Origin of the sequence: Amycolatopsis sp. NPDC049252, assembly GCF_043197175.1 — a bacterium.
Classification (GTDB): domain Bacteria; phylum Actinomycetota; class Actinomycetes; order Mycobacteriales; family Pseudonocardiaceae; genus Amycolatopsis.
In genome coordinates, this window is sequence record NZ_JBICSQ010000020.1 from 80,142 (window position 1) to 122,636 (window position 42,495).

A 42,495-nucleotide genomic window follows, 5' to 3' on the forward strand; every position below is an offset into this window, starting at 1 on the left:
TAACTGGCGCCGGTGGTGGGGTCGGGGTTTGTGGTGTGGGGGGGGGTGTGTGGGGTGGTGAGTGTAATATTTTTTTATATCTGGTGTACCCCCCCACGACGGGGTCAGCGGGTTCCGTCGGTGCGTCGGGGCAGCTGCCAGGGGTTGGCCTCCTGCAGGGGTTCGGGCAGGAGCGCGTCCGGGAAGCCCTGCCACGCGATCGGGCGGAGGAACCGCTCGATCGCGGCGGTGCCGACGGACGTCGTCGTGGGGGCGGTCGTGGCCGGGTACGGGCCGCCGTGCTGCTGGGCCCAGCTCACCGTGACGCCGGTGGGCCAGTCGTTCCACAGCAGCCGCCCGGCGATGCGGGCCAGGGCCGGCAGCACCGGCCGGAGCCAGTCCGCGTCGGACTCCTCGCCGTGGATCGTGGCGGTGAGCCCCGGTTCGACGACGTCGAGCAGGCGCAGCAGCTCGGCCTGGTCGGCGTAGGTGACGATCAAGGACGCCGGGCCGAAGCACTCCTGGTGCACGGCCTCGCCGCCCTCGAGGAACTGCTTGCCGGTGGTCGCCAGCAGGGTCGGGGTGAACGCGGGCGCCTCGGACGGCGACGCCGACACGACGTCGACGCCCGGGACCTCACGCAGCTTCGCCAGCGTCGAGGCGTAACCGCTCGCGATGCGGTCGTTGAGCATCGGCTGGGGCGCCGCGCCTTCCAGCGCCGAGCGCAGCGTCTCGGTCAGGCCGTGGTCCTCCGGCAGGAACAGCAGGCCCGGCTTGGTGCAGAACTGGCCGGCGCCGAGGGTGAACGACCCGGCGTAGCCCTTGGCGACGGCCTCGCCGCGGGCGTCGATCGCGCCCTCGGTGACGACGACCGGGTTCACGCTGCCCAGCTCGCCGTAGAACGGGATCGGCCGCGGCCGCGCGTTCGCGATGTCGAACAGGGCCCGCCCGCCGGGGATCGACCCGGTGAACGACGCCGCCGCGATCCGCGGGTCCTTCAGCGCGGTGACGCCCTCGTCCTGGCCGAAGATCACGGTGAACAGGCCCGCGGGAGCGCCCGCCTTGAGCAGGGCTTCGCACACGATCAGGCCGGTCTGGGCGGACAGCTCCGGGTGGCCCGGGTGCGCCTTGAGGATCACCGGGCAACCCGCGGCCAGCGCGGACGCGGTGTCGCCGCCGGCGACGCTGAACGCGAACGGGAAGTTGCTGGCCGCGAACACCAGCACCGGGCCGATCGCGGTCTTGACGCGCCGGATGTCCGGGCGCGGCCCCATCGGCCAGTCCGGGTCGGCGTGGTCGACGGTGGCGCCGAGGTACTCGCCGTCGGTGAGGACCTCGGCGAACAGCCGCAGCTGGAACGTGGTGCGCTTCAGCTCGCCGGCCAGCCGCGGGGTGGCGGGCAGGTGGGTCTCGGCGTGGGCCAGCGGGACCAGTTCGCCGGCCGCGGCGTCGAGCGCGTCGGCGACCGCGGTCAGCCAGCGGCCGCGGTCGGCCGGGGTGGCCTCGGCGGCCGGGCGGGCGGCTTCGGCGGCGGCCGCCAGGATCTTCTCGAGCGTGGCGGCGTCGGTTGCCTGGCTCATCTTGGGTACAGCTCCTCAGTGGATCTCGTGGGCGGCGGCGGTGGCGGTGTCCAGGTCGCGCCAGCGGCCCGGACCGGCCAGGCCGAGGTGGTACAGGTGCAGCTCGGCCGCGCCCGCCTTGGCGAGCTCGCCGACGTAGGCGGCGATGTCGGGCACGGGGGCGGCCGCCACGGCGGTGATGTAGCTGCCGATCGCCACCCGCTCCGGCAAGGCCTCCCTGGCCGCGGCGACGGCGTCGGCCCCCGTCGCGGGCGCCCAGCCGAACACTACGACGGAATCGGCGTCCTCGACGGCGCCCGGCGTGAGGCCGGGCAGCGCGCCGGTGACCCAGGGGTCGAGCGCGCCGTGCAGCACGATCCGGGTGCCTGGCGCCAGGGTCGCGAGCACGGCGGCCCGCAGCGCGTCGGTGGCGGCCTGCCGGACCCGCAGCAGCGTCTGGGTCAGCGACGGCGGCAGGGCGTCGGCCGTGACGCCGAGGTCGCCGGTGGCGATCAGCCGCCGGACCTCCTCGACGAGCTGGGCCCGGACGGTGTCCGCATCGACGTCCCACGAAGAAGCGCACGCGTCGCAGCAGCAGATCGACAGCAGCCGGGCCACCGCGGGCGCCCAGACGCCGTCGGTCTTCTCGTGCTGGTGCTGGTGCACCGCGCCGAGCGGGCCGCAGGCTTCGAGGATCACCGACGACAGGTCGAGCCCGGCGACGGCTTCCGCGGTCAGCGTCGCGGCGTACTCGCGCACCGCGGGCTGTGACGGGCAGAGGGCCCACGGGTAGACCTCGCCGAAGCAGTTCCGCACGGCGACGTCCGGGTGCTCGTAGCCGAGCTGCGAGTTGTGCGTCAGCACGATCCACGCCGCGGCCGGGATCCCGGCCTCGTTGAGCAGCCGGACGGCGTCACCGCCACTGTCCCCGGAGGACACCCAGTCCGGAGTGGACGGTCGCAGCGAACCCCAGGCCGATGCCTGCACCGGACGGTAGAACGCGGCGTGCCGCGCGACCACCGCCGTGTGCGACGCCGACCACGGCGTCGCGGCGCGGGCGCTGTGGTACGACAGCGCCACGGCCACCTCGTCGACGCCCAGGTCGCGGGCCCGCGCGGCGAACCCGGCGTCGAGGACGTCCCACGGGTAGGCGTATCCGGTCACCTTCACCGGGTCACCACCTCGCCGTGTTCGGCTCGAAACCCTCGACGTACTGGCGCATGTAGGTCACGTCGTCCCGCTTCGTCTGTCCACATCGGACGTAGTTCTCGTGCAGCTTCGCCAGCGCGTCTTCGTCGATCGTGACGCCCAGGCCCGGGGTCGTCGGCACCGCGACGGCACCCTCGCGGAACTCCAGCACACCCGGCTCGATGACGTCCTCGACCTTCCACGGCCAGTGCGTGTCGCAGGCGTAGGTCAGGTGCGGGGTCGCCGCGGCGACGTGCACCATCGCGGCCAGGCTGATCCCGAGGTGGCTGTTGGAGTGCATCGACAGGCCGACGCCGAAGCTCTCGCACGTCACCGACAACGACTGCGTCGCGCGCAGGCCGCCCCAGAAGTGGTGGTCCGACAGCAGCACGCCGATCGCGCGCGCCCGGAAGCCCGGCTCGATGTCGCCGAAGTTCACCACGCACATGTTGGTGGCCAAGGGCATCGACGCCCGCTCGGCCACCTGGGCCATGCCCTCGATGCCCGGCGTCGGGTCTTCGAGGTACTCCAGGACGCCGTCGAGTTCCGCCGCCACCCGGATGCCGGTCTCGACCGTCCACGCACCGTTCGGGTCGATCCGCAGCGGGTGCCCGGGGAACGCCTCGGCCAGCGCGCGGATCCCGTCGACCTCCTGCGCGGGCTCGTAGACGCCGCCCTTGAGCTTGATCGAGCGGAAGCCGTACTCGTCGATCATCCGCTTCGCCGAGCCGACCAGGGTCTCCGGCGTGGTGATCTCGCCCCAGGAGTCCTCACGGCCGTCGACGTGCTGGCCGTACTTGTAGAACAGGTAGGCGGAGAACTCGACGGCGTCGCGGGCCTTGCCGCCGAGCAGGTCGGACACCGGGCGGCCGAGCAGCTGCCCCTGCGCGTCCAGGCAGGCGACCTCGAACAGCGAGTACACACTCGCGACGGTCTTGCGGATCGAGAAGCCGCCGATCAGCCCGTGCGCGTCGGTGAGCACCGTGCCCGACAGCGCGTTCGCCACCAGCCGTTGCAGGCCGGGCAGGTCGAAGACGTCGTGGCCGCGCAGCCGCGGCAGCACCTTGCGCACCTCGCCGAGGAACGCTTCGTCCCCGTAGGACTCGCCGAGCCCGACGATCCCGTCTTCGCACTTGACCTGGACGACGCCGCGCAGCGCGAACGGCTCGTGCACGCCCATGACGTTGAGCAGCGGCGGGTCGGCGAACGCGACCGGAGTCAGCACCACATCGAGGATCTTCATCAGCCGAGCGCCTTCAGCGTCGCGAAGCCGTCCTCCACGATCTTCTGCAGCCGGTCGATCTGCTCCGTCGTCGGTTCGACCAGCGGCGGGCGGACCGAGCCGACCTTGTCGCCGCGCAGCCGGGCGGCGGCCTTCACCAGCGACACGGCGAAGCCGGGCGACTCGTCGCGCAGCGCCACCAGCGGCAGGTAGAACCCGGCGAGCAGGGTGTCCATCACCGCGGTGTCGCCCTCGGCGAGCGCGCGGTGGAAGCGGTGGGCGATCTCCGGCGCGAAGCAGTGCACGGCCGAGGAATAGCGCGCGACGCCGATCGAGGCGTACGCCTTGGCCGAGACCTCGGCGGTCGGCAACCCGTTGAAGAACAGGAAGTTCCGCGCGCGGTCGGTGTCCAGCGAGCGGATCGTGGTGACGATCCGGGTCATCACCTCGACGTCGCCGTAGCCGTCCTTGAGTCCCACGACCGAGGGAATGTCGAGCAGCGAAGCCGCGGCCGGCGCGGTGAAGACGCCGGTGCCGCGGTGGTAGACGATCACCGGCACGGACGTGTCCCCGACGGCGTAGCGGACGAAGTCGACCAACCCCGACTGCGGCCCGGACACGAGGTACGGCGGCAGCAGCAGCACGCCGTCCGCGCCCCCGGCCGCGGCCGCCGCGACCCCGGCCCGCGCCGACGCGGCGCCGCCACCGGCGCCCACCCAGACCGGTACGCGGCCGGCGGCCACCTCACGGGACCTGGCGAGCACCGCGGCGTGCTCGGCGGGCGAGAGCGAGCTGAACTCGCCGGTGCCGCACGCGACGAACAGCGCACCGGCACCGGCCGCGATGTGGCTCTCCACGTTCTCCGCGAGCGCGTCGAGGTTGACCTCGAGGTCCTCGCCGAACGGGGTGAGGGGGAACGCCAGCAGGCCGTCCAGCTCGATCTCGTTCTGTGCCATCAGTTTCCGCTCTCGTCCTTTTGTCGGTTTCGGCCGTGCTCGGCGCTGCTGCACCAGCTCTCCCATGCTTCCGTTGTACTCGAGCGGCTTCACTGGCACATGAGCGAACGAGACGGGGGCATGCGCGGCGGGGGCGCGAGTCCGAGGATATATTCACATCCTTGAACGCAGTCTGTTATAGTGATTATGTTCATCCATAAGAACGTTGTTCGGGACGCTAATATGGCCGGAGTCACAAGTCAACGGCCGGACGGAGGCGCGAAAATGCCGCAGAAGGTGGACAACCCGGCGGCCACCGACGGTGCGCCGGCCGAGTCTTCGGGAGTGAAATCCGCGCGCCGCGCGGTGGACCTCATCGAGACCTTCGCGGCCAACGACGTCTGGCTCTCGCTCTCCGACCTGCACGCGCGCACGGGGTTCCCGCGCTCCTCGCTCCACGGCCTGTTGCGCACGCTCCTGGAAGCCGGCTGGCTGGAGGCGGACGCCAACACCGCGCGCTACCGCCTCGGCGTCCGCGCCCTCATCTGCGGCACGGCCTACCTCGACCGCGACGCCGTCGTCCCGTTCGCCACCGAGGCCCTCGAGCGGATCCGGGAGAAGACCGGGTTCACCGCGCACTTCGCGCGCCGCAACGGCACCGAGGTCGTCTACCTGGAGACGCGGGAGTCGCAGCGCTCCACGCACCTCGTCTCGCGCGTCGGGCGCACGCTGCCCACGCACGCGACCGCGCTGGGCAAGGCGCTGCTCGCCGAGCTGACGCACGACGAGATCGAGGCGCTGATGCCGCCGTCGCTGATCGCGCTGACCCCGAACACCATCACCTCCCTCGACGCCCTGCACGCCGAGTGCGCCGCGACCCGCGAGCGCGGGTACGCCGCCGAGATCGAGGAGGGCACGCTGGGCGTCCGGTGCGTCGCCGCGGTGATCCCCTACCGGATCCCGGGCACGGACGCGATCAGCTGCTCGATGCCCATCTCCCAGGTGACCGACGCCGACGCCCAGCGCGTCGGCGAGCTGCTCGCCGAAACCACCGCCGAGCTCGGGCAGCAGCTGCGCCGGGCCGGCATTCGCTGACCGCCGCCCTTACCGAGAGGAAGTCCATTGACGGACCAGCGTGTGCTCATCACCGGGTCGGCGGGGGTCGTCGGCACCCTGATGCGCCCCCGCCTGCGGCGCTCCGGCCGGGTGCTGCGCCTGCTCGACCTGGCTCCGCAGACCGCGTCGGACGCCTCCGAGGAGGTCGTGACGGCGTCGGTCACCGACCCGGCGGCGATGGCCGCGGCGTGCGAGGGCGCCGACGCGCTGATCCACCTCGGTGGCCACAGCCGCGAGAACTCCTGGGAAGCGACGCTCGACGTCAACATCAACGGCACCCACACGGTGCTGGAGGCCGCCCGCGCGGCCGGGGTCGGGCGCGTGATCCTGGCGTCGAGCAACCACGCCGTCGGCTTCCGGCGCACCGATTCCGATCTCCCGGCGGACTCGTCGCCGCGCCCGGACACCTACTACGGCGTCAGCAAGGCGGCGATCGAGGCGCTGGGCAGCCTGTACCACTCGCGGTTCGGCATGGACGTCATCGTGATCCGCATCGGCTCGTGCTTCGAGACGCCGTTGCCGCTGGGCCCGCGCGGCCTGACGACGTGGCTCTCCCCCGACGACGGGGCTCGGCTGTTCGAGGCGTGCCTGAGCGCGCCGTCGCCGGGGTACCGGCTGATCTGGGGCGTCTCGGACAACACCCGCCGGATCTACTCGCTGGCCGAGGCCGAGGCGCTGGGCTACAAGTCGCTGGACAACGCCGAGGTCTACGCGGACCAGCTGGCGGGCAAGCCGGCCCCGACGGGCGCGGCGGCCGAGTTCGTCGGCGGCCCGTTCTGCACCGCCCCCCTGGGCGAGTTCAACCCGCTGTGAGCCGCTGTCCGTGAAGGCCACATCGAGGGACTCTGAGTCCCTCGATGTGGCCTTCACGGCTTTGGTACCAGTACCTTCGCGGGTTCCGGGGCCGCGCGGGTGCGGCCAGGGTGGCCGCATGATCTTGAAATCCCGGCGCGCGCGGAAGTGGACGATCGGCTTGGCGAGTGCGCTCGTCGTCGTGCTCGTGGGCGCCTACGCGCTGCTGCAGGTCGCCGACTCGCGGACGTTCCAGTTCTTCGGCACCCTCGTGAACCGCGTCGACACCACCGAAAAGGTCGTCGCGCTGACCTTCGACGACGGGCCGGACCCGGCGGGCGCCCACACCATCCTGGACACGCTGAAGAGCCGCCAGGTGCCCGCGACGTTCTTCCTCATCGGCCGCGAGATCGCCGCGCACCCCGACCTGGCCCACGACATCGCCGCGGCCGGGCACGAGATCGGCAACCACAGCTTCTCCCACGACCGGATGATCGGCGTGACCCCCGCGTGGGTCGCCGACGAGGTCGAGGCCACCGACGCGCTCATCCGCACCACCGGCTACTCCGGCGACATCTTCTTCCGCCCGCCCAACAGCAAGAAGCTCCTGGCCCTGCCGCACTACCTCGCGTCACACGGCCGCACGACGATCACCTGCGACGTCGAGCCCGACTCCGCAGGCCTCCCGGACACCGCGACGATCACGGCGACGACGCTCGCCCAGGCACGGCCCGGCTCGATCATCCTGCTGCACGCGATGTACGCCTCACGCGCGCAGACGCGCCGGGCGATCGGGCCGATCCTCGACGGGCTCAAGCAGCGCGGCTTCCGGTTCGTGACCGTGTCGCAGCTGCTGGCAGCACCACACTGACCACCCACTCGCCGTCACGCGAGCCGTGGCTCAGCACACCGCCGGCCGCCGCGGCCTGTTCCGTGAGCCCGGCCAGCCCGTAACCCGTGCCCTCGCGCGGAGTTCCCTTCACAGTGTTGCGCGCGGTGATCGTCACGCCGTGGCCGGACTGAACCTCCAGGCGCAGCCGGACGCCGGGACCGTTGTGCCGCAACGCGTTCACCGCCGTCTCCGCGACGAACCGCTCGGCCAGCTCGCGCACCGGGCGCGGCAGCGCGGGCAGCACCGGGTCGCGGTCGAGGACCAGCCCGGCGGTGCGGAGCCGAGCCAGCACCTCGGCGAGGTCGGCCGGGCGGTCCTCGTCGTCGTGCAGGTCGTCGAGGGTGCGGCGGACGAGCGTGAGCGCGCCGCGGCCGGCCGACAGCAGCGTGTCGAGCCGCTCGCGGTCGGCGTCGGTCAGGTCGCCGACCGCGCGCAGCGTCTCCGCCTGCACGAGCATCACGGCCGTGGTCTGGGCGAGCGTGTCGTGCAGCCGCCGCGCGGCGCGTTCGGCCCGGTCGGCGAGCGCGCGGCGGCGTTCGGCGCCCAGCAGCCAGGCGACCGCGCAGATCGTCACGGCCAGCACCGTGCCGTCGAGCGGGCCCTTCGCCGGGAACACCGTCACGCCGATCGCGAGCGTCGCGGACGCCGCGAGCCACCGGCGCGGAGTGCTGTAGAGGGCCAGCAGGACCGGGACGTACATCGTGTTGCGCGGCTGGTCGAGCAGCAGGTGCCCGACGGTCGCCAGGGTGACGACCACCAGCACGACGGCCGGCGCACGCCGCGACCACAGCAGTGGCACCAGCTGCACCGCGCCGAGCACGGCGGCGACCCAGCCCTGGTGCGGGGTCCAGGCACCGCCGGCGAGGAAAACGGCGGCCGCCGCGGCCGTGGTGACGAGGGACTGGCGCATGGGACCGACAGTAGAGTGCGGGCATGATCCGGGTGCAGGTCGTCGACGACCACGCGGTGGTGCGCGAGGGGCTCGCCCTGGTCCTGGGCGCCCGGCCGGACCTCGACGTCGTCGCGCAGTACGGCAGCGGGCCGGAGCTGCTGGCGTCGTCCGTGGCCGCCGACGTCGTGCTGCTCGACCTCTACCTGCCCGGCATGGACGGCCTCGAAGTCCTGCGCCGCCTCCGGCCCCCGGCGCCACGCGTGCTGATGCTGACCACGGTCGGACGCCCGCGCGAGATCCGCGGTGCCCTCGCCGCGGGCGCGGCCGGGTTCGTGCTGAAGGACTCCTCCGGCGAGGAGCTGGCCGCCGCCGTCCGGGCCGCCCACGAGGGCGTGACGGCGCTGAGCCCGGCGGCCGCGGCGGCGCTCACCACGGGCGGCACGCTGACCCCGCGGGAGCGGGACGTGCTGGAGCTGCTCGGCGAAGGTCTGTCCAACAAGGACATCGCGAACCGGCTGCGGCTGGCCGAGCGCACGGTGAAAGCGCACGTCGGCAACGTGCTGGCGAAGCTGGGCGTCACCAGCCGCACCCAGGCGGCGCTCGCCGCGCGCGACGGCTAGTAAGCCCGGCGGCCTCGATGTCCGGGCGGTGCCGGGCCCGCCCCGCGCGGGCCCGGCACCCCCTCCCCGTTCGCCCTCGAGCCCCCCGGCCCGTCGAGGACGTGCACGACGCTCCCTCGCGTGCACCGGGGAAACCTCCGCCGCCCGGCCGCGTGACGCCGCGGCGGTGCCCGGTCCCCCGCGCGGAGGACGCCGAAAGTCTTGTACGCCGTGTGTACGGACCCGCCTTACCGTCGCGCGGCATGTCGAAGACTGTCCGGGTACGCGAGCCGACTGTCCAGGTGAGCCGGACGGGTACGATCGTGGTCGGCCTCGACGTCGAGGAGGCAGGCGTGGGCGAATTCGGGCTGGCCGACACCAACGGCATCCTCGCGCTGCCCTGGGTCCGCCCGGAACGCACCAGCGAAGGCCTCGGCTGGGAGCGCGTCTACCTCTCCAAGCAGCGCGAACGGCCCTACCGCGCCCAGTTCGGCGCGGCGCGCAGCCACCAGCTGATCCTGCACCTCGGCGGGCCCGTGACGGTCCGGCGCGGGGTCGGGACGCCGCGCGAGCAGAGCCGGCGGATGCCCGCCGGCGGGTTGTTCCTGCAGCCCTCGCACGCCGACCTGTCCGTCGAGCTCGGCGGGGAGCTCGACACCGTGCACGTCTACGTCGCCGACGACGCCGTGCAGGAGGCCGCCGGGGCCGACACGCCGGTGCGGCTGGCCGAGGAGTTCGGCAGTGATCCGCTGCTGGAGCAGCTCGTGCTGAGCCTCGACGGCGTCGTGCGCGACTGGGAGCCGAGCGCGCGGACCTACGCCGACCAGCTGGGCGCGCTCGTCGCCGCGCAGCTCGTGCGCCACCACCAGGCCGGGCCCGCCCGCGGCCCCGAGCCGTCCCGCGGCCTGTCCGACCAGCTGTTCGCGCGGGTGCGCGACCGCATGGCCGACCGGCTGGCCGAGCCGGTGCCGCTGGCCGACCTGGCCGCGCTCGCCGGGCTGAGCGTCAGCCAGTTCTCGCGGCAGTTCAAAGCGCGCACCGGCCTGCCGCCGCACCGGTTCCTGCTGCGGCTGCGCGTCGAGCAGGCCGGATTGCTGCTGCGCACGGGCACCGACCCGATCGCCGAGATCGCCCTCCGCTGCGGCTTCTCCCACCAGGAGCACCTGACGCGCGTGCTGCGCGCCCAGCTCGGCACGACACCCGCGGCGCTGCGCCGGGCGGGCTGAGACGCGCGTTTTGTGCCTCGGCGCAGCACGAACGTGCAGGACCCGCCGCCGCCGAGCCGCTGATACTGCGTGGCATGACCTCGTTCAGCTACGCCGCGAACCCCGTCCGGGTGGTGTTCGGCTCCCTCGACGACGTCGGCGACGAAGCCGATCGGCTGGGACTCGGGCGGGCCCTGCTCGTCGCCGGCCCGCGGTACGGCGACCGGGCCGCGCGCCTGCTCGGCCCACGGCTGGCCGCGCGGTTCGAGGACGCGGTCATGCACACCCCGGTCGACGTCACCGAACGCGCGCTGAAGGTCGTCGCCGAGCACGACGTCGACGGCGTCGTCGCGGTCGGCGGCGGCTCGGCCACGGGGCTCGCCAAGGCGATCGCGCTGCGCACCGACCTGCCGCAGCTGATCGTGCCCACGACGTACGCGGGCTCGGAGCTGACTTCGGTCCTCGGCGAGACCGCGGACGGCCGCAAGACCACGCGGCGGTCCCCGAAGGTGCGGCCCGAGGTCGTGCTCTACGACGTCGATCTGACCCTCTCGCTGCCCGTGGCCGTCTCGGCCGCCAGCGGGATCAACGCGCTCGCCCACGCCGTCGAGGCGCGGTACGCCCCGGACGCCAACCCGATGACCGACCTGCTCGCCGCGGAGGCCATCCGGCTGCTCACGGACGCCCTGCCGCGGATCGTGGCCAATCCGTCCGATGTGGACGCCCGGGCCGGCGCCCTGCGCGGCGCGTGGCTGGCGGGCTCGTGTCTCGACAGCGTTGCGATGGGCTTGCACCACCGGCTGTGCCACCACCTCGGCGGCAAGTTCGGGTTGCCGCACGCCGAAACCCACGCCGTCCTCCTCCCCTACGTGATGACTCACCTGGGGGTGGCCGACGCGAACGACGTCTTCGAGCTGACGGCGTCGCTGCCGATCCCGCACTCGCTGGCCGAACTCGGGCTCACCGAGGCCGACATCGCCGGCGAGCCCGAGGCGGAATTGCTTCGCCAGGCCGTGAACGGCACCCGGCCGACCGCCCCGCCCAGTCTGAAGGCGCTCACGAGGCAGGTCGTCGAGAGCTTCGCGGGCGCGCCGGACCGCGTGCGCGAGCTGCTCACCGACCTCGTCGAGACGCTGCACGCCTACGCGATCCGCACCGACCTCACCCAGGAGGAGTGGGAGTACGCGATCGGGTTCCTGACCCGCACCGGGCAGATCTCCAGCGACACGCGCCAGGAGTTCATCCTGCTGTCGGACACCCTCGGCGTGTCCAGCGTCGTCGACGTCCTGACGAACTCGCGCACGCCGGACACCACGCCGTCGGCCGTGCTGGGCCCGTTCTACGTCGAGGGCCCGCCGGAGACGCCGCAGGGCGCCGACCTGGCCGACGGACTGCCCGGCACTCCACTGTGGACGGACGTCCGCGTGGTCGACACCGGGGACAACCCGGTGCCGGACGCGGTCGTCGACGTCTGGCAGTCCAATGAGGACGGTTTCTACGACGTCCAGCTGCCCGACGTCGACGGCCCGGTGCTGCGGGCCCGCTTCCGCACCGACGCCGACGGGCGGCTGCGGTTCGCGACGATCGTGCCGAGCGCGTACCCGATCCCCGCCGACGGCCCGGTCGGGCAGATGCTCGACACCGCCGGGCGGCACCCGTACCGGGCCCCGCACGTGCACTTCATGATCGCCAAGCCCGGCTACCGCACCCTGATCACCCAGCTGTTCGTCGCCGGCGGCGAGTACCTCGACTCCGACACCGTGTTCGGCGTCAAGGACGGCCTGATCGTCGACTTCACCGAGCAGCCCGGCGAAACCGGGCGGCGGCTCGAGTTCACGTTCCGCATCTCAGGGAGCAGCGCATGACCTACGACACCGACGTCCTGGTGATCGGCAGCGGCCCCGCGGGTGGTTCGGCGGCACTGCTGCTCGCCACCTACGGCGTCCCCACCGTGCTCGCGACGAAGTACGGCTGGATGGCCAACACCCCCCGCGCGCACATCACCAACCAGCGCACCATGGAGGTCTTCCGCGACCTCGGTGTCGAGGCCAAGGCCCTCGCCGTCGGTACCCCGCCGGACCTGATGGGCGACACCGTGCTGTGCACGTCGCTGACCGGGCCGGAGATCGGCCGGATCGCCAGCTGGGGCACGGGAGCCGGGTCGGCGTCCGAATACGGCGCCGCGAGCCCGTGCCACATGATCGACCTGCCGCAGACCTACCTCGAGCCGATCCTGGCGAGCGAGGCCGCCGCGCGCGGCGCGAAACTGCGGCTGGACACCGAGTTCCTCGACTTCACGCAGGACGAAGACGGCGTCACGGCGCGGTTCCTCGACCGCGTCCGGGGTGACGAGTTCACGTTGCGCGCCCAGTACCTGATCGGCGCGGACGGTGCGCGCAGCCGCGTCGCCGAGCAGGCCGGGCTGCCGATCGCCGGGCAGACCGGCAAGGCGGGCAGCATGAACATCACGTTCACCGCCGACCTCGCGCCGTACGTGGCCCACCGGCCGAGCGTGCTGTACTGGGTGATGCGGCCGGGCGCGCACCTCGGCGGGATCGGGATGGGCCTGGTCCGGATGGTGCGGCCGTGGAACGAGTGGCTGCTGACCTGGGGTTACGACATCGAGCAGGCGCCGCCGGAGGTCGACGTCGAAGAGGCGACGCGGCTGGTGCGCGACCTCGTCGGCGATCCGGGCCTGGACGTCGAGATCACCTCGACGTCCCTGTGGACGGTCAACCACAACTACGCGACGGAGTACCGCAGCGGCCGGGTGTTCTGCGCCGGGGACGCCGTGCACCGGCACCCGCCGTCCAACGGGCTCGGCTCGAACACGTCCGTCCAGGACTCGTACAACCTGGCGTGGAAGCTCGCGATGGTGCTGCGCGGCGAGGCGGGCGAAGGCCTGCTGGACAGCTACACCGCCGAACGCGCGCCGGTGGGCAAGCAGATCGTCGACCGGGCGAACCTCAGCCGCGACCAGTTCGGGCCGATCTTCGCCGCGCTCGGCATCTCCGGCGACACCGACTCCGACGGCATCACGGCGGGCCTCGAAACCTGCCTCGCGCCGACGCCGGAGGGCGCGCTGAAACGGCGTGAACTGGAGAAGGCGATCGAGCTGAAGCACTACGAGTTCAACGCCCACGGCGTGGAACTGGACCAGCGCTACGTCTCCGGCGCGGTGCTGCCCGACGGCGTCGCCTCGCCGGCTGCCGACCGTGATCCCGAGCTGTTCCACCGGCCCAGCACCGAGCCGGGCGCGAAGCTGCCGCACGCGTGGCTGGTCGGCCCGCACGGCCGCCGGGTGTCCACTTTGGACGTCGTCGGCGGCGGCCGCTGGACCGTTCTCACCGGCCTGACCGGCACCGCCTGGCGCGACGCCGCGGCCAAGGCGGGCGCGGAACTCGGCCTGGACCTGCGGGCGGTGCTCGTCGGCGCCCCGGAGCTTCGCGACGCCTACGGCGACTGGTCCCGCCTCAGCGGCATCTCCGAGGACGGCTGCCTCCTGGTCCGCCCGGACGGCTACATCGCCTGGCGCCGCCGCACGACCTCCCCCACGGCAACCCCCACCCTGCTGACCGCCCTCCGCGAACTGCTGGCCCGCCCATAACGGGAATCTCTGGGTACGTGGGTTACGGGGTGGTGATGGCGGTGAAGGTGACCGGGGTTTTCGGGGGGCCGCTGCCGTCGCCGATGCCGGGCTTGGACGGGTCGATGCCGGCGGCGGCGACCTTGTCCAGCACCGCGAGGCCGGCGTCGTCGATGCTGCCGAACACCGTGTACTCCGGCGGGATCCGGGTTTCGCCGAAGACCAGGAAGAACTGGGAACCGCCCGAGTCGGGTTCGGCCGTCTTGGCCATCGCGAGGATGCCACGGCCGTACGTCAGCTCGGGGAACGTCTCGTCCTTGATCGTGTAACCCGGGCCGCCGGTGCCGTCGCCGGCCGGGTCGCCGCACTGCAGCATCCGCAGGCCGTCCGCCACCGACAGCCGGTGGCACGACGTGCCGTTGTAGAACCCCTGCTTGGCCAGGCTGAGGAAGTTCACCACCGTGCACGGCGCCAGCGCGCGGTCCAGCGTCAGCCCGATGTCGCCCGCGCTGGTCGCGAGCCCCACCGGGACGGTGCCCGACGACGGCGCCGGGCCGTCCGGCGGCGGGGTGGCCGGCTTCGGCGCGGGTGTGCCGGGGGCGGGCGGGTACGCGCAGGTGATCGGGTCGGCGAGCGGCGTCGTCCGCTTCGGCAGCGGAGCGCGGCCGCCCGGCGGCGGCACCGAAGCGGTCGGTGACGCGATCGTCGCCGGCGGCGACGAAGAGGACGGTGACGTCGTGAACCAGGCACCATCGGCGCTGGCCTCCGGCCCCCGCAGGAAACCGGGATAACCCCAGGCCAGGAACGCGAAGGCCATCACGACGACCACGACGACCGAGGCGGTGATCAGCACGACGGCCGCCGGCGAAGTCTTCTTCGGCGGCACCGGCGGCTGCCACTGCGGGTACTGGTAGGGCTGCCGGCCGGTACCGTCCCCTTGCTCGCTCATCAGCGCTCCCCTCGTCGAGAGCACCATTCTGCCGCGAACACCACCCGTCCGGGTGAGAACACCCGATCAGGGCAAACCCCAGGGTTCGCTGGGTCCGGACGGCGCGACCGGTCGCACGCCGAAGTCCGGCTTGTCCCCCTTCCGGTACACAAAGGCGTCTTCACCCGGACGGAGATCGACCTGGACGTCGCCGTTCGACAACTTCCGCCACCGCCGGGCCCGGCCGCGCGCGTCCGTCACGGCCAGGTCGCCGTCGACACCCGACCGCAGCACGCACGGCGCCCCGGCTTCGCTGTGCACCTTCAGCCAGCGCGTCTTCCCGCCCGAGCGGGACGCGCTGAGCAGGAACGCGCCCTCGGTGCGGAAGTCGCGCAGCGCGATGTCGCCCCAGGCCGCGGGCACCGCCGGGAACAGCCGGAGCACCCCGCCCCAGCTCTGCACCAGCATGTCCTGCAGGGACTTCGCCGCGGACAACGGCGTCTCGATGACCGGCCCCGACTCCTGGTACATCGTGTTCGGCCGGATGTAGCGCCGTTGCAGCTCGCCCAGGTAGAACGCCGCCTGCTCGCCGCGCAGCATCTGCGCCGAGATCGACGCGGCCCCGGTGAACGTGTAGCCCTGCAGCGCGCCTTCGAAGCCGACCCAGTGGTTCAGGGACGTCTCGATGATCTGCCGGTGCTCGGGCTGCTCCCAGGTGACGTCGTAGAGCGGGTAGATCTGCAGCAGGTGCGAGTAGTGCCGGTGCGACTTCGCGAACGGGACACCCGCGCCGATCATGTACCCGTTGACGTCGGCCGGGTAGGCCGCGAGGTTCGCCAGCACGTCCCGCCACTTCGGCGCCAGCGGGTCGCCGGGCGTGATCTGCAGCAGCGTCTTGCAGCCCCAGCGGATCAGCGAGAGGTCGTAGGTGCAGTCCGGCGCGTTGACGCCGTACTCCGGCGAGAACGTCGCGGGCAGGTGCAGCCGGCCGTCCGGGCCCGGGGCGAGGAAGTGCAGGTAGTAGTTGATCGCCCTGCGCAGCAAGGGGAACAACGTGTCGTGCAGCAGCCGCCGATCCATCGTGTGCCGGTAGGACAGCCAGACGTTGTGCAGCGCCCAGGTCAGGTTCCCGACCTCCGGGGTCGGCTGGTCCTGACCCGGGATGCCGACCGGGAACCCGCTGGTGGCGTTCGAAACGCCGTTGAGCAGCGTCATGTCCGTGGTGCGCGGGATGCCCGCGGAGTCGGCCTGGTACGGCTGCGCCACCTGGCTCGTCAGGTTGCCGCGGTACTTGTCCAGCGCGTAGCCGACGGCATCGAGCTCCAGGTGGTTCGAGCCGTGGATCAGCCAGTATTCGAGCTGGACGTTCAGGTTCCACCAGGTGGCCGGCCACGGCGTGTTCTCCAGCCACGGCCCGGACGTCGCCATCACCGGCGCTTCCCGCCTGGCCGCCGACGCGACCTTGTACAGCTGGATCCAGTAGAAGCTCTGCAGCCGGGTGTCCGGAATGGACAGAAAGCTGCGCCGGTAGTAGTCGTGCCACCAGCGCCGGTGGTCCTGGGTCAGCGCGGCGAACGGCTCCGCGCCGCGCACGGTCCGCAGCGCCCGCGCGGCCGACGTCTTCTCCGGGTGCGACCAGGCCACCGAGGTGTACAGCGTGCGCGCGCCACCGCGGGTGACCTCCCGCCAGGCCGTCACGTGCTCGCCGCCGGCCAGCAGCGGCTGGACGGCCAGTTGCGCGTCGCCGCTCCCGCTCAGCTTGACCGGCGGGTTCGCGGTGTAACCGGCCGGTGGTGGCTTGTTCCACACCGGGTCGGCGCGCGGGCTGACCGCGACCGCCGGGTGGAACACCCACTCGAACGCCCGCTCCCCTTCGGAGGGCCGGATCTCGACGGCGAGCAGCGACTGTCCGGTGTGGACGATCGCGCGCAGGCTCAGACTCCCCGAGGACGTCGTGATCGTCCCGGTCAGCTCGGCGTTCCACAGGTCCAGCCGCCAGTCGAGCGCGGTGATCGCGCCGACGGGTTCGAGCGTGAAGTAGCCGATCGGCAGCCGCGCCAGGCCGAACAGCGAGCCGAACTCCGGCCGGTGGTCCTGGACCTGGCTGTGCTGGACGTTGAAGCGGATCGCGTTGCGGCCGGGCTCGGCGTAGATCCCCGAGCCGAGGAATCCGTTGCCCAGGAACGGGCCCTCGTACCAGGTCTTCGGTGTGCGCCGCCAGCGCAGGTCGGCGGGGCCGAGGAAGCCGGCCCAGCCGAAGTCGTCCTCCGCGAGCGCTGGAGTCGCTCGCCCCGCGCTCGCGGCCAGCCCGGCGAGCGCGCCGCCGAGCACGGTTCTGCGGGTGATGTCCATGGTTCCGGCCTCCTCGTCGAAGCGGACTGGTCAGTTCGGCAGGCCCCACGCGGGCGCCGGGCCGAGTGCCGGGACGTCGCGGGGACCGCGGTCCCCGCGACCGCCCCGCGGGGTGACCACGGCGGTGCCGCCGCGCCGCAGCCCGACCGCGATCCGGCGAGCTCCGGCCGGGCGCCACGGCAGCCGCCCGCCGTGCTCGTCGCGGACGTCGATGTCCCCGGTGATGCCGTGGTCGAGCACGAGCGGTTCACCGGCCTCGCTGTGCACGCGGACGAACTCGGTCGAGCCGTCGCGGCGGGAGGCGTCCACGAGGAACGCCCCTTCGGCGCGCAGGCCGGCGATCGAGGCGTCCCGCCAGGTCGCCGACACCGACGGGAAGACCTTGAGCACCCCGCCCGAGCCCTGCAGCAGCATGTCGACCACGGACTGCGCGGCCGTGATCGGGCTTTCGATCGCGAAGTTGGTGCCTTCGCGGTACATCGTGTTCGCGGTCAGCTCGGTGTCGGCCACGACGTTCCGGTCGAGGAAGAACTTCAGGTACCGCAACGCTTCTTCGGGCGCGTCCATCACCGAGCTCATCGACGACGCGGCCGCGTAGCTGTAGCCGTGCCACGCCTTCCGGTCGGCGGCCCAGTGCGCGAACGTCCGGGTCATGACGTCCCGGTCTCCCGACCGCTCCCAGTTCTTCTCCCGCAGCGGGTACAGCCACAGCAGGTGGGAGAAGTGCCGGTGCGACCCGGCGAGCGGCACGCCGTCGCCGATGAGCACGCCGTCCGCCGCGCTTTCGTGGTACGGCACCAGTTTCGCGCCGATCTCGCGCCACATCGGCACGCGGGGTTCGTCGAGACCCAGGACCCGGGCCGAGTCGGCGAGCGTGTGCGCGGCCCACCGGATCAGCGACAGGTCGTAGGTGCAGTCCGGCGCGTCGGCGTACTCCGGCGAGCGGGTCAGCGGCAGGTGCAGGCGGCCGTCCGGACCGGTGAAGAGGAAGTGGCGGTAGAAGTTCAGCGCCTTCGCCAGTGTCGGGTACAGGACGTCGCGCAGCACCCGCCGGTCCAGGTGGTGACGGTAGGACAGCCAGACGTTGTGCAGGCCCCACAACAGGTTCCCGGTCTGGTCGGTCTTGGACGCCGTGCCCGGCACGCCGACCGAGCGCGTGCCGCCGGGGCGCAGCCGCCAGTCACCCGGGTGCGAGAGCGCGTAGGTGTCTCCGTCGCGGTAGGCAGGTGGCACGGACGTCTCGAGGTTCGCGTGGTCGCGCCGGAACGTCTCGGTGACCGCGTCCAGCTCGGGGTGGTTGCTGCTGTTGACGATCGGGTAGGTGACCTGGACGTTGAGGTTCCACCAGACGGCGGTCCAGCTGTTGCCGACCTCCGGGAACCACGGTCCCCACTCGGACACGACGGGCCCGCTCGCGCGGGTCGCGGACGCGATCTTGTACAGCTGGATCCAGTAGAACCGCTGGACTCGCTTGTCCGGCACGGAAACGAAGCTGCGCTGGTGGAAGTCGTTCCACCAGCGGCGGTGGCGGGCGAGCAGCGCGTCCGGGTTCGCGGCAAGCGCTTTCCCCACGGCCGCGACAGCGTCCGCGGTGTGCGTCGTGCCGGGGAAGCTGTAGGCGACGGTCGCGGCGAGCAGCCGCCGGGTGCCGATCGCGCGTTCCCGCCAGGCCGTCGTGTACCCGCCGCCGGCGAGCATCGGCTGGGCGCAGTACCCGTCGCCGGTCCCGGGCGCCGGGTTCGCGACGTATTCGGGGGGCTTGCGAACGGTCCGGGTGGTCGCCGACTCCAGCGGCTGGAACGCCCACGCCGCCCCGGCCTCCCCCGCGCTCGGGGTGAGGGAGACGAGCAGCACGCCCAGGTCGTTGTGCACCACCGCGGACAACCCGACCGAGCCCGCGGTCGTGGTGATCGTGCCGCCCAGTTCGGCGTGGTAGAGGTCGAGCGTCCAGTCGACGCCGGTGATCGCGCCGGCCAGGGTGAGCGTGAGGTAGCCGATCGGCAGCCGGGACAGCCCGATCCCGGCCTCCCACCGGACCCGCTGGTCCTGCACCTGACTGTGGCTCAGCATCACCTTGAGCACCTGCCGCGCCTTCCCGGCGTAGAGCTGCGCACCGAGGTAGCCGTTGGCCAGGAACGGGCCCTCCTGCCAGTTCGTCGGCAGCCGTTTCCAGACCATCCGCGCGTCGGCGGCGACGTCCCGGTACGGGTTCGCGGCGGCGAGCGCGGGCGGGGCCGCGCGGGACCAGAGCCCGCCGAACGCCGCGGCGCCGGCCGCCACCGAGGTCGCGCGAAGAATCGTCCGCCGTGAGACAGCATCCATGAACGGGTTCCCCGATTCATACTACGTTTCACTGAGATCCACAGGCGGCGTCGGGCCATAGTTGCAGAAAAAGCCAGGATGTACCAGCTCTGTTCACCCAGAAGGCCGCAATACATCCGATGTATCCCGGGGAGCGGGCTCTGCCGCACACCGGGTCGCCTACCGGGCATGGCCCTACCGGACGGGCCGTTCCCTAGGGCAGCGGCGGCAGCGCCGGCGTGTCCAGCCAGCGTGTGAAGAACGTCCCCAGCGAACGGGCCGCGTACGCCTCCGCCATCGCGACAAACCCGTCGGTCGTGACCAGCCCGTGCCGGTGGTCGGTCGTCCACGCCTTCAGCAGCGCGAAGAACGCCGGGTCGCCGATCTCCGCCCGCAGCGCGTGCAGCGTCAACGCGCCGCGCTTGTAAACGCGCTCGTCGAACATCCGCGCCACGCCGGGGTCGGCGACGCGGACGTCGGCGGGCTTGGCCTTCATGCGGGTGTGCCAGGTGCGGGCCAGGGTCTGCGCGGACTGGCCGCCCGACTCCTCCGACCACAGCCACTCGGCGTAGGTCGCGAAGCCCTCGTTCAGCCAGATGTGGCGCCAATCGGCCACCGTCAGGCTGTTGCCGAACCACTGGTGCGCCAGCTCGTGCACCACGAGCCGCTCGTACGTGCGGCGGCCGTCGACGTGGTTGGCGCCGAAGATCGACATGCCCTGCGCCTCGATCGGGTCGTCGAGGGCGTCGTCGGTGACGACGATCCGGTACTCACCGAACGGGTACGGGCCGAACAGCCGCTGCAGGACCTCCATCATCCGGCCCTGCCGGCCGAAGTCGTGCTCGAACAGCCGGCGCAGCCGCGGCGGGACGGCGGCGCGCTGCGGCACGGTCGCGAAGACCGACTCCACCTGCCCGCTCTCGCGCCCGAAGTCGACGCTCAGCCGCCGCGCGGCCGCGCCCACGCGGGCGAGCCAGCCGCCGCCGGTCAGGTCGATGTCGTCGTACCGGCCGATCTGCACGCTCATCAGGTAGGTCGCCGTCGGCTCGCGCCGGTCGAAGACCCACTTCGTGGTGCTGGCCGAGGTGTAGCGGTCGACCAGGTCCCCGGTGACGGCGACCAGGTACGGCGACGACGTCGTCACCGCGACCCGGTAGGTCGCCTTGTCGGACGGGTGGTCGTTGCACGGGAACCACGACGGCGCGCCGACCGGCTGGCTCGCCACGAGCGCGCCGTCGGTCAGCTCGTCCCAGCCGACGTCACCCCAGCGGCTCCCCACCGGGCGCGGGTTGCCGACGTAGCTGACCTCGACGACGAACTCGCTGCCGGCGGCGATCGACTTCTGCGGCTTGACCTGCAGCTTCCGCACGCGCTTGAGGTACTTCGCCGGCTTGCCGTCGACCAGCACGCGGTTGATCCGGAACTCGCCGAAGTCGAGGGTGATGCGCGAGAGCGCCTGCGTCGCCTCCGCGGTGATCACCGCCGACGCCGACAGCCGGTTCGGCGCGACCTTGTAGTCGAGGGTCAGGTCGTAGTGCTTGACCCGGTAGCCGCCGTTGCCGTGCGCGGGGAGGTAGGAGTCGCCGGAGGTGTCCGCGCCGGGTGCGGGAGCGGAGGCCTTCGAAATCACCCGTCGCGAACCTTTCCTCGTGCGTACCGGAACCAGGCTCGCACGGAGGGGTGATCCGTGCGAGCCAGGCGGGTACTTCGTGACCTTCTACTTACCCGTCCACGCGGAGATCGGGTTGCCGAGCCAGCGCGTGTCGGCCGGCACCTCGTCGCCGCGGGTCACCAGGGACCCCGGACCGACCGTGGTGCGCGCGCCGATCCCGGCGCCCGGCAGCACGATGCCGTGCGGGCCGAGCGTCGCGCCCTCGCCGAGGGTCACCCGCGACATGCTCATGATCCGGTCGTGGAACAGGTGGGTCTGCACGACGCAGCCGCGGTTGATCGTCGCGCCGTCACCGAGCTCGACGAGGTCGGACTCCGGCAGCCAGTACGTCTCCAGCCACACGCCGCGGCCGATCTTGACGCCCATCGTGCGCAGCCAGGCCGTCAGGAGCGGGGTGCCGCCGATCGAGCCGATCAGCCACGGCACCGCGAGCGCCTCGACGAACGTGTCGGCCAGCTCGTTGCGCCAGACGAACGAGCTCCACAGCGGGTGGTCGACCTCGCGGAACTTCCCGACCAGCAGCCACTTCATCACCGTCGCGGTCAGCGCCGCGACGATCCCGGCGGCCAGCAGGGCGGGCCCGGCCAGCAGCACGGCGACGCCGAAGCCGAACACCGACGCGACCCACAGCAGCCCGAAGGCGACCGAGACGGTCAGCGCGACCCCGCACATCACCGGGATGATCCGGCACAGCTCGACCAGCGCCCGCGCCGCCTTGAGGTGCAGCGCCGGGGTGTAGGTGCGGCTCGTGTCGGCGTCGCCGATCGCGCGGCGCACCGGCAGCGGCGGCATGCCCAGGTACGACGAGCCCTTCTTCGCTCGCAACGGCGTCGAGGACAGCACACCCACGAGACCGCGCTTGGGCACCGAACGGCCGGGCGCGGTCATCCCCGAGTTGCCGAGGAAGGCCTGCTTGCCGATCCGGGCCGGGGCGACGTGCAGCCAGCCGTGGCCGAGCTCGTAGGTGGCGACCATCGTGTCGTCGGCCAGGAACGCGCCGCTGTCGACCTTGGTCATCTTCGGCAGCGCGAGCACGGTCGACGCCTCGACGTTGCGGCCCACCTTCGCGCCGAGCAGCCGCAGCCACACCGGCGTGAACAGGCTGGCGTACAACGGGAACAGGCCTTCGCGGGCCATGCTCATCAGGCGTTCGGTGGCCCAGACCTGCCACGCGACGCGACCGTGCACCGGGTGGTAGCCCTCGACCATGCCGATGCTCAGCGCCCGGACCCCCGCCAGCACGAACAGCATGTACGTCAGGAAGTACGCGGTCGTAGCGACCGGCACGAAGAGCAGCGCCTGGGTGAACGCGTCGAGCAGCGTCGGCGCACCGGCGATGGCGTAGCCGAGCACCGCCACGCCGGGCAGCGCGGCCAGGCCCGGCAGGAAGCCGAGGATCAGTGACGTCACGCCGTAGACGCCGGCCCAGAAGTGCGAGCGCGGCGGGCGGCTCGACGGCCACTTCAGCGCGTCCTTCGCGTCCTTGCCGTCCTTGCCGACCGGAGCGGCGGGCGAACCGGCGAAGTGCTGACCGGCCTTGACGACGCCGCGCACGGTCGACCCGGCCGCGATCTCCGCGCCCTTGCCGATGCGGACGCCGGGGAACAGCGTGCTGCGCGCGCCGATCCGGGCCTCCGCGCCGATGCGGACCTTGCCGATGTGCACGAGGTCGCCGTCGACCCAGTGCCCGGTCAGGTCGACCTCGGGCTCGACGGCGGCACCGCGGCCCAGCTTGAGGAACCCGGTGACCGGCGGCGGCGAGTGCAGGTCGACGTCCTTGCCGATGCGGGCGCCGAGCGCCTTGGCGTAGGTGGTCATCCAGGACGCGCCGGCGACGCTGTCCGCGCCGGAGAACTCGGCGAGCTTCTCGGCCGTCCACAGGCGCAGGTGGACGCCGCCACCGCGCGGGTAGGTGCCGGGCCGCACGCCGGAGAGCAGCACGCGGGCGCCGCCCGCGGCGATCGCGATGCGCCCGGCCGGGCTGAACAGCACGACCCAGGCCAGGCCGATCCAGGCCCAGTGCAGCGTCGGCGCCCAGGCGAACCCGAGCAGGGACAGGATGTTCGACAGCGCGGCGGCGAGCGTCGCCCAGCGCAGCCCGACCAGGCCCATGAGCGGAACCATCAGCACGGTCTGGATGACTCCGGCGCGGCGCGGGGTCGGCGCGATCTCCCGGCGTTCGGTGGCCTGGCCGCTCAGCGCGTCCAGCATCGCGGCCAGCGCGCCCAGCTTCGGGTAGGCGTAGATGTCGGCGACCGACACCTGCGGGTGGCGGGTGCGGATCCGCGCGACGACCTGGGCGGCGGTCAGGCTGCCGCCGCCGTGGGTGAAGAAGTCGGCCTTCGGATCGTCGACGGACACGCCGAGGATCTCGGCCCAGCCTTCGGCGAGCCACGCCTGGGTCGGCGACAGCCCGGCCGCGGCGGCGTCCACTGTGGACAGCGGCCACGGGAGGGCGTTGCGGTCGACCTTGCCGGAGGTGCGGGTGGGCAGGTCTTCGACGACGGCGAGCAGCGGCACCAGCGCGGCGGGCAGGTGCTCGCGCAGCCGGGTCGCGGCCTGCTCGTGGTCGAACGACACTCCGGCGGCGGGAACGACGTAACCGACGAGGACCTGGTTGCCCGCCTTGGTGCGGCGGATCGCGGCGGCCGCGCCCTGCACACCCGGCAGGGCCTGCAACGCGGCGTCGACCTCGCCCAGCTCGATGCGGCGGCCGCCGAGCTTGACCTGCTCGTCGAGCCGGCCGAGGAACAGCAGGCCTTCGGCTTCGGCGCGGACCATGTCGCCGGAGCGGTAGGCGCGCTGCCAGCCCAGCGACGGCAGCGCCGCGAACTTCTCGGCGTCCTTCTCGGCGTCCAGGTAGCGGGCCAGGCCGGCGCCACCGATGACGAGCTCGCCGGTGTCGCCCATGGCGACCGGCTGTCCCTCGTCGTTGACCACGGCCAGCTGCCAGCCCGCGAGCGGCAGGCCGATGCGGACCGGGGCATCGCCGGTCAGCTGTGCGGCACAGGCGACGACGGTGGCTTCGGTGGGGCCGTAGGTGTTCCAGACTTCGCGGCCTTCGACGGCGACGCGCTCGGCCAGCTCCGGCGGGCACGCTTCGCCGCCGAAGATGAGCAGGCGGACGTCTTCGAGCGCGTCGGCGGGCCACAGGGCGGCCAGGGTCGGCACGGTGGAGACGACGGTGATCTGCTGCGCGACCAGCCACGGGCCGAGGTCGACGCCGGTGCGGACCAGCGCACGGGGCGCCGGGACCAGGCAGGCGCCGTGACGCCAGGCCAGCCACATCTCTTCGCAGGAGGCGTCGAAGGCGACGCTCAGCCCGGCCAGCACGCGGTCGCCGGGGCCGATCGGCTCCTCGGTGAGGAACAGCCGGGCCTCGGCGTCGACGAACGCGGCGGCGGAGGCGTGCGTGACCGCGACGCCCTTGGGCTTGCCGGTGGAACCGGAGGTGAAGATGATCCACGCGTCGTCGGCCGGGCCGGGGGTGCCTTCACGGCCGCCGGGCGTGCTGTGGACGGTGATCTGGCCGTCGGTGGCGACGGCGGCGACCTGGGCCTCTTCGAAGACCAGTTCGGCGCGCTCGTCCGGGTCGTCCGCGTCGACCGGCACGTAGGCGGCGCCGACGGACAGGGTGGCGAGGATCGCGACGTACAGCTCGGCGGTGCCGGAGGAGATCCGGATGCCGACCCGGTCGCCGACGCCGACGCCGTACCCGCGCAGGCGGCGGCCGTAGGCGTCGATCTCCTCGAGGAGCCGGCGGTAGGTCAGGGTGGTGGTGCCGTCGTCGATCGCGGCGGCGTTGGGATGGCGCTCGGCCGTGGCGGCCAGGATGTCGAGCAGGGTGCGCTCGCTCGCGCCGAGGCCGGACCAGAACAGCGCGCGGTCGGCGACGGGGGACGTCGACGGCGCGTGGGTCACCTCGGCGACGCAGGGCAGCGGCACGGTGATCTCGGCGGCCGCTTCGGCCGGCTCGATCGTGACGGTCATCGCCCGGTCACCCCGGGGGTGACTTCGAGCGTGACGCAGACGTGCAGGAACGAACTATGGGCGGACAAGCCCATCACTCACCTTCCGCGAGCCTCTATCGGGCTTGCACTCCGGAATGAGGCGCCCGCAACGACCCTCCACTGTAACCGAAGATGAACGAAAGATATCTCGTGGGTCACGGTGGAGTGTCGGACCTCACGCTCCGGACGGACCCGCGTGATCGGGGCGCCGACACGCGTGATTGCGGGGTCGACACGGCGGCTGGCCGAAGATTCGCCGTGTCCTCCCCGTGATCAGGCGTGCCGGCTGCGCAATCACGTGTCGGCCGTTCAGTCCCGCGGGTACGCCGGAACGGGTCAGGAAATCACCGGGATTTGGCGGGCCGGGCCGCTTTTCCGCCCGCCTTCGGCTTTGCGTTCTTTTCACGAACGCGCACATTCACCCGGACGGGGCTGCCTTCGAAGCCGAACTGCTCGCGGAACTTGCGCTCGATGAACCGGCGGTAGCCCGCCTCGAGGAAGCCGGTGGTGAACAGCACCAGCGTGGGCGGCCGGATGCCGGCCTGCGTCGCGAACAGGACCTTCGGCTGCTTGCCGCCGCGCACCGGCGGCGGGGTGGCCGCGATGAGGTCGGACAGCCAGGCGTTGAGCTGGCCGGTCGGCACCCGCTTGTCCCACGACGCCAGCGCCGTCCGCAGCGCCGGGGCGATCTTGCGCACCGAACGGCCGGTCAGCGCGGAGACGTTGACCTTCTCGGCCCACGGCACGCGGACCAGGCCGCGGTCCAGCTCGCGGACCATCGCGTGCCGGCGGTCCTCGTCGACCAGGTCCCACTTGTTGAACACCAGCACGCACGCGCGCCCGGCCTCGACGACCATGGTCAGCACCCGCAGGTCCTGCTCCGAGATGGGCTCGGCCGCGTCCAGGAGCACGACCGCGACTTCGGCCGCGTCGATCGCGGTCTTGGTGCGCAGCGAGGCGTAGTACTCGGCGCCCGCGGCGAAGTTGACGCGCTTGCGCAGGCCCGCCGTGTCGACGAACCGCCAGGTCTCGCCGTCCAGCTCGACCAGGGAGTCGACCGGGTCGACGGTGGTGCCGGCGACCGAGTCGACGACCGAGCGCTCCTCGCCGGAGAGCTTGTTCAGCAGGCTCGACTTGCCGACGTTCGGCTTCCCGACCAGCGCGACGCGCCGCGGGCCCGACGTGGCGGCGGCACCCTCGCGCGGCGCTTCGGGCAGGGTCTTGAGGATGGCGTCGAGCAGGTCGCCGGAGCTGCGGCCGTGCAGCGCGCTGACCGGGTGCGGCTCGCCGAGGCCGAGCGACCACAGCGACGCGGTGTCCGCGAGCAGCCGGTCGTCGTCGACCTTGTTCGCCACGAGCAGCACCGGCTTCTTCGAGCGGCGCAGCACCTTCGAGGCGGCTTCGTCGGTGGCCGTGGCGCCGACCGAGGCGTCGATCACCAGCAGGATCGCGTCCGCGGTCTGCATGGCCAGCTCGGCCTGGGCGGCGACGGAGGCCTGCAGGCCGGTCGCGTCCGGTTCCCAGCCGCCGGTGTCGACCAGGGTGAACTTGCGCCCGCCCCAGTAGGCGTCGTAGGCGACGCGGTCGCGGGTGACACCCGGCACGTCCTGCACCACGGCTTCGCGGCGGCCGATGATGCGGTTGACCAGCGTGGACTTGCCCACGTTCGGCCGGCCGACCACGGCGAGCACCGGCTGCGCGAGCGCGGCCTCCTCGGCCGCTTCGGCCGCGTCGATCTGCGCGTCGATCCTGGCGAACTCGGTCTCGTCCGACCAGGTGCCGTCGACTTCGCCGACGCTGTCCAACTCTTCCATCAGAACCCAATTTCCCTTATGGCGTACCGAAACCGTTTTCGGCACGCCAATCGTCCAAAGTCTTCACGAGCGCCGCGAGCTCGCCGCGCAGCTCCTCGGTGCCCTGGTCGAGCCCGGTCTTCCCGGGTCCGACCTTCGGCGAGAACGGCTCCCCCACGAGGATGTCCACGCGGGGTCGCCAGCGCCGCTTGCCGTTCGCGGGCTTGAGCGTCCCGCGTGTCGCGATCGGCAGCACGACCGCGCCGGACGCCCGGACCAGCCACGCCGCGCCACGTTCGGCCGCCCCGACGTCCCCGGCCCCGCGGGTGCCCTCCGGGAAGATCCCGACGACACCGCCGTCCTTCAGCACGCCGACCGCCGTCATCAGCGGTTTGCGGTCGATCGCGCCGCGCTTGAGCGGGATCTGCCCGATCGCCAGGAAGAACTTCCCGACGATCCCGGCGAACAGCTCGGCCTTGACCAGGAACGCCGAGCGCCGCGGCAGCATTCCGAAGATCAGCTGCGGTTCGACGAACGAGCTGTGGTTGGCGACCACCAGCACCGGCCCGGACGCGGGCATGCGCTCGCGGCCGTGGACGCGGATCCGGAAGACCGCCCGCAGATGGTACCGGCCGAAGAGCCGCCCGGCGTCGTGGAGCCAGCCGACGGAGCCTTCCGGCAATCCGTCAACTTTCATCGCGCTACCTCGGCGTTGCACCCCACCAGCAGGCCGCGGTGGCTGGCCAGTTCGCTGAGCGCGACGATCACCTGGTCGATGGACAGTTCCGAGGTGTCCACGTGAACGGCGTCGTCGGCCGCGCGCAGCGGCGAGGTCGCGCGGGTGGAGTCGAGGTGGTCGCGGCGCTCGACGCTCGCCAGGGCGTCGGAGACCGACGACTTCCGGCCGGCCGCGGAGTCCTGGGTGCTGCGGCGCGAGGCGCGGACGTCGGCCGACGCGGTCAGGTAGACCTTGAGCGGCGAGTCCGGCGCGACGACGGTGCCGATGTCCCGGCCTTCGACGACGATGCCGCCGACGCCGCCGAGCACCTCGTCGATGATCCGCCGCTGCCGGGCGACGAGCAGCTCGCGCACGTGCGGCACGGCCGAGACGGGCGAGACGGCCTTGGTGACCTCGGGCCCGCGGATGTCGGCGGCGACGTCCTGGCCGGCGAGGCGGATCTCGGGCCGGTCGGGACTGGTCCCGATGGCGAAGTCGGCGTCGTCGGCGATCTTCGCGACGGCCGGGGAGTCGGCCGGGTCGACGTCCGCGCGCAGCACCGCGAGGGTGACCATCCGGTACATCGCGCCGGTGTCGAGGTAGCCGGCGCCGAGGCGCTGGGCGAGCTTGCGCGCGACGGTGGTCTTCCCGGTCCCCGACGGGCCGTCCAGCGCGACCACACCACGTAGGGCTCCCGTCACCGGCACTCTCCTCGCGTTCTCGTCTCGTTCGGGCCGTACCCCATTCTGCCGGGCGGGGTACGAAGGAGATCAGTCGCCCCGCGCCCCGCCACCGAAGCGAGCGACTTCCACCGTGTCGACCCTCCAGACACACGTGTCGTCCGTCTGCGTACGCGAGTCGTCCTCCTGGGTACGCGAGTCGTCCTTCTGCGTACGCGAGTCGTCCTTCTGCGTACGCGAGCTGCCCGGCCCGGGCGCCCAAGCGCCGCCGCGTGCGCTAGCCAGGAGGGGCACCCTCACGGCTTATAAGTCCCTGAAGGTGCCCCTCACGACGGCGACGCCGGCAGCTAGGCGGGAAGCGCGCCGAAGCGGGCGACCACCACCGCCAGCCGCTCCGCGTGGTTCTCCGGGGAGAGCCGGTGGCCGCGGTCCAGCGTGACCAGGCCGTGGAGCGCGCTCCAGAACACCTCGGTCAACGTTCCCGGCGCCTGCCCGCCGGCGATCGGCTCGACCACCGCGAACAGACCCGCGAACGCCTCCTGGAGCACGGGCGGCGTGTCGTCCTGGGCGAAGGGCAGGTCCGAGGCCAGCGTGAACATCGCGTCGTAGAGCGCGGGCTTGGACTCGGCGAAGGCGACGTACGCGCCCGCGACACCCGCGACACCGCCTTCGCGGGCAGAAGCCAGCACCTCGGCCAGCTCGGCGAAGCCCTCCAGCGCGGCTGCCGCCATGATCGCGTCCTTGCCGCCCGGGAAGTGGCTGTAGAGCACCGGCTGGCTGTACTCGATCAGGGCCGCGAGCCGCCGGGTGGTGACGGCGTCCCAGCCCTCCGCCTCGGCCAGCTCCCTGGCCGCGGAGACGATCCGCCGTCCGCGTTCGGATCGGTCGCGCACACGGCGCTGTCGCTGGGTCATGCCGCTGATACTAGCACTGCTAGACAATCTAGCGTCGCTAGGTTAGCGTTGCTAGTATCGCTAGCAACGCTAGAAAACCTGGAGGGAACACCATGCTCGTCGCCGGTTACGTCCTTGTCGCACTCGTCTCGCTCGGGATCATCTACGTCGGCCTCAACTACCTCTTCGCGCCGGCCAAGATCGCCACGGGCTTCGGTTTCACCGAGGTCCCCGAAAACGCCGAAAGCTTCCTCAACGTCAAGGGCGGCCGCGACATCGGCGCCGGGCTGATCCCGCTGGCCCTGATGATCTACGGCGACCCGCACGCGCTGGGCTGGGTCATCCTCACCGCGGCCGTCTGGCCCGTCTTCGACATGCTGATCGTTCTGCGCCACCGCGGGAAGAAGGCCATCGCGTACAGCGTCCACGGCCTGACCGCCCTCGTGATGGTCGTCGCGGCGCTGCTGCTCCTGCTCGGCTGAACGTCGCGAATCGGACTGGCTCAGTCAGCCGGATCCGGCAAGTACGGAATCAGGCATCGGCTCGGGGCGTTCGCGTCCCGGACCGAGTTCCACATCCAAATGTCCTGACCCTCGAGGAGCCGCAAGGCCGTGGCGAAACCGTCCGCCTGCAAGAGCGGCGCAAGGAGTCCCTCGCGGATCCACTGCGCCCGGGGCAGCAGATCGACGATCGCTCTGATGGCCGTGTGACGCAGATCGCCGACGGCCCCCGACTCCGACTGACGCCGGGCGAGGGTCGCCAGCAGCGCGGCACCGGAACGCAGCCACGCACAGTCGTGCAGAAAGGCCAGCGTGCACGTCACGATCGTCTCCGGCTGCCTCAGATTAACCATCGCCGGACTGTGGAGAAACCCACGGAAGAATGTGCTGTTGTAGAGCGAGAGAGCCGATTGCAGCTGCTTGTCGGCAGGGTTGGCCATCACCGCTCTTCGGATGGCAGGGGCGAGCACCGTGACTGCCCCACCGATCGCACGAGCTGTGTTCAATTCCGAGAAAGTCGCTGTCCGGAGGATGTCTCGCAGCCCCTCCGGCGTCGACCCCAGGTGGATCGTCCGGGGAGCGCACCGGCAACCGCGGGCGAAGATAGCCGCGTCGAGGGGGAAGACCTCCTTCGGCAGGTCCCCCCGGCTCGCTTGGTCATAAGCAGTACCGGCCTCGGCTTGCGGTCCCAGCGCCGCGATGAGCAGAGCCTGCTCCTGACGTTGAAGCAGCTCGTCGAGGCTCATGGCGGGAAGACCCGTTGCTTTGGCACCCTCGCGCGCGGCCCTGAGCAAGTGGCGGTGATCATTCGGATCCTCAGAGATCATCGCAGCTGTTCGATAAGCCTCGTCCAAGCGACCCTCGACCGAGTCAGCCCAGAGCGGGTCCCCGCGCTCCGAAGGCTCAGCGGCGGCGGCGCGGACTTGCCGGAGAGCTTCATTCCCGCGGTCGATCTTCCACTCGAACGCTCGACGCACCGCGTCTTCGTAGGTGACGAACAGGGAGTCGGACTCATTGGCCGCGTCCGGTTGCAGTGCGCCGACAGCGAACAGAGTGAGCGCGGCACGATGGCCGTTCCGGCCGGAGGCCGAAGCGGCCGCCAAGACTTCGACGTAGTCGGCAACGCCCGGGGGTACCTCGGAACTCGAGCCTTTGCCACGCCCATTCGCGCGCCGCACGTTGCGCGGTAGTAGCCCTGCCTGCCGCCACCGCTCCAGCCGGCTCGCGCCGATCTTGGTTCCCCGGTTGTCGAGCTCTTGGATCAACGCTTGATCCGCCCTGCTCGAGCCCGTTCTCGGCATCTCGTGATGTTAGAACCCCGCGAGCTCGCCACGCGTTCGTCAGCCGGCCGCGAGGATGCTCGTTTCTGTCCGAGACGAAGGGAGGAAGCAGGAGTGGGAGCCTACGACCGCGGCATGACCCATGCGATCAGAGCCGCACTGGACAGCTGGGCACGAACGGCGCGCCTTTCGGTCATTGTGCTTGCGGCAGGTGTTCCGGCCGATCTGGCCGTGTTGCTGCACAGCTTCTGATCTAGGCCGACGATCGAGGCCCCGCCGGCGGGGGCCTCGATCGTCGGCCATATGGGTCGAATCGGACACCAACGCAACACGTGGGTTACGGTGAATAGGTGAACGTCGAAGTAACTCCTCTGCCCGGCATCGGGGTCCGCAAGGACTTCGCCACCCGTACCGGCCGCCGCATCGGCGTCGTCACTCAGCGGGACGGGCACATCGAGCTGATCGTGTCCAAGACCGATGATCCCGACACCTGCGTCGCCTCGATCCCGCTGACCGCCGACGAAGCGGGCGCGCTGGCCAACCTGCTCGGCGCGCCCCAGCTGGTCGCGCAGCTGACCGAGGAGCACCGGGACCTGCCCGGGATCAGCACCCGGCAGCTGCCGGTCAAGCCGTCCGGCCCGTTCGACGGCCGCACGCTCGGCGACACGGCCATGCGCACCCGCACCGGGGTTTCGGTGGTCGCGGTGGCGCGGGCCGGCCAGGTGCACCCCTCGCCGACACCGGACTTCACCCTGACCGGCGGCGACCTGCTGGTCGCGGTCGGCACGGGCGAGGGTCTCGAGGCCGCCGTCAAGATCCTGAAGTACGGCTGAGCGCACCATGGACCACACCGCGCTGTCCCTGATCGAACTGGGGGCGGTCTTCTTCGTGCTGGGCGCGCTCGGTCGCCTGGCCGGGAAGATCGGCCTCTCCCCCATCCCCCTCTACCTGCTGGGCGGCCTCTGCTTCGGCTCCGGTGGGCTGATCCCGCTGACCGACATCGGCGGCTTCACGCACCTCGCCAGCGAAATCGGCGTCGTGCTGCTGCTCCTGCTGCTCGGCCTCGAGTACTCGGCGGCCGAGCTGTTCACCGGGCTGCGCCGCTCCTGGACGGCGGGGCTGCTCGACATCGTCCTCAACGCCGCCCCCGGCGCGGCCGTCGCGCTGCTGCTGGGCTGGGGCCCGGTCGGCGCGATGGTGATGGCGGGTGTCACGTACATCTCGTCGTCCGGGATCGTCGCGAAGGTACTCGGCGACCTCGGCCGGCTCGGCAACCGCGAGACGCCGGTGGTGCTGTCGATCCTCGTGTTCGAGGACCTCGTGATGGCCCTCTACCTGCCGATCCTCACCGCGGTCCTGGGCGGGGTCTCCCTGCTGGGCGGCATGGAAGCCGTCGGGATCTCGCTGCTGGTGATCACCGTGGTGCTGGTGATCGCGCTCAAGTTCGGCCGTTACGTCTCAGCCGCCGTCGACAGCCCGGACCGCGAGGTGTTCCTGCTCAAGGTGCTCGGCGCGGCGCTGCTGGTGGCCGGCATCGCGTCGGCGCTGCAGGTGTCGGCCGCGGTCGGCGCGTTCCTGCTGGGCATCGCGATCTCCGGCTCGACGGCGGAGAACGCGACGCACATGCTCGAGCCGCTGCGGGACCTGTTCGCCGCGGTGTTCTTCGTGGTGTTCGGCCTCAACACCAACCCGGCGTCGATCCCGCCGGTGCTCGGCTGGGCCGTGGTGCTCGCGGTCGTGACGACGCTGACGAAGGTCGCCACCGGCTGGTGGGCCGCGCGCCGCCAGGGCATCGGGAAGATGGGCCGCGCGAGAGCCGGGGCGTCGCTGGTGGCCCGCGGCGAGTTCTCGATCGTCATCGCCGGCCTGGCGGTGACGGCGGGCGCGGTGGACGGCGAGCTGGCCGCCCTGGCGACGGCCTACGTCCTGCTGATGGCCATCCTCGGCCCGACGGCCGCCCGCGTCGTCGAGCCGGTCGCCCGTGCCCTGCAACGGAAGTCGGCCGCGAAGACCGCTCCGGCCGAAGCGAGCTGACGCGATGAACCCGGACTTGGCCGCCGTCCTCGACCGCGAGGAACGGGATGGGCCGCAGATCCTCGCCGCGCTCGTGGACCACGGGGTGCACGTCCCGGTGCACCCGGACGGCTCGGTGGTGTTCCTCAAGGGCGAGAACGGCAACCCCGTGCTGCCCGGCTACGTCAGCGAAGCGTGCCGCGCCGAGCTGCTGCCCTCCGCCGAAGGGGCCGGCCACTGTGACGCACTGCGGCTGCTGGACATCGCCGGAGACACCGGCGTCGAGGTTCTGGCGCTGTTCTCCACCGGCGGCTGGGCGCGCGTGCCGGTGCCCCTGCTGCGGCAGACGCTGCAGGAGCGTGGTCAGCAGGCTCCCGGCGACCGGTTGAAGCTCAGCTGGTCACGGCACCCGACTGCGGTGGCCCTGCGCGACGCGGCGGTCCAGCGGATCCGGGAGTTCCCGGCGGTGCGCACGGTGTGGATCTCCCACGCGCGACGGCTCGCCACGGGCGCGGAGCACCTGATCGTGCACATCGCGGTCGACGAGGACCTGCCTTCGGCGTCGGCGGACCGGCTGATGCAGGCACTCTTCGCCGGTTCGGGCCGGGACGTCCCGGTGGGCATGCTCGCCCTGAACCCGAAGACGCACGCGGAGACGATCGCCGAGCTGGGCTCGATGGGGCTGGACACCGTGCGGGCCGACCACACCACCGGCCGCGTCGAGGTGCTCTCGCGGGAGTACGACCCGGACTAGCGCAGGCCCGCCCGGCCCGCCGACGGCACGAACGCGCCGCCGCCGAGGGCCGGGTGGGTCGACGCCGCCGGCAGGACGCCGGCCAGCGGGACCGACGCCGACGTCTTCGCCAGGTCCACCGTCACGCGCCCGGGGCGGGCCGGGCCGCTGATGAAGCTGCCGTCCGTGCCGCCGATGATCAGCGCCAGCGCGTGGCCCTTCGGCACGACGTGGTCCGTTGACGCCAGCCGGAACGTCATCGTGTACGCCGTGCCCGGCGTCAGAACCCGTTCCTGCGAAAGGGAAGCGTAGTTCGCCAGGTCGGCCCAACCGCGGCTGAGGATCGTGTAGTTCACCTTCTTCGGATCCGCGGAGGTCACGCGGTAGCAGGCGTCGTCACCCGTCGTCGACGATCCCCAGCAGTTCTCCGTCGTCCCCGTCTTGATGCCCTCGCCGCTGCCCGCGAAGTTGCGGATCGTCGCCGGGCCGAGGTCCACCAGCAGCGCCGAAAGCCGCGCCGACGACGTGCTCGGGGTCGCCGTGACCGTCAGCGAAGACGTCCCCGACACCTGCAGGTCCGAGGTCAGCGTGCCGGTCGAGTAGGTCAGCGCCGCAGTGCCCGGGTTCGTGACCCAGGTGTCCTCGCCGACGTTCGGGTTGTCGGTGAACGACGCCGTGCCGGACGCCGCGGCCGTGCCGAGCTTGCCGCCGGCCTGCGGGCGCAACGCCGTCGCCACCGCGTTCGCGGCCGGGTAGGCGGCCTGGTCGGCCCACTGGTCGGGCTGCCGCTCGACGCTGGCCATCGGGCCGTTCTGCATGCCGTTGTCGACGCCGAGCAGGTAGTGGTCGAACCAGCGGTGCAGCAGGTCGACCCAGTCGGAGCGCCGGTAGTCGAACGGGTCGACGTGCCCGGTCTGCGCGAGCCAGATCTTCCGCTCGACGTGGTTCGCGGCCAGCGCGTCCCACCACTGCCCGAAGTTGATCGTCTTGACGTTGAGGTCGTTGACCCCGTGGGAAACCAGCACGCTGGCGTGCACGTTGCGCGCCTGGGCGACGTAGTCCCGCGCGGCCCAGAGCGGCCCGTAGTCACCGTTGGCCGTCGCGCCCGTGACCAGTTCCTGGTTCTGCGCCGAGCAGTTCTGCCCGCTGTTGTTCGACTCGACGGTCTGCGCCAGCCCGGCCGGGTCGAACCCGAAGGTCGCGCCGTCGGAGCGGTAGTAGTCGTACCAGGAGCTGATCGCGGAGATCGGCACGATGGTCTTCAGCCCGGCGACCCCGGTCGCGGCGACGCCGTTGGCGATCGTGCCGTCGTAGGACTTGCCGATCATGCCGACGTTCCCGGTGGTCCAGCTCGCGCTCACGGTGCTGCCGCCGGTCTTCGCGCTGTAGCCGGTCGCACGGCCGTTGAGCCAGTCGACGACCTTGCGGGCCGAGCCGACGTCGGAGGCACCGCCGACGTCCGCGCACCCGGCCGAGCGGTTCGTCCCGGCCAGGTCCACGAGCACCGCCGCGTAGCCGCGTGGCACGAAGTAGTTGTCGTAGAACAGCGGGAACTTCACCGGTTTCCCGGCGCTGTCGTACGTCTTCAGCTCGCTCTCGTTGCCGCGCCCGCAGCACGAGTAGTACGGGCTGGCGTCCATGATCACCGGCACCTTGGTGCCCGCCGCCGCGGGTTCCGACGGGCGCACGATGTCGGCGGCCACCCGGTCGGGCTTGCCGTCGCCGTCACCGTCCCGGCCGATGTCCACCCAGACGGTCTCGCGGATCGCCTTCGTGTAGTCGTAGACGGGTTCGCTGGCCCGGGGCGCCGCGGCCACCGCCGGGGCGAGCGCGCCGAACAGGACCACCGCGAGGACTCCGCACACCAGACCGGATCGCATGCGGATCACGCTACGAGGCGGAGATCGTTCCCGCCACGGCGGAAAGTCGGGGGTAGCTTGGCGGTCATGACGGAGTCCCTGCCCGCGGTCGGCCGCACCGCCGTCGGCGTCGCCGCGTTACGCGCCCTGGAAAGCCGCCGCCCGGACCGGCTGTTCGACGACCCGTACGCCACGGCGTTCTACGAGGCGGGCCGCTCGGCGCTGCCCGCGCCCGGCGACGGGACGCGGGAGGGCCTCGGCCCGCTCTTCGCCGCGCAGGTGGCGATCCGCACCCGGTTCTACGACGACTACCTGCTGGCCGCCGGATGCGCCCAGGTCGTGCTGCTCGCGGCCGGGCTCGACGCCCGCGCGTTCCGGCTGGCGTGGCCGCCGGGGACGCGGCTGTTCGAACTCGACCTGCCGGAGGTGCTGGACTTCAAGGACCAGGTGCTGACCGGGGAGGGCGCCCAACCGTCGTGCGAGCGGGTCGTCGTGCGGGCGGACCTGCGCGAAGACTGGGCGAGCGCGCTGCGGGACGCCGGGTTCGACGCGAACGTCCCGACCGCGTGGCTGGCCGAGGGCCTGCTCGTCTACCTGTCCTACGAAGACGCCGACAAGATGCTCACCACGGTGAGCGCGCTGTCGGCGCCGGGCAGCCGGGTGTCGTTCGAGCACCGGCCGGCCGACACCGCGGACGGGCTGCTGGCCCGGGCCCGGGCGAACCCGACCGGCGAGCGTGTCACGCGCCTGTGGCTCGGCGGCCTGGGCGGCCGGGCGCCGGAGTGGCTGCACGAGCACGGCTGGGAGCCGGCCACGTACACCCGCGCCGAGCTGGCCGCGGGCTACGGCCGCTCGACCTCGGACGACGAAGGCGCCGGCGGGTTCGTCACCGCGATGCGGTGACAACCGGGGCTTCGCCCCGGGCCGGGGGCTTCGCCACCCGGACCCCCGGAAAGCGGCGTCAGAGTTCGACGTTGCGGTAGAGCGTGCCGACCTCGGTCTTGGTCAGGCGGCGGATCGAGCCGACGCGCTGGTTGCCGAGCTGGACGTCGCCGACCGCGGTGCGGACCAGCTTGAGCACGGGGTGCCCGGTGTCCTTGAGCAGGCGGCGCACGATGTGCTTCTTGCCCTCGTGGATGACCAGCTCGACCAGGGACTTGCCCGAGTGCATGTCCTTGACCCGGAACTGGTCGACCTTGATGATGCCGTCCGGCAGCTCCCAGCCGTTGCGCAGCTCCTTGCCGAGCCCGCGCGGGATCAGGCCGTCAACCTCGGCGAGGTAGGTCTTGAGCACCCGGTAGGAGGGGTGCATCAGCCGGTGGCCGAGGTCACCGTCGTTGGTCAGCAGCAGCAGGCCCTCGGTGTTCTCGTCGAGCCGGCCGACGTGCACGACGCCGGGCGTCTCCTCGTAGCGGCCCTTGAGGTAGTCGCCGACGCAGGGGCGGCCGCGGTCGTCCGACATCGTCGAGTGCACGCCCTTGGGCTTGTTCAGCGCCAGGTAGATCAGGTCGTCGCGCAGGTTCACGCGGGTGCCGTCGACGTGGATGATCGCCCCGTCGGGGTCGACGCGGCGGCCCAGCTCGGTGACGACCTCGCCGTTCACCTCGACCCGGCCGGCGACGATCAGGTCCTCCGCCGCACGCCGGGACGCGACCCCGGCCTGCGACAGCACCTTCTGCAGCCGGATGCCGTCGGGGTGTTCACTGGAAGTCATCGATGGTGTCCACTTCGGGTAGCAACGGAGCGATGGCGGGCAGGTCGTTCAGTGACGACAGCCCCAGTCGCTCCAGGAACAGCTCGGTCGTCACGTACAGCGTCCCGGTCGTCTCGGGGTCGGTCCCCATCTCTGCGATGAGGCCGCGCGCGAGCAGCGTCCGGATCACGCCGTCCACGTTCACGCCGCGCACCGCGGCGACCCTGGACCGGGTCACCGGCTGCCGGTACGCGATCACGGAGAGGCTCTCCAGCGCGGCCCGGGTCAGCTTCGACCGCTGGCCGTCCAGCAGGAGCTTCTCCACGAACGGGGCATAGACGTCTCTAGTGTAGAACCGCCACCCTTCACCGACTCGCCGCAGGTCGATCCCGCTGACGCGGTCGGTGAACTTCTGCGCCATGGTCCGCAGCGCGACGACGATGCGCGCCCGCGGTTGCTGCAGCGTCTCGGCGAGGGAATCCTCACTCGCGGGCGAGTCGACGACCAGCAGCAGCGCCTCGAGCGCGGCTTCGAGCGCCTCGTCGGAGCTGATGTCGGGCATCGCGTCGACGTCCCCGGCGGCGACCAGGTCGGACTCGGGATCGGTGGGGTCCGGCTCGGCCGGGGTGTCCTCGGCTGCGCCTTCGCTCGCTTCCGCGGAAGCGTCACTTTCCCGTGAGGGTGCCGGGCTCGGCTCCGGCTCGGCAAGCGCCTCTTCGGCGGGTAGCGGTTCCTCCGGCCGGCCGTCCTCGGTCACCGGTTCGTCGGACAGGGCCTCGTCGAACGCCAGCTCGGCCGCGGCGGACTCGACCGGCTCGCCGGCCGCGGGCGGTTCCGGGGCCTCGACCTCGGCGACCACGGTCTCGGCCGCAGCGGTCTCAGGCGCGGCGGGCTCGGCCGGTTCGCCGGCCGCGAGGGGGGTCCGGTCGTCCGGCGTGGTGTCTTCGGGGGTCACCCGTACTCCTCTTCGTCTCCGGCGGTCAGGTCCTTCTCGGCCGCCACGGAGGCTTCTTCCTTCGAACCGCCGGTCCAGCGCACGTGCAGCTCGGCCAGCGCCTCGGACTGCTCGAACTGCACCGTCGCCTCGCGGTAGAGCTCCAGCAGCGCCAGGAACCGCGCCACGATCTCGACCGTGTGCTCGCAGTCGTCGACCAGCTCGCCGAACGTCGCCTGGCCGCGCTCGGCCAGCATCACCCGCAGCAGCGCCGCGTGCTCGCGCACCGAGACGCGGCCCATGTGGATGTGGGCGATCGACACCGTCGGCGGCGGCTTCGGCTTGAACACCGCCACGGCGATCTCGGCGAACTTCTCCGGCGTCACGCCCAGCATCACCTCGGGCAGCAGCCCGACGAACCGCTCCTCCAGCGCCACCGACCGCGGGTACCGCCGCAGCGCGCCCTGCTCCAGCTCGCCGAACAGCGCCGCCACCTGCTTGTACGCGCGGTACTGCAGGATCCGCGCGAACAGCAGGTCACGGGCCTCGAGCAGGGCGAGGTCGTCCTCGTTCTCCACCTCGGCCGACGGCAGCAGCCGCGCGGCCTTGAGGTCGAGCAGGGTCGCCGCGATGACCAGGAACTCGGTCGTCTCGTCGAGGTTCCAGTCGGTGCCCAGCGCCCGCGTGTAGGCGATGAAGTCGTCGGTGACCCGGTGCAGGGCCACCTCGGTGACGTCCAGCTGGTGCTGCGAGATCAACTGCAGCAGCAGGTCGAACGGCCCTTCGAAGTTGGCCAGCCGCACCTTGAACTTCGACGTGCTCAGTTCCTCGTTGGCCAGGCCTTCGGGAACCATGCCGCCGTGCACCGTCTCGTGCTCGGGCGGCTGTTCGTCCGGTGCCTGGTCCTCCGGGGCCTGTCCGACCGGCTCCGGCGGCACTTCGGCCGATGCCGGGGTGTCCATCAGCCCTCGGTTTCGCCGCCGTCTGAGCCGACCACCCGCAACCTCTGCACCAGCACCGAGTCTTCGCCGTTCGCGTCGAAGTCGGCCAGCAGCACCGCGACGGCCTCGCGGACCAGCCGGCCGCGGTCGACGACCAGCTCGTGCTTGGCCCGCAGCGTCAGCCGGGCCTGCTCCATGGCCACGAGCTCGTCACCCGAGACGTAGACGGTGATCTTCGCGTCGTGCTTGGTCCGGCCGGAGCCGTGCGGGGCCACGTCGCCGCTGCGGGCGAGCTGCTGCTCCGTGCGGCCGTTGCCCTTGCCACCACCGTTGCCGTTTTCGGCGGGTTCGGCGGGCGCCGGCGACGTCTGGGGCGGGAGATCGAGAGCGGGGCTGGAGGTGATGCGGAAGAGTTCCGACGCTCCGGGCAGGGAGGCGCGCCTGCTCACCGAGCGATCACCTCGCGAGCCAGCTGACGGTACGCCGCCGCGCCGGCCGACTTGGGGGCCCAGGTCGTGATCGGCTCACCCGCGACCGTCGTCTCGGGGAACCGCACCGTGCGGTTGATGACCGTGTCGAACACGGTCTCGCCGAATGCCTCCACCACGCGAGCCATGACCTCCTTCGAGTGCAGGGTTCTCGGGTCGTACATGGTGGCGAGAATCCCGACTATGTCCAGTTTGGGGTTGAGGCGTTCCTGCACCTTCTCGATCGTGTCGATCAGGAGCGCTACACCTCGCAGACTGAAGAACTCGCACTCCAACGGGATGATCACGCCGTCCGCGGCGGTCAGCGCGTTCACCGTGAGAAGGCCGAGCGAGGGCTGGCAGTCGACAAGAACATAGTCGTAGTCGTTCATGACCGGACGAAGGACCCGTAACAACGTGTGTTCGCGCCCTACCTCAGCGACGAGCTGAACCTCCGCCGCGGACAGGTCGATGTTGCTCGGCAGCAGGTCAACGCCGTCGACGCGGGTTTTCAGCAGCACGTCGGTGGCGCTGACGGCCCGCTCCATGATGGCGTTGTAGACCGTGTGGTCCAGTTCGTGCGGCTGGATGCCGAGACCGACGGCGAGCGCGCCCTGCGGGTCGAAGTCGACGAGCAGCACCTTGCGGCCGTACTCGGCGAGGGCGGCACCCAGGTTGATGGTCGACGTCGTCTTGCCGACGCCACCCTTCTGGTTGCACATCGCCATGATCTTGGCCGGGCCGTGGCGCTCCAGCGGGGCCGGGTCGGGGTGCTCGCGGATCGGGCGGCCGGTCGGCCCGATACCCTCGAGCTTCACCTTCTTGCCGTTGCGCTCTCTCGGTTCGTCACCGTCGTGGTTCACGGGGGTGGCGATCGTGACGTGCTGGAGGTTCGCCGCGGCCGACCCGGCGGACGCGGCCGGTACGGCCGGCTGGTTCGGTGTCGACATGGCGAGAAGGCTCCTTGTCCGTGGCGTCCGGGGCAGCCTATGCGCGGACTCCGAGCCCCGGCAAAGCAACGCGCCGGACCCGAGGGGGCAATGTCACTCGACCGTCGGTCCAGCGTAGGAAGGCCCTGGACCCTCTATAGGGCCGTCTAGCCCAATGCCCGGGGGTGTGCCGTGGCGTACACCTCGCGCAGGGTGTTGACCGTGACCAGCGTGTACACCTGCGTCGTGGTCACCGACGCGTGGCCGAGCAGTTCCTGGACGACCCGGACGTCCGCGCCGCCTTCGAGCAGATGCGTGGCGAAGGAGTGGCGGAGCGTGTGCGGCGAGACGACGGCGGCGATCCCGGCCCGTTCGGCGGTGTCCTTGAGGACCTGCCACGCGCTCTGCCGCGAAAGCCTGCTGCCGCGGGCGTTGAGGAACATCGCCGCGGTGCCGCGGCCGTGCGCGGCGAGCACGGGCCGCGCGCGGACGGTGTAGGCGTGCAGCGCCGCGATCGCCGGGCGCCCGATCGGCACCAGCCGCTGCTTGCCGCCCTTGCCGTCGAGCAGGACGGTGCGCTCGTCGTCGTCGATGTCGTCGAGGTCGAGGCCGACGGCTTCGGAGATCCGGGCGCCGGTCGAGTAGAGCAGCTCCAGCAGCGCCCGGTCGCGCAGCGCGCGTTCGCCCTCCGGCGCCGGCGTCTCCAGCAGCCGCAGCACGTCGTCGACGGGCAGGGCCTTGGGCAGCCGTTTCGCCGGGGTCGGCGGCCGGACCTCGCGGGCCGGGTTGTGTTCGGTGACGCCCTCGGCGTGCGCGAACTTGTGCAGGCCCCGCACGGCGACCAGCGCCCGGGCGGCCGACGACGCGGCCAGCGGCTGGTGCTCGGTGTCGCCCTCGCGCAGCGCGGCGCCGAAGGACGTGACGTGCGCGGGGGTGACGTCGACGATCTTCGCGATGCCGGCGCCGTCGAGGTGGGCGGCGTAGCGGCGCAGGTCGCGGGCGTAGCTGTCCAGGGTGTTGCGCGCGGTCCCGCGTTCGACGACCAGGTGGTCGAGGTACGCGGCGATCACGTCGGCCGTGCTGTGCGGGCTGGAGGCCACGGCGGTCACCTTAGGCCGTGCGGGCACCGTGACCCGGGAGAAACCCCGTTCTCGGGGTTACGCGGTTACCTTGGATTTCATGGAGACGGACGAGCTCCGCATCGGCACGGCCGAGCGGGAAGAGGCGGCGAGGCTGCTCGCCGACCACTTCGGCATGGGCCGCATCACCCCCGACGAGTACGAGACGCGGGTGACGGACGCCTACGGCGCGACGACGCTGGGCGACCTGCGGCCGTTGTTCCGCGACCTGCCGCAGCCGCACCCGGGGTTCCTGGCGCCGTCGCAGGTGCCTCAGATGCCGCAGATGCCGATGTACACGCAGCCGACGATGCAGCTGCCGATGTACGGGCCGCCCCCGGCGTCGGCGCCACTCCCGATGCCGTACGCGCCGTCGATGCCGATGCCGGTGTCCTACCGGTCCAAGACCGTGGCGGGGGTGCTCCAGATCGTGCTGCCGTTCGGCGTCGGGCGGTTCTACACCGGCCAGACCGGGCTGGGCCTGCTGCAGCTCCTCGTCGTGCTGATGACCGGCGTGGGCGTGCTCTGGCCGATCATCGACGGCATCATGCTGCTGGCCAACGGCGGCCTCGACGCCGAAGGCCGCCCGCTGCGCCCCTAGTCCGTGAATGTCGCATTGAGGGACTCAGAGTCCCTCAATGCGACATTCACGGACTTCGGATCACTCAGCCATCGCGGCGCTTGGCGAACGCCGGCGGGCGGGCGGGGCACGGGGC

At 71.8% G+C, this 42,495-nt stretch carries 36 protein-coding genes; 14 read left to right on the forward strand and 22 right to left on the reverse strand.

Annotated features, from left to right (window positions below):
* Positions 1-104: 104 nt before the first annotated feature.
* Genes ACGFMK_RS22725 through ACGFMK_RS22740 form a run of 4 tightly spaced genes read right to left on the reverse strand, consistent with a single transcriptional unit; the run spans position 105 to position 4,904 of the window.
* Entirely contained in the window at positions 105-1,559 is a 1,455-nt protein-coding gene (locus ACGFMK_RS22725) for an aldehyde dehydrogenase (NADP(+)) (protein ID WP_392766423.1), read from the reverse strand.
* Positions 1,560-1,574: 15 nt separating this feature from the next.
* Entirely contained in the window at positions 1,575-2,708 is a 1,134-nt protein-coding gene (locus ACGFMK_RS22730; RefSeq protein ID WP_392766425.1) for a hypothetical protein, read from the reverse strand.
* A 4-nt stretch (positions 2,709-2,712) separates the two neighbouring features.
* Positions 2,713-3,969 (reverse strand): glucarate dehydratase family protein, encoded by a 1,257-nt coding sequence (locus ACGFMK_RS22735; RefSeq protein ID WP_392766428.1) that lies wholly within the window; start codon positions 3,967-3,969, stop codon positions 2,713-2,715.
* Positions 3,969-4,904, reverse strand: coding sequence for a 5-dehydro-4-deoxyglucarate dehydratase (locus tag ACGFMK_RS22740; RefSeq protein WP_392766431.1), 936 nt, complete (start codon positions 4,902-4,904; stop codon positions 3,969-3,971). The genes ACGFMK_RS22735 and ACGFMK_RS22740 overlap by 1 nt, the downstream gene beginning before the upstream one ends.
* 264 nt (positions 4,905-5,168) lie before the next feature.
* Here ACGFMK_RS22740 and ACGFMK_RS22745 point away from each other — a divergent pair, with 264 nt between their 5' ends.
* The 3 genes from ACGFMK_RS22745 to ACGFMK_RS22755 all read left to right on the forward strand — a co-directional run bounded on the left by ACGFMK_RS22745 (position 5,169) and on the right by ACGFMK_RS22755 (position 7,662).
* Positions 5,169-5,978: an IclR family transcriptional regulator gene (locus ACGFMK_RS22745; RefSeq protein ID WP_392766433.1), complete on the forward strand. Its 810-nt coding sequence runs from the start codon at positions 5,169-5,171 to the stop codon at positions 5,976-5,978.
* Positions 5,979-6,005: 27 nt separating this feature from the next.
* The gene (locus tag ACGFMK_RS22750) at positions 6,006-6,812 is read left to right on the forward strand and encodes an NAD-dependent epimerase/dehydratase family protein (RefSeq protein WP_392766436.1); all 807 of its coding nucleotides are present in this window, start codon (positions 6,006-6,008) and stop codon (positions 6,810-6,812) included.
* 118 nt (positions 6,813-6,930) lie between these two features.
* Positions 6,931-7,662 (forward strand): polysaccharide deacetylase family protein, encoded by a 732-nt coding sequence (locus ACGFMK_RS22755; protein ID WP_392766439.1) that lies wholly within the window; start codon positions 6,931-6,933, stop codon positions 7,660-7,662.
* Here ACGFMK_RS22755 and ACGFMK_RS22760 read toward each other — a convergent pair.
* Entirely contained in the window at positions 7,604-8,593 is a 990-nt protein-coding gene (locus ACGFMK_RS22760) for a sensor histidine kinase (RefSeq protein WP_392766442.1), read from the reverse strand. The genes ACGFMK_RS22755 and ACGFMK_RS22760 overlap by 59 nt on opposite strands.
* A gap of 23 nt (positions 8,594-8,616) precedes the next feature.
* Here ACGFMK_RS22760 and ACGFMK_RS22765 point away from each other — a divergent pair, with 23 nt between their 5' ends.
* The 4 genes from ACGFMK_RS22765 to ACGFMK_RS22780 all read left to right on the forward strand — a co-directional run bounded on the left by ACGFMK_RS22765 (position 8,617) and on the right by ACGFMK_RS22780 (position 13,986).
* Entirely contained in the window at positions 8,617-9,195 is a 579-nt protein-coding gene (locus ACGFMK_RS22765) for a LuxR C-terminal-related transcriptional regulator (protein WP_392766445.1), read from the forward strand.
* 332 nt (positions 9,196-9,527) lie between these two features.
* Positions 9,528-10,400: a helix-turn-helix domain-containing protein gene (locus tag ACGFMK_RS22770; protein ID WP_392766517.1), complete on the forward strand. Its 873-nt coding sequence runs from the start codon at positions 9,528-9,530 to the stop codon at positions 10,398-10,400.
* A gap of 74 nt (positions 10,401-10,474) precedes the next feature.
* The gene (locus ACGFMK_RS22775; RefSeq protein WP_392766448.1) at positions 10,475-12,244 is read left to right on the forward strand and encodes a maleylacetate reductase and hydroxyquinol 1,2-dioxygenase domain-containing protein; all 1,770 of its coding nucleotides are present in this window, start codon (positions 10,475-10,477) and stop codon (positions 12,242-12,244) included.
* On the forward strand, positions 12,241-13,986 hold the full coding sequence (locus tag ACGFMK_RS22780) for an FAD-dependent monooxygenase (RefSeq protein WP_392766451.1): 1,746 nt from the start codon (positions 12,241-12,243) through the stop codon (positions 13,984-13,986). The genes ACGFMK_RS22775 and ACGFMK_RS22780 overlap by 4 nt, the downstream gene beginning before the upstream one ends.
* Before the next feature lie 22 nt (positions 13,987-14,008).
* Here the strand turns inward: ACGFMK_RS22780 and ACGFMK_RS22785 are convergent, their stop codons facing one another.
* The 9 genes from ACGFMK_RS22785 to ACGFMK_RS22825 form a co-directional block, all read right to left on the reverse strand.
* Positions 14,009-14,914, reverse strand: a complete 906-nt coding sequence (locus tag ACGFMK_RS22785; RefSeq protein ID WP_392766454.1) for a peptidylprolyl isomerase — start codon at positions 14,912-14,914, stop codon at positions 14,009-14,011.
* Positions 14,915-14,980: 66 nt separating this feature from the next.
* Entirely contained in the window at positions 14,981-17,245 is a 2,265-nt protein-coding gene (locus tag ACGFMK_RS22790; RefSeq protein ID WP_392766456.1) for a Tat pathway signal sequence domain protein, read from the reverse strand.
* A 30-nt stretch (positions 17,246-17,275) separates the two neighbouring features.
* Positions 17,276-19,567, reverse strand: a complete 2,292-nt coding sequence (locus ACGFMK_RS22795) for a glycoside hydrolase family 95-like protein (protein WP_392766459.1) — start codon at positions 19,565-19,567, stop codon at positions 17,276-17,278.
* 193 nt (positions 19,568-19,760) lie between these two features.
* On the reverse strand, positions 19,761-21,176 hold the full coding sequence (locus ACGFMK_RS22800) for a M1 family metallopeptidase (protein ID WP_392766462.1): 1,416 nt from the start codon (positions 21,174-21,176) through the stop codon (positions 19,761-19,763).
* Positions 21,177-21,263: 87 nt separating this feature from the next.
* A complete protein-coding gene (locus tag ACGFMK_RS22805) occupies positions 21,264-25,208 on the reverse strand; it encodes a Pls/PosA family non-ribosomal peptide synthetase (protein WP_392766465.1) in 3,945 nt (1,314 codons plus the stop codon).
* Positions 25,209-25,572: 364 nt separating this feature from the next.
* Positions 25,573-27,042 carry a ribosome biogenesis GTPase Der gene (gene der / locus ACGFMK_RS22810; protein WP_392766468.1) on the reverse strand — a complete coding sequence of 490 codons (1,470 nt, stop codon included), beginning with the start codon at positions 27,040-27,042 and terminating at the stop codon, positions 25,573-25,575.
* 16 nt (positions 27,043-27,058) lie between these two features.
* Positions 27,059-27,718, reverse strand: a complete 660-nt coding sequence (locus ACGFMK_RS22815; protein WP_392766471.1) for a lysophospholipid acyltransferase family protein — start codon at positions 27,716-27,718, stop codon at positions 27,059-27,061.
* On the reverse strand, positions 27,715-28,419 hold the full coding sequence (gene cmk, locus ACGFMK_RS22820) for a (d)CMP kinase (RefSeq protein ID WP_392766520.1): 705 nt from the start codon (positions 28,417-28,419) through the stop codon (positions 27,715-27,717). Before cmk ends, ACGFMK_RS22815 begins: the two co-directional genes overlap by 4 nt.
* 347 nt (positions 28,420-28,766) lie before the next feature.
* Positions 28,767-29,333 carry a TetR/AcrR family transcriptional regulator gene (locus ACGFMK_RS22825; RefSeq protein ID WP_392766474.1) on the reverse strand — a complete coding sequence of 189 codons (567 nt, stop codon included), beginning with the start codon at positions 29,331-29,333 and terminating at the stop codon, positions 28,767-28,769.
* A gap of 92 nt (positions 29,334-29,425) precedes the next feature.
* Here ACGFMK_RS22825 and ACGFMK_RS22830 point away from each other — a divergent pair, with 92 nt between their 5' ends.
* A complete protein-coding gene (locus tag ACGFMK_RS22830; protein ID WP_392766477.1) occupies positions 29,426-29,794 on the forward strand; it encodes a DUF4267 domain-containing protein in 369 nt (122 codons plus the stop codon).
* 20 nt (positions 29,795-29,814) lie between these two features.
* Here the strand turns inward: ACGFMK_RS22830 and ACGFMK_RS22835 are convergent, their stop codons facing one another.
* A complete protein-coding gene (locus tag ACGFMK_RS22835; RefSeq protein ID WP_392766479.1) occupies positions 29,815-31,077 on the reverse strand; it encodes a hypothetical protein in 1,263 nt (420 codons plus the stop codon).
* 129 nt (positions 31,078-31,206) lie between these two features.
* Between ACGFMK_RS22835 and ACGFMK_RS22840 the strand changes: the two genes are divergently transcribed.
* The 4 genes from ACGFMK_RS22840 (at position 31,207) to ACGFMK_RS22855 (ending at position 33,859) form a co-directional block, all read left to right on the forward strand.
* A complete protein-coding gene (locus ACGFMK_RS22840) occupies positions 31,207-31,344 on the forward strand; it encodes a hypothetical protein (protein ID WP_392766482.1) in 138 nt (45 codons plus the stop codon).
* A gap of 98 nt (positions 31,345-31,442) precedes the next feature.
* Positions 31,443-31,925 carry a cation:proton antiporter regulatory subunit gene (locus tag ACGFMK_RS22845; RefSeq protein WP_392766485.1) on the forward strand — a complete coding sequence of 161 codons (483 nt, stop codon included), beginning with the start codon at positions 31,443-31,445 and terminating at the stop codon, positions 31,923-31,925.
* A 7-nt stretch (positions 31,926-31,932) separates the two neighbouring features.
* On the forward strand, positions 31,933-33,126 hold the full coding sequence (locus ACGFMK_RS22850) for a cation:proton antiporter (protein WP_323325838.1): 1,194 nt from the start codon (positions 31,933-31,935) through the stop codon (positions 33,124-33,126).
* Positions 33,127-33,130: 4 nt separating this feature from the next.
* Positions 33,131-33,859: a hypothetical protein gene (locus tag ACGFMK_RS22855; RefSeq protein WP_392766488.1), complete on the forward strand. Its 729-nt coding sequence runs from the start codon at positions 33,131-33,133 to the stop codon at positions 33,857-33,859.
* Here the strand turns inward: ACGFMK_RS22855 and ACGFMK_RS22860 are convergent.
* Complete coding sequence (locus tag ACGFMK_RS22860) at positions 33,856-35,718, reverse strand: Xaa-Pro dipeptidyl-peptidase (RefSeq protein ID WP_392766491.1); 1,863 nt, start codon at positions 35,716-35,718, stop codon at positions 33,856-33,858. The two genes, ACGFMK_RS22855 and ACGFMK_RS22860, sit on opposite strands and share 4 nt — an antisense overlap.
* Positions 35,719-35,784: 66 nt before the next feature.
* Between ACGFMK_RS22860 and ACGFMK_RS22865 the strand changes: the two genes are divergently transcribed.
* Entirely contained in the window at positions 35,785-36,600 is an 816-nt protein-coding gene (locus tag ACGFMK_RS22865; RefSeq protein WP_392766493.1) for an SAM-dependent methyltransferase, read from the forward strand.
* 58 nt (positions 36,601-36,658) lie between these two features.
* Here ACGFMK_RS22865 and ACGFMK_RS22870 read toward each other — a convergent pair whose 3' ends face one another.
* The 6 genes from ACGFMK_RS22870 to xerD all read right to left on the reverse strand — a co-directional run bounded on the left by ACGFMK_RS22870 (position 36,659) and on the right by xerD (position 41,731).
* Positions 36,659-37,411 (reverse strand): pseudouridine synthase, encoded by a 753-nt coding sequence (locus ACGFMK_RS22870; RefSeq protein ID WP_392766496.1) that lies wholly within the window; start codon positions 37,409-37,411, stop codon positions 36,659-36,661.
* The gene (gene scpB, locus ACGFMK_RS22875; RefSeq protein WP_392766499.1) at positions 37,398-38,345 is read right to left on the reverse strand and encodes an SMC-Scp complex subunit ScpB; all 948 of its coding nucleotides are present in this window, start codon (positions 38,343-38,345) and stop codon (positions 37,398-37,400) included. Before scpB ends, ACGFMK_RS22870 begins: the two co-directional genes overlap by 14 nt.
* Positions 38,342-39,286 carry a segregation and condensation protein A gene (locus ACGFMK_RS22880; protein WP_392766502.1) on the reverse strand — a complete coding sequence of 315 codons (945 nt, stop codon included), beginning with the start codon at positions 39,284-39,286 and terminating at the stop codon, positions 38,342-38,344. Before ACGFMK_RS22880 ends, scpB begins: the two co-directional genes overlap by 4 nt.
* Entirely contained in the window at positions 39,286-39,714 is a 429-nt protein-coding gene (locus ACGFMK_RS22885; RefSeq protein WP_392766505.1) for a cobyrinic acid a,c-diamide synthase, read from the reverse strand. The genes ACGFMK_RS22880 and ACGFMK_RS22885 overlap by 1 nt, the downstream gene beginning before the upstream one ends.
* Positions 39,711-40,682, reverse strand: a complete 972-nt coding sequence (locus ACGFMK_RS22890; RefSeq protein WP_323325826.1) for a ParA family protein — start codon at positions 40,680-40,682, stop codon at positions 39,711-39,713. The genes ACGFMK_RS22885 and ACGFMK_RS22890 overlap by 4 nt, the downstream gene beginning before the upstream one ends.
* A 146-nt stretch (positions 40,683-40,828) precedes the next feature.
* Positions 40,829-41,731: a site-specific tyrosine recombinase XerD gene (gene xerD, locus ACGFMK_RS22895; RefSeq protein WP_392766522.1), complete on the reverse strand. Its 903-nt coding sequence runs from the start codon at positions 41,729-41,731 to the stop codon at positions 40,829-40,831.
* A gap of 109 nt (positions 41,732-41,840) precedes the next feature.
* Here xerD and ACGFMK_RS22900 point away from each other — a divergent pair, with 109 nt between their 5' ends.
* Positions 41,841-42,380, forward strand: coding sequence for a DUF1707 domain-containing protein (locus ACGFMK_RS22900; protein WP_392766508.1), 540 nt, complete (start codon positions 41,841-41,843; stop codon positions 42,378-42,380).
* The last annotated feature ends 115 nt before the right edge of the window (positions 42,381-42,495 follow it).

Coding starts and splice junctions, on each gene's coding strand:
- ACGFMK_RS22725 (WP_392766423.1), bottom strand. CDS start 1,559: ATGAGCCAGGCAACCGACGCCGCCACGCTCGAGAAGATCCTGGCGGCC.
- ACGFMK_RS22735 (WP_392766428.1), bottom strand. CDS start 3,969: ATGAAGATCCTCGATGTGGTGCTGACTCCGGTCGCGTTCGCCGACCCG.
- ACGFMK_RS22740 (WP_392766431.1), bottom strand. CDS start 4,904: ATGGCACAGAACGAGATCGAGCTGGACGGCCTGCTGGCGTTCCCCCTC.
- ACGFMK_RS22745 (WP_392766433.1), top strand. CDS start 5,169: ATGCCGCAGAAGGTGGACAACCCGGCGGCCACCGACGGTGCGCCGGCC.
- ACGFMK_RS22755 (WP_392766439.1), top strand. CDS start 6,931: ATGATCTTGAAATCCCGGCGCGCGCGGAAGTGGACGATCGGCTTGGCG.
- ACGFMK_RS22760 (WP_392766442.1), bottom strand. CDS start 8,593: ATGCGCCAGTCCCTCGTCACCACGGCCGCGGCGGCCGCCGTTTTCCTC.
- ACGFMK_RS22765 (WP_392766445.1), top strand. CDS start 8,617: ATGATCCGGGTGCAGGTCGTCGACGACCACGCGGTGGTGCGCGAGGGG.
- ACGFMK_RS22775 (WP_392766448.1), top strand. CDS start 10,475: ATGACCTCGTTCAGCTACGCCGCGAACCCCGTCCGGGTGGTGTTCGGC.
- ACGFMK_RS22780 (WP_392766451.1), top strand. CDS start 12,241: ATGACCTACGACACCGACGTCCTGGTGATCGGCAGCGGCCCCGCGGGT.
- ACGFMK_RS22785 (WP_392766454.1), bottom strand. CDS start 14,914: ATGAGCGAGCAAGGGGACGGTACCGGCCGGCAGCCCTACCAGTACCCG.
- ACGFMK_RS22790 (WP_392766456.1), bottom strand. CDS start 17,245: ATGGACATCACCCGCAGAACCGTGCTCGGCGGCGCGCTCGCCGGGCTG.
- ACGFMK_RS22795 (WP_392766459.1), bottom strand. CDS start 19,567: ATGGATGCTGTCTCACGGCGGACGATTCTTCGCGCGACCTCGGTGGCG.
- ACGFMK_RS22805 (WP_392766465.1), bottom strand. CDS start 25,208: ATGACCGTCACGATCGAGCCGGCCGAAGCGGCCGCCGAGATCACCGTG.
- der (WP_392766468.1), bottom strand. CDS start 27,042: ATGGAAGAGTTGGACAGCGTCGGCGAAGTCGACGGCACCTGGTCGGAC.
- ACGFMK_RS22815 (WP_392766471.1), bottom strand. CDS start 27,718: ATGAAAGTTGACGGATTGCCGGAAGGCTCCGTCGGCTGGCTCCACGAC.
- ACGFMK_RS22825 (WP_392766474.1), bottom strand. CDS start 29,333: ATGACCCAGCGACAGCGCCGTGTGCGCGACCGATCCGAACGCGGACGG.
- ACGFMK_RS22830 (WP_392766477.1), top strand. CDS start 29,426: ATGCTCGTCGCCGGTTACGTCCTTGTCGCACTCGTCTCGCTCGGGATC.
- ACGFMK_RS22850 (WP_323325838.1), top strand. CDS start 31,933: ATGGACCACACCGCGCTGTCCCTGATCGAACTGGGGGCGGTCTTCTTC.
- ACGFMK_RS22855 (WP_392766488.1), top strand. CDS start 33,131: ATGAACCCGGACTTGGCCGCCGTCCTCGACCGCGAGGAACGGGATGGG.
- ACGFMK_RS22860 (WP_392766491.1), bottom strand. CDS start 35,718: ATGCGATCCGGTCTGGTGTGCGGAGTCCTCGCGGTGGTCCTGTTCGGC.
- ACGFMK_RS22865 (WP_392766493.1), top strand. CDS start 35,785: ATGACGGAGTCCCTGCCCGCGGTCGGCCGCACCGCCGTCGGCGTCGCC.
- ACGFMK_RS22870 (WP_392766496.1), bottom strand. CDS start 37,411: ATGACTTCCAGTGAACACCCCGACGGCATCCGGCTGCAGAAGGTGCTG.
- ACGFMK_RS22880 (WP_392766502.1), bottom strand. CDS start 39,286: ATGGACACCCCGGCATCGGCCGAAGTGCCGCCGGAGCCGGTCGGACAG.
- ACGFMK_RS22890 (WP_323325826.1), bottom strand. CDS start 40,682: ATGTCGACACCGAACCAGCCGGCCGTACCGGCCGCGTCCGCCGGGTCG.
- ACGFMK_RS22900 (WP_392766508.1), top strand. CDS start 41,841: ATGGAGACGGACGAGCTCCGCATCGGCACGGCCGAGCGGGAAGAGGCG.